The sequence below is a fragment of the Micromonospora sp. NPDC085948 genome, assembly GCF_040686315.1.
GTDB lineage: Bacteria > Actinomycetota > Actinomycetes > Mycobacteriales > Micromonosporaceae > Micromonospora.
Genome location: NZ_JBFBJW010000007.1, coordinates 1 through 56,458 on the forward strand (window position 1 = coordinate 1; position 56,458 = coordinate 56,458).

Below are 56,458 nucleotides of genomic sequence, written 5' to 3' on the forward strand. Positions count from 1 at the left end.
CCCGGGTGGGGTGGGGTGCCCCACCCGGCCGGGGGGGGGGGGGGCGGGGGCCCCCCCCCGCCACCACTGTTGCTGCCGATGGCAGGAGGTTCGGTCAGGCGGTCGTCCGGGCCGCCTCCAGGATGACCTCGGTAACCTCACCGGGATGCGAGATCAGGCCCAGGTGACCGGCGTCGATCCGGGTGATGTCGGCCCCCGCCCGCTTCATCATCGCCTCCTGGCTGGCCGGCGGGATGACCCGGTCCTCGGTGCCGATCACTGCCCATACCGGGATCGTCTTCCACGCCGGCTCGGTGGCCGGCACCGCCAGGGCGTTCGTGGCCAACGCGGCCTGGGTCACGGCGAGCACCTCCGCCTGGCGGCGGGGCAGACCGTTGGCGAAGCCGGGGATGAACACCTTCGGCAGGACGTACGCGTCGGCCGCACCTTCCGGGGCACCCGGGAACGGCACGAGCTTGAAGACGCTCGTGGGGTCGGTCAGGGCCGGCTCCAGCACCGAGCCGGAGCCGGCCGTGAGCTCCTCGACGGTCTCGCCCTTCTCCGGAGCGAAAGCGTCGACGAACACGAGCGCCTTGACGTTCTTGTTGCCGGTCGCAGCATCGCTTGTGACGAAACCGCCGTAGGAGTGGGCCGCGATGACGACGGGACCCTCGATGGTGGACAGGAAGTCCTTCAGGTAGCCGCTGTCGATCGTCGGCCCCCGGTTGGGTTGCGGCGCGACCTGCACCTCGAAGCCGCGTGCCTGGAGTCTGCGGACCTCCCCGCTCCAGCTCGAGCCGTCGGCCCAGGCGCCGTGCACCAGGACGATCGTCGGTCTGCCGTCACTCCCCCGGTCGGGGGTTGGTTGCACACCGCCGTCCGCGAACACGTGTGGGGCGGATGAGCCGAGCACCGTCACCAGCGTTGCGGCGACGAGCGTTGCGGCGATGGTCTTCGGCCGACGTAGCGAGATACCGAGCATGTCTCGTCTCCCTCGTTGGTAAGTGACTTACGAACGTGGGCAGGCTGCGATACCGCCAAGACGTGCTTCACCGCCCGATCCTCACCGTACTAACCTTCAGCGGATATCTCGGACAGAAGACGAAAGATGCTCAAATTTCAGTATGGTGAGGGACACACGGAGCCGCCACCGCCATACCCCTGGGCAGTGGCTCAGGCGATGATCTCGGCCATCCGTCCGGGCTGCTCCAGCATGATGAAGTGGCCGGGTCGGGAACGCCCGTGCTGCCGGCGAACCGCCCTTCATGATCGTCGCGGTGCCGAACCGATTCTCGGCGGCACCCAGGAGCGGGCCGATCACCGGGAGGGCGGCGCCGCCGAGGATGACGTTGGCCGTGCGTCGTCCACGGCGTACACCGTCGGCGAAGCCTCGGCTGTCGAGTCGCCGACCGCGGCGGTCTGCCCGCTCGGACACTGACACGGGGCGCCCGGCAACGCTCTCGCCCTAGACCGGTTCGGCGAGGCGGGCGATGACGCGACGTAGCTGCTCGGCGTAGGCGTGGAGGAATTCCGGTGAGTCGGCGGCGAGGCCGGTCATCCGACGGGCGACCTGGGGCAGCACCGTCGGCGCCAGTGTCGCCGCGAAGAGCAGCACCTGGACGTACGCGGGGTCCAGATCGTCGGCGAGCTCACCGGCCTGCTGCCGGCGACGCATGTCGTCGACCATCGCGGCGAAGTAGTCGTCGGTCACCGGGTCGGCATCCGACTCGGCCCGGGTGAGCCCCTCCCAGGCGAGCAGCCGCGCCCACGACCGCTGCGGGTCACCGGGGGTGAGGAACCCGCTCACGATCTCAGCCAACGGCAGGTCCGGTCGGGCGGCGCCGTTGGTCGTCTCCCAGGTGCGCTGAAGGGCCCGGTAGAGGCCGTCCTTGCCGTCGAAGTAGTACGAGATCAACTGCTGGTTGACCCCGGCGCGGGCGGCGATCGCGCCAGTCCGGGCACCGGCGAAACCATGTTCGCTGAACTCGATGAACGCCGCGTCGAGGATGCGCTCACGGGTGCGCTCGGGATCGCGTTTGCGCTGTTCACCACTCGGGGACCGGCGAGGCTTGCCCATGAAGATCACCGTAACACGGTCATCCGGGCAACTATCTCAATCAACTGTTTGATTGACAGTGGCATGCAGTTGAGTGATAGTCGGTGCATGGTCACACCCAGCGTCATGATCATCGGTGCCGGTATCGGCGGCCTGTGCCTGGCCCAGGGCCTACGCCGCGCCGGAGTGTCGGTGACCGTCCACGAACGCACCAAGGCCCGCACCGACTGGCTTCAGGGCTACCGCATCCACATCAACCCGAACGGCAGCAGAGCGCTGCACGCGTGCCTACCGCCCGCCACCTGGCAGACTTTCCTCGACACCGTCTCGATCGACACCGGCGGCTTCGGTTTCACCACCGAGCGGCTCGACGACCTGGTCCGCTTCACCCCCGAGGAGATCACGCCGGCCGGCGCTCCCGAAGGACGGCACTACGGTGTCAGCAGGATCAGCCTGCGCGAGGTGCTGCTGTCCGGCATGGATGACGTGGTGCGGCTGGACCACGAATTCACGCACTATGAGGCGACGACCGACGGGCGGGTGACCGCCTACTTCACCGACGGCGGCACGGCCACCGCCGACGTGCTCATCGGTGCCGACGGCGCCAACTCACGAGTACGCCGCCAACTACTCCCCCACGCGCGGCGCGTCGACACCGGCGTCGTGGCGGTCGCCGGCAAACATCGCCTCGCCGACGCGACCCTACCCAGGGTGCTGACCCAGGACGTCAACCTCGTGATCCCGAAAAGCCGTGGATCCTTCTTCACCGCGGTGTGGCACCCCGGCCCGCAGGTGATCGCCCCGCCGGACCAGTTCCTGCTCGACAACACCACTGCCTACCTCCTCTGGGGCTACACGGACGCGGCGACGGCTTTCCCGGCCGAGGGCGTCGAGTCCCTCCCCGGAACGGACCTCCAACGCCTGGTGCTGAACCGCACCGACGGATGGGCACCGGCACTACGGGAAGTGATCGCCGGCTCCGACCCACAGACGATCAACGCCATCCGGGTGCGCACTGCCACTCCCGTCAAGGCGTGGGAGACCGGACGGGTCACCCTCCTGGGCGACGCGATCCACAACATGACCCCGATGGCGGGGATCGGCGCCAATACCGCGCTGCGCGACGCCGCCCTGCTGTGCGTCAAGCTCACCGAGGTCCACGCCGGCACGACCGCGATGGTGCCCGCTCTGCACGACTACGAACGTCAGATGCTCGACTACGGCTTCGCTGCGGTGCGACAGTCGCTGCGCAACGCCCGCCAGGCGAGGAGCACCAACCGCCTGGCCAGGACCGCATTCCGCGCGGCACTGCGTACCGCCAGTGCCGTACCGCCGCTGCGTCGCCGGATGGCCACCCAACTCGGCCAGTGACCGGTGTGCGGTGCTCATGCCGGGAACGTCCGCAGGCGGGCGGTCGCCGTGGGCCGGGATCTGACCAGCCGGGACAGCACTGTCGACAGGGCCAGGATCGCGGTGGCGGTCAGGGTGATGCTCGCGCCGGCGGCGACGTCCCAGTGGCTCGACGCGTACAGGCCGCCGAGCCCGCTGAGGGCGCCGAGCGTGACGGCCAGGGCGGTGATGGTGCTCAGCCGGTGCGACCACTGACGCGCCGCGGCCGCCGGCGCGACGATGAGGGCGAGGGCGAGGATCGTGCCGATGGCCGGGACGATCGTCACGACCGCCGCCTGGATGGCGAGCAGCAGCACGACGTCCCAGACACCGGTGGCGAAGCCGGCCGCCTGCGCGCCGGTCCGGTCGAAGCCGCTGTAGCGCAGCGGACGGGCGCAGGCCAGCAGGACGGCCACGACGACGACGAGCACGACGGCGGTGGTCCCGAGGTCCTGCGGGCTGACGGTGAGGATCGACCCGACCAGAAACGAGGTCAGGTCTCGGCTGAAGCCGTTCTGGGTGGCGACGAGCCCGGCGCCGAGGGCGAAGCCGCCGGAGAGCAGGACGCCTGTCGCCGCGGCCGTGTTCTGGCTCCTGTGGCGGCTGAGCACGCCGACACCCAGCGCGACGATCGCGCCGGCGACCACACCGCCGACGACGATGTTGACGCCGATGATGGACGCCGCCACCACCCCGGGGAACGTGGCGTGGGTCAGTGCCATGGTGAAGAAGGACAGCCGACGGAGTACGACGTGGACGCCGACGAGTCCGGCGAGCGCGCCGGCGAGCAGCACCTCGGCCGTGGCCCGGTGCAGCGCGTCATCCCACCAGTTCATGGGGGGACCTCCGTGCCTCGGTGGAGATGCTCTGCCCGTGGTTGCGTCTCGACCGCAGCGCGCCCAGTGGGAGCAGCAGCAGGTAGGCGAGCACGAGCAGCAGGACGACCGCGGAGGCCGAGGTCAGGGAGATGCCGTAGTCGACCGATGCGGTCCAGCTCGTCAGCAGGCCACCGTATGCGGCGACGAGGATGAGCCCGGTGCCGATCACCGCCATCAGCGGCAGGCGTGTGGTGAGCATGCGGGCGGTCGCGGCCGGCACGATGAGCAACGCCACCACGAGGATGGTGCCGACGGCGCGTACCGCGGCGACGACGACGAGCGCGACGATGATGTTGAGCAGCAGATCGAGCCCGGCGATCCGGAAGCCGGCGGCGGCCGCTCCGGCCGGGTCGAAGGTCCGGAAGACCAGAGCGCGGGCGCTGACCAGCAGCAGCCCGAGGATGACGACCGCCAGCACGGCGGTCTCCGCGATCTGGCGCGGCGTCACCGTCAGGATGCGCCCGAAGAGGAACGACGTCAGATCCGAGGTGTACGAGGAGCGCCGCGACACGAGCACCACGCCGATCGAGAACATGGCGGTGAGCACCACGGCGGTGGCGGCATCGTCGGACAGCGCCCCGCCACGGCTGAACAGGGTCAGCGCCACCGCCGTCACGACGCCGGCGACCAGCGCCCCGACCACGATGCCCTCGATGCCACCGGCCAGGAACCCGATGACGACGCCGGGAAACACGGTGTGCGTCAGCGCGTCGGAGACGAACGACAGGCGGCGGGCGAAGACGAAGACACTCACCGGTCCGCAGACGAGGGCGAGCAGCGTGAGCTCGGCCAGGGCACGCCCCAGGAACGGTACGGTGAACGGCTCGATCACGGCTCCACCAGCACTGTCCGGCCGTCTCTCCACTCGATGGCGTGTCCGCCGTACGCGCGGCGCAGCGTCTCGGCGGTCAACGTCTCGTCGGGTGGGCCGACCGCCCACTGCCGGCCGTTGAGCACGCAGACCGTGTCGGCGAGTTCGTGCGCGACCGTCAGGTCGTGGGTGCTCAGCACCAGGGTGGTCCCGGCCGCGCTGAGGTCGCGCAGGACGGACAGGATGGCGTCCTGGCTCACCGCGTCGACGCCGTTGAACGGCTCGTCCAGGAGCAGCAGTCGTGGCTCGGCGGCGATGGCGCGGGCCAGCAGCACCCGCTGGCGTTGACCGCCGGAGAGCACGCCGAAGTGGGTCTTCGCGTGCTCGACGAGGCCGAGCCGGTCGAGCGCCTCGTGGACCGCTCGACGGTCGGCGGCGCGGGTGGGGCGCCACCAGCCGATGCGTCGGTAGCGGCCCATCATGACGACCTGGCCCGCGGTCACCGGGAAATCGGCGTCGAGGGAGTCGGTCTGCGGGACGTATCCGGTGCGGGTCCGAGCCTGGGCCGGCGCGCCCCCGAGGACGGTGGACGTGCCGGCGAGGACCGGCACCAGGCCGAGGATCGACGTGATCAGCGTGGACTTGCCGGCGCCGTTCGGCCCGACCAGCGCCAGGCGCTGCCCGGGGACCAGGTCGAGGTTGACGTCGGTGAGCACCGGCGTGCCGTGGTAGCCGACGCTCACCTCGGTGTAGCGAACGGCGGCGCCGGCCACCGCGACATCGCCCATCTCAGCCGCCCAGAGCCGTGACGATGACCTGGGTGTTGTGCCGCTCCGCGCCGAGGTACGTGCCCTGGGGCGTGCCCTCGGCGCCGATGCTGTCGCCGTAGAGGGCGTCCGCACCGCCGATGACCTTGACGCCGGCCTGGGTGGCGATCGCCTCCGCGCTCTTGGGCGGCAGCGACGTCTCCGCGAAGATGGCCTTCGTACCCGTGGCCTTGATCTTGGCAACGAGGTCGTTGAGCTGCTTCGCACTCAGCTCGGCGGAGGTGTCGAGGCTGGGGATGACCGAGCCGACGAACTGCAATTTGTACCGGTCGACGTAGTAGCCGAAGGCATCGTGGTTGGTCACGAGCTTGCGTTGCTCGGCAGGGATCCGGGCGAAGGCCGCCTCGTTGTCCGCGTCGAGCTTGTCGAGTTCGGCCCTGTAGCTCTTCAGATTGCCGGCGAAGGCGGCCGCGTGCGCGGGGTCGGCCGCGGCGAGGCTTTTCTCGATGTTGGCGACCATCGTCTTGGCGTTCAACGGGTTGTGCCAGATGTGTGGGTCGTGCGCCTCGGCCTCGTGCGCGCCCTCGCCCTCCTCGTGGCCGCCCTCGCGCAGGGTGACGCCCTGACTGGAGTCGACGAGGGCGCCCTTGAAGCCGGCCGACTCGATGGTCTGGTCGAGCCACCCCTCGAGGCCGACACCGTTCTTGACGACGATGGCGGCCTTGCCGATCGCCTGGATGTCGGCCGGCGTGGGCTCGTAGTCGTGCGGGTCGACGTTGGGCTTGATGATCTGGGTCACGGTGACGTCGCTGCCGCCGATGGTGCGGACGAAGTCGGCCACCTCGGGGGTGGTGGCGACCACCGCGAGCCTCGTGCCGGACGAGGTGTTGCCGCTGCCCTCGGCCGCGTCCTCCCCCGAGCCACAACCGCCGAGGAGAACGAGCGCGGCGGCTGCCGCCGCTGCGATGATCGTGCGTTGTCCATGCTTCACGAAACGCTCCATTCCTGAGGCACGGAACGGTAATCGTTTTCATTAAGTATCGTCTAATGGCGAGATGACCACACGTGCATGTGTCCCCGCCCCCGGCGCTCAGGGAGGCGGCGACGGTTGGCACCCAACCCGGGTGTCGTTTCGCGGCGAACCTCCCCGGACCAGCCTCGCTTGTGGGGAGGATGAGAGGTATTCGCCCAGGGACGCGGTGAGCGGAGGTCGGTCGTGCACGACGGATTGGTGACCAGGCGCAGCGCCCGGGGTGTCGGAGAGACGATCTCCGCGCTGAGGGCTGAGGCGGAACGCGTAGGCGCCGCGGTGGTGGCGGTCGTCGACCACGCGGCGGCCGCCGGCAAGGCCGGGCTGAGCATGCCCGACACCCAGGTGATCATTTTCGGGAACCCGCAGGCGGGCACTCCGCTCATGCAGGCCCGGCCCGAGATCGCGATCGACCTGCCGATGCGAGTCATGGTGCGAGACGACGGCCAGCCTGGCTCGCTGATCACCTGGCAGGATCCGGCGTACCTCGCCCAGCGCTACGGACTGGGCGAGGACCAGCTGGCACCCCTACGCGCCCCGGCCACGATCGCCTCCGCGATCGACGGCGGCTGAGCGCGGCCCTCGGCGTCCCGGCGACGCGGCTCGGTCCGGATCCTCCAGGTCGCGAGGAGCGGCACGCCGATCTGGACGTTGCTGGCACCCACGGCGGCGCGCCCGTCAACGCTGGTTCGGCGGAACCGTCGTCGGTGCGGTACCGCGGATCGCCCAGGCCCGAGCCGTCAGCCGGATCGACCCGTCGAGTTCGGTCGGCAGTCGGGCGGCGAGCAGATCCCGCAGGGCGGTCCGCTGCGCTTCGCCCAGCGAGGCCAGGTAGGCCGGGGCGGAGCCCTGCCCACCGAGGAACGGTGTCCAGTAGTCGTTGAAGTCGGTGAAGACCGTTGGCACGTCGAGCGCCTGCACCGAAACATCCGTCAGTCCGGCGTCGCGCCACAGCGTCCGCAACGGCTCCGGGTGGCACAGCGCGAAGCGGTGCCGGTCGTCGCGGGCAGCCGCTGCGGGATCGAGCGCGCTGGCGGCGTCCCAGAAATGGCGCATCATCGCCATCCCCTCGGCGTAATCCCAGACATACGCGGCCACCACCCCGCCCGGGGCGACCACCCGAGCGAACTCCGCCACCGCCCGTGCCGGCTCGGGGACGAAGTTCAGTACCAACCCGCTGACGACCACGTCGACGGCACCATCCTCCAGGGGCAGCACCTGGGCGTCACCGACCGCGAAGCCCGCGCGCGCGTCGGTGACCCCGGAGCGGGCCTGCCGCACGAAGCCGTCAGAGGGATCCACACCGGTGATCCGACGCGGCTGAGCTGTGCGCAGCACCGTCGAGGTCAACACGCCGGTGCCGCTGCCCACGTCGAGCCACCGCAGTTCGGCCGGCAGATCAAGCCAGCGCAGGAACGTCACCGCGACGAGTCGGCTCCACCGACCCACGTACGCCTCGTAGGCCGCACCGTCCTGCCAGACCGGAGATGACATTCCCGCACCATACGGCGAACCCGCCGTCCGGGAGCCCATCTCCCCGCGTAGCTGCCGCCGACGGTCCCGCGTTTTCCACACTTGCCGCCGGGAGGACGCCTCAACCAGGTCGCCGCCGCCTACGCCGAACAACTGTCGGCACGCTCGGCATCATCGGTCCACAGCCGGCTGACACGTCCACCGCGATTCTGCCATCAGCGAGCAGTCCTATCCCCCGGCGGGAATCACCTGGCACAGTTCCGGCATGAAACTGCTCGTACTCGGCGGCACGGGCTTCGTCGGACGCGCCATCGTCGACGAAGCCCGAGCTCGTCGGGCCCACGTCACTGTCTTCAACCGCGGCCACCGCCGCACCCCGGACGGGATCACCGCCCTCATCGGTGACCGCACCACACCGGACGGCCTCGCAGCCCTGCGCACCGGCACCTGGGACCTCGTCGTCGACACCTGGTCCGGTGCACCCGCCGCCGTGCGTGACGTCGGCACCGTGCTCGCCGGACGCATCGGGCACTACACCTACATCTCCAGCCGCTCGGTCTACACCTACCCGCCCGCCGCGCACCTCGCCGAAGACGGACCTGTGGTCGCTGGCTCACCCGACAGTGACGGGGTCGACGTCGACTACGCAGCCCTCAAGCGTGGTGCGGAAATCGCCGCCCAACAGGCATTCGACGGAGAAGCCCTGCTCGCCCGCGCCGGCCTCATCCTCGGACCGTACGAGGACATCGGCCGTCTGCCGTACTGGCTGCTCCGCATCGCCCGCGGCGGCACCGTGGCCGCGCCCGGCCCACGCGACCTCGACCTGCAATACGTCGACGCGCGCGATCTCGCCGCTTTCGTCCTCGACGGCGGCGCCGCTGGGCTCGCCGGCCCCTACAACGTGGTCAGCCCTCCCGGCCACACCACCACGGGTGATCTGCTCGACACCTGCGTGCGGGCCACCGGCTCGGACGCCACGCTGCGCTGGATCGACCCCGCCACCATCGCCGCTGCCGGCGTCACTCCCTGGACGCAGTTGCCATGCTGGCTACCGCCCGGACCCGAGCACGCCGGCATGCATCGCGGCGACGTCAGCAAGGCCCTCGCGGCCGGCCTGCGATGCCGACCCGTCCGCGACACCGTCATCGACACCTGGGCCTGGCTACAGACCCTCAATGGCCCTCCCTACCAACGCCCCGACCGGCCGCAAGCCGGACTCACCGCGGAGGCGGAGGCCGCGCTGCTCGCCGCCGCCTGACGCGCCGCACCCACAGATCTGCTGAACGCGGGCCGCGGAGCTGCCGCAGCGGTCACTGACCTCGGTCCGGGTGGAGGAAGCAGGACAGCAGTTGCCTGAACTCGTGCGGGTGCTCGATCGCCGGCACGTGCCCGCATCGGCCGAACACGTGCAGGCGGACGTCGGCCAGGTGATCGAGCAGGGGCTGGGCTGCCGTTTCGAGCGGGGTGACCCGGTCCTCCGCGCCGTGCACGAGCAGCACGGGCACGCGCACGGCTGCCAGCGTCTGCGCCGAGAGAGTGAGGCCCTCGACCCATCGCGCCCTGGGTGGAGGGAACAACGACGCGAATGCCGCCGCCCCCGCTCGCATCGCAGCCGCACGGGCATCGACGGCCGAGTCGGTCACGAGCGCCTGGTCGAGGACGAGACGGCTCAGCATGTCTCGTGCCCCGTCCGGGCCGGCGGGGGCGGCCCAGATCGCGTCGAGCTCGGCGGACAGCGGCGCCCCGGGAGCGCCCATCGTCGAGACCGCCACGACATGGGTGACCTGCTGGGGGCGCGCGGCCGCCAACGCCAGCGCCACGGCACCACCCATGGAGTGACCCACCACGGCGTAGTGCTCGATACCGAGAGCATCCATCAGGCCCGCGGCCTGCTCCGTCCACAGTCGGAGCCCACCCCGGGAGCCCGCCGGGACAGGCGTACCGCCGAACCCCGCCTGGTCAGGAGCCACCACGTGCCGGGACGTGCCCAGCGCCTGTGCCGTCGCTGCCCAGGCGCCGGACCCGGTCGTGCCGGGTCCGGAGCCGTGCAGCATCAGCACCGCGGGCCCGGTGCCGCTCTCCAGGAGGTGGACCGGGGAGCCGTCGACTGCGACAGTCCGAAGTGCCGTCACCGGGGCAGGCCAGGTGCGCTCATGCCGACGCGGAGTTGACCGACTTCGAGAAGAGCTCCATCATCGCCCTGCCGAACTGCGGCATGTCGGGCCACCCCCGGCAGGAGACGAGGTTGCCGTCTACGACGTCGGGAGCGTCGATGACCGTCGCGCCCGCGTTCTCCATGTCACCGGTGATCGGGGGGAAGCACGCCGTCTTCCGACCCTTCAGCAGCCCGTACACCGCTGGCACCTGCGCGCCGTGGCACACCAGCGCGATGGGGAGGTTGCGCGCGAAGAAGTGCTCGGTGATGCGCCGGACGTCGGCGTCGACCCGGATCCACTCGGGGGCACGTCCCCCGGGGATGATGAGGGCGTCATAGCGCTCGACGTCGACGTCGGCCCAGGGCACGTCGACCGCCAGCTTGCGGCCGTTCTTCTCCACGTACGCGTCGGAGTTGGGGTCGAACTCGTGGATGACCAGTTGCACGTCACGCGTCGTCCGGGACGAGACGTCGACGTCCCAGCCACCCTCCTGGACGCGATAGTAGGGATACATCGTGTCGAGTTCCTCGGCGGCGTCGCCGGTCAGGAGCAGCGCTCGGGGCACCTGCTTCTCCTCACAACTGGGGGGACGGGTGAGGTGGATCCAATCCGATCCGATTCGATCGATTGTTAGCATTCCCCGGCCCAGCCCGCCCGTCAAGCCTCTACCGCGACTCCGTCCGCGTCCTTGACCTCGTCGAACAATCGGCGGAAACGCTCGCCGGATCGGAGGATGTGCCGGCGCATCGCATAGGCGGCGGCGTCGGGGTCACGCGCGGCGATCGCGGCCACCACGTCCTCGTGCTCGGCCATGGCCAGGTGGGTGACCTGGGTGTCGAAGTGGAGTCGGAAGAGGTGCACGTGGCTGTGCAGGCGAGCGAGCGCCTCACGGATGACCTGGTTCTCCGCGCTCAGGGCGACGAGATCGTGAAAAGCGGCATCGCGTAGCCCGAAGGCGCCGTAGGCCATGGGTCCGCTGCCCCCCTCCAGCTCCGCCATCTCCTCCAGCATTCGTCGCAGACCGGCCACCTGCTGCAAGGATGCGCGTTCGGCGGATCTACGGGCCGCCGCCGGCTCGAGGAGCAGGCGGACCTCGAGCATGTCCTCGAAACGGTGACGGGTGATCTGGGGCGGAATGCGGTAGCCGGCATGGGGCACACGCACGACCAGACCCTCGGCCTCCATGCGGTTCAGAGCGTCTCGGATCGGCGTCTGCGAGACCCCCAGCTCCCGCGCCAGGACGTCGATCGTGACGCGGGAGCCGGGCTCGATCCGTAGCGACATCAGCTGTCCGAGCAGGGTGTCGTACACCTCGTCGGCAAGCCGGCCGCCAGATCTTCCCGGCGGCGTTCCGCCTGCCACGGCCCTGCGGCCCGGCGCGATCATCGCTTCCTCGTCCATCGTGACGTGAGGTCCTTTCTTGCGTCTTCGGGAACCTGTTGACATCAGTCACAACGCTGCGGGATGCTGACGCCCCACCAAATCGTATAGGAAACGCGCCGGATGCTTGCCATCCTGCACCATCGCGGAACCGCCCGTCCATCGCTCCACTTCGATCCCTGGAGCGCCCGCGGGCATGCTCGACGTCCCGCTCGGTGCGTCACTGGGCCGCAGGTGGCCGACGGACGTCTCGACGGCATGAAGATCCAGTACATCGCGGCGTACCCGTGCCGCCGGTCCGCGGGTCGGCTCCCGCGACAGCCCGGCGACACGCCTGAACAACCAGCAACTGCACGGCGAAGCGCATAGCGAGGCCTTAGAAGTCCCCACCCAGAAGGCAGGCGAGAAGGATGCGGAATCCGAAGCGAACACGAATGTCCGGTCCCCGGCGAAAGGTACAGCTGGCGACGGCGGCCATGCTGCTGGTGGCCACGACCATGACGGCTTGCGGCGATGACAAGGGTGACGACACGAAGGCGAGCGCCCCCAAGGCGCCGGCGACCATCCCGGAACTCACCAAGGACCCGCTGACCCTCAGCTTCATCTGGTTCGACTGGCCGCCCGCCAAGGCACTGGAGGACTTCGCGAACGCGGAGTACAAGAAGGAGCGGCCGAACGCGACCATCAAGGTCAACACCGTGCCGAACGCGAACTGGCACGATGCGATGTTCACCCAGTTCGCGGCACGCAAGACCGACTTCGACGTCGCGATCCTGGACTCGCAACACATCGGCGAGGCCGTGACGAACGGCAACATCCTCGACCTCACCGACTTCGTCAAGAAGAACATCGACGTCACGGCCTACAACCCGTACCTCCTGGCCGCCTACGGCCAGTACCCCCAGGCGGAGACCGGCAAGCGCGACGAGAACGCCAGCCTGTACGGACTGCCGCTGCTCGGCGACACCTGGACGATGATCTACCGCAAGGACCTGATCGGCGACAAGCCGCCGCAGACCTGGGACCAGATGATCTCAGCCGCCGAGAAGTGCCAGTCGGAGAACCCCGGCGTCAGCGGGCTGGCCTTCCACCAGGCCAACGGCTCCGACGCCGCGGCCGTCACCTACAACACGGTGAACGGCGTCTACGGCGGCAACCTCTGGGACCCCAAGGCGCGCAAGATCGACGGCGTCCTCAACGACACCGCGGGCCAGGAGGCGATGGACGTCCTGGTCAACAAGATGAAGCCGCTGACGGCCAAGGGCTCCGGCAACTGGTTCATCGACGAGGTGAACGCCGCCGTCGCCCAGGGCAAGGCCTGCATCGCGTTCAACTGGATCGCCGCGAGCGGTGGCCTGCTCGATCCGAAGGAGTCGACGCTCGGCACCACGCGGGAGCAGATTCTCGACAAGCTGGGCTTCGCCACCCTGCCGACCCAGAAGACGAACCTGGTCCCGCTCGGCGGCATGGGGATGCACGTGTCGGCCTACTCCGCCGCGGCAAACCAGGCCGAGGCGCTGAACTTCATGGAGTGGTTCGAGCGGGCCGACGTCCAGAAGAAGTGGGCCGCGGCCGGTGGCGTGCCCTCGCGTACGGACGCCCTGCAGTCGCCCGAGTTCCTCAATGCCGGGCCGTTCAACCAGGTGTACACCGACTCGGTTCCGCGCATGCGGGACATGTGGAACGTGCCCGAGTACGCGCGCCTCGTCAACATCGAGAACACCAACGTGAACGCGGCTCTGAACGGTGCGAAGAAGCCGAAGGACGCGCTCGACGACATCGCCAAGGAGCAGCAGGGCGTGCTCGACTCCGGCAACCGCAAGGGTGGCGGCGGACTGTGAGTGACTCCGTCCCTCTGACGACCGACCGTCCCGGGCAGGTGGCGTCGGCGACGCCGCCTGCACCGGGGCGGTCCCGCCGGCTGAGCGACCGCGGGCTCGCCGTGGCCTTCATCTCCCCCGCGCTGCTGCTGTTGCTCGCCATGTCGGTGTTCCCGTTACTGTGGGCGTTGTACCTGTCCTTCACCGACTACTCGGCCACCCGCGGGGGACCCGCCAACTTCATCGGGTTCGGGAACTACACCGCCATCCTGACGTCGGCGCAGGTCCACACGAGGGCCCTGACGACGTTGATCTACGTGGTCGGCGCGGTCGGCCTGCAGACCGTCCTCGGGTTCGGCATCGCCTACCTGATCTCCCGGCGCACGCACGGGCGAGGAGTGCTGACCACCCTGTTCCTGGTCCCGATGATGCTGTCGCCGGTCGTGGTCGGGCTGTTCTGGCGGTTCATGCTCGACGCGCAGTTCGGCGTGGTCAACAGCATGCTCGGCTCGCTCGGCCTGGGGCAGGTGGAGTGGCTCACCCGACAGCGAACGGCGTTGATCTCCCTGGTCGTGGTCGACACCTGGCAGTGGACGCCGTTCATCATGCTCATCGCACTCGCGGGCCTTACCGCGGTGCCCAAGTACCTGTACGAGGCCGCCTCGATCGACCGGGCGTCCGAGTGGTTCAAGTTCCGCACCATCACCCTTCCGCTGGTGTGGCCGCTGCTCCTCATTGCCGTGATGTTCCGGGCCATCGAGGCGTTCCGGCTGTTCGACCTCGTCTACATCCTCACCAACGGTGGCCCGGGTGTCTCCACCGAGACGTTGTCGTTCCACATCTACAAGGTCGCGTTCCTGGGCTTCAACACCGGGACCGCCTCGGCGTACGGAATCCTCATGGTCCTCGTCGTCATCGTCCTCACGCAGCTCTACCTGCGCTATCTGAACAAGCTCAAGGAGGGCTGATGGCCGTCTCCGTCGACGAGGCCGTGTCCACAGGTCCTGCCCGGGATCACACGCCCCCCGCGCGTCGCCTCGGCAGCCGAGGCCGCTCCGTGCTGGAGGTGACGCTGCTGACCGTGCTGGCCGTCGTCATGCTCTTTCCGGTGCTGTGGATGATCGAGACGTCCATCAAGGAGAACCGGGACGTCTACGCGATCCCGGCCAAGTTCTTCGACTTCAAAGTCACTCTGGCCCACTACAAGGACGTGTTCGTCGACCCCGACGGCGGTCGCTCGGCCCTGTCCGTCTCGTTCCTCAACTCCGTCGTGGTCGCCGGAGTCTCCACGGTGCTGGCCACCGTGCTGGGGGTCCCGGCGGCCTGGGCCTACTCACGCTTCGCCGTGAAGGCCAAGAAGGACCAACTGTTCTTCATCCTGTCCACCCGCTTCATGCCGCCCGTGGTGGTCGTGATCCCGATCTTCCTCATGTACCGCCAGGTCGGACTCATCGACAACAAGCTCGGCCTGATCCTCATCTACGCCGCGTTCAACGTCCCGTTCACGATCTGGATGATGAAGGGGTTCGTCGACGAGGTACCCGCCGAGTACGAGGACGCCGCCATGCTCGACGGCTACACCCGACTGCAGGCGTTCCGGCGATTCACCCTTCCCCTGCTCGTGCCCGGCATCGCCGCGACGGCGGTCTTCGCCCTCATCTTCTCCTGGAACGAGTTCGTGTTCGCCACCTTCCTCACCTCCAGCGACAGCGTCCGGACGGCCCCACCCGCCATCGCCGGACTCATCGGCGGCACCACCACGGACTGGGGTCTCGTGGCCGCCGCCTCCGTGGTGTTCGCCCTACCGGTGCTCGTCTTCGCCTACCTGGTGCGCAAGCACCTCATCGCCGGTGTGACCCTCGGGGCGGTGCGACGCTGATGGCGGGCATCGAGGTGACCGCGCTGCACAAGCGCTACCCGGACGGAACGGTCGCGGTCGAGCACGTGGACCTGTCCATCGGCGACGGCGAGCTGTTCGTGATGCTCGGCCCGTCGGGTTGCGGCAAGACGACCACGCTGCGGGCCATCGCCGGCCTGGAGAGGCAGACGACGGGCGACATCCGCATCGGCGACACGCTGGTCAACGACCTGCCGCCCGCCGAGCGCGACATCGCCATGGTGTTCCAGTTCTACGCTCTCTACCCGCATCTGAAGACCCGCGACAACCTGGCGTTCCCACTGCGGGCCGAGGGACTGCCCAAGCCGGAGGTGCACGAGCGGGTCGAGGAGGCCGCCCGGCTGATGCGGCTTGGTCCACTCCTGGACCGGCGACCGCGCCAGCTGTCCGGCGGGGAGCAGCAGCGCGTCGCTCTCGCCCGCGCCCTGGTGCGACGACCGCGCGCCTTCCTCATGGACGAACCCCTCACCAATCTGGACGCGGAGCTGAGGGCGGACATGCGCACCGAGATCAAGCACCTGCAGGGGGAACTGGGGGCGACGATGGTCTACGTCACCCACGACCAGGTCGAGGCGATGTCACTCGGTCACCGGATCGCCATCCTCAACAAGGGCCGCGTCGAGCAGATCGGTACGCCGCTGGAGGTCTACGACCGTCCGGCGAGTCTCTTCTGCGCCGCGTTCATCGGCTCGCCGCCGATGAACCTCATCGAGGTGGAGGTGGCCGACGGGAAGCTGCGCGGTCAGGGCGGACTGGTCCTCACGCCACCGCAGGGCCTGCCGCGCGACCGTCGCCTGGTCGCGGGCGTACGGCCGGAGGCGCTGGAAGTCACCGCACCGGGGGCGGAACGGTCGGTGCCGGCCCGCGTGGTCTCGGCGGAGTGGCTGGGCGACGAGATCATCTACGTGGTCGACCACAGCGGCGAGCGCGACGTACGGGTTCGGATGCCACCGACTGTCCGGTTCGCCGCTGACGCAACGGTCGGGCTGCGGCACACCGGCGGGACCCCGGCGGTCTACGACGTGAGCACGGAAGAGCTGGTGGCCTGATGGGAACCGTGGCAGTACAGGGGCTGTGCAAGTCCTTCGGTAAGGTCCAGGCCCTGGACGGCGTGACGCTGGACGTGCCGGACGGCTCGTTCTTCGTCGTACTCGGGCCGTCCGGGGCGGGCAAGACGACGACCCTGCGGGCGATCGCCGGCCTGGACAAGCTCGACGCCGGGTCGGTGCATCTGGACGGCAGGGACGCGACCGGCGACGCCCCGGCCGCACGCGACCTGGCCATGGTCTTCCAGAGCTACGCCCTCTACCCGCGACACACGGTGTACGAGAACATCGCCTCGCCGCTGCGGGCACGCCGCCGCTCGTCGAGTGAGATCGCCGCCGCCGTCGAGCAGATGTCGAACCTGCTGCACATCGAACGTCTGCTGCAGCGCCGTCCCGCGCAGTTGTCGGGCGGTGAGATGCAGCGGGTCGCCCTGGCCCGAGCGCTGGTCCGTAGCCCGCGCGCATTCCTCATGGACGAGCCGCTGACGAACCTCGACCTCAAGCTCCGCGTCGAGATGCGCACCGAGCTCACCCGCATCCACCGGAGCCTCGGCGCGACCTTCGTCTACGTGACCAACGACCAGGTCGAGGCCCTGTCCATGGCCGACCAGGTCGCGGTCCTCAAGGAGGGCAAGGTGCAGCAGGTCGGCACGCCGACCGAGGTGTACGAGCGCCCCGCCAACACGTGGGTGGCCGGATTCGTCGGGAGCCCGCCGATCAGTCTGCTCGCCTGCCACGCAGAGGGAGATCGTCTGGTCGGCGCGGAAGGGTGGACGCTGCCGCGGCCCCGCTGGACCACGGCCGAGGACGGTCGTGCCCTGCTGCTGGGTCTGCGCGCGGAGGACCTGTCCGTCGAGCAGCGTGGCGACGCGTCGTTGTCGGGTGAGCTCTACGGGCTCGAGCCGCTCGGGGACCGAACGGTGGTCGACGTCCTGGTGGGGGCGGAGATCCTCAAGGTCAAGGCACGACCCACCGTCACCGGTACGCCGGGCGAGCGGCTGCACGTCACGGTCGACCTGGACCGAGCGCACCTGTTCGATGCGGGCACCGGGCTGTCGCTGTCCGAGGCCGGGCGCTGACCGACGAGCGGCGCCGGCACCGTGCGCCACCTTCCACCCGCTCGACAACCTCGCCCCCGACGAGGGTGTGTGACCCGTCCGACCACGCGTACAGCCCGATCGCTGCGGCACGCCGGACAGCACCAAGAAGATCACAGGAGGCGACGCAATGAGTGACCCGATGAACGTCCTGGCCCCCGAGCACCGGCGGCTCCGGATCGGCGACGCCTGGCGCGACGCCGCGAGCGGAGCCACCTTTGCCGTCGAGGACCCCGCCACCGGCAAGACCATCGCCGAGGTGGCCGACGCCGACGTCGTGGACGGGCTCGCCGCTCTGGACGCGGCGAGCACGGCAATGGCGGAGTGGGCGGCGACCCCGCCGCGGAAACGGTCAGAGTTGTTGACCGCGACGTACCGGGCACTGACCGAGCGGTCCGAGGAGGTCGCCCAGCTGATAACGCTCGAGATGGGCAAGCCGCTCGCCGAGGCTCGGGGCGAGGTGGCCTACGGCGCCGAGTTCTTCCGTTGGTTCGCCGAGGAGGCGGTGCGTGTCGAGGGGCGCTACAGCATCGCTCCCGCGGGTGGATACCGCATCCTCACCGTGCCGAAGCCGGTCGGACCGTGCGTCTTCGTGACGCCCTGGAACTTCCCGTTGGCCATGGGCGCCCGCAAGATCGCTCCCGCGTTGGCCGCGGGCTGTACGACGATCACCAAGCCGGCAGGCCAGACGCCACTCACCATGCTGTTGCTGGCCCGCATCATGGAGGAGGTCGGCGTACCCCCGGGTGTCGTCAACGTGGTGACCACCAAGCGTTCCGGCGCGGTGGTCTCCGCTCTGCTGGCCGACAGTCGGACCCGCAAGCTCTCGTTCACCGGGTCGACCGAGGTCGGGCGCGTGCTGCTGCGACAGGCCGCGGACAACGTGCTGCGTACCTCCATGGAACTGGGCGGCAACGCGGCCCTGATCGTGTGTGCCGACGCCGACCTGGACGTCGCGGTCAACGGCGCCATGGTGGCCAAGATGCGCAACATCGGGGAGTCCTGCATCGCGGCCAACCGGATCTACGTCGAGGAGCCGGTGCGCGAGGAGTTCACGGCACGCTTCGCCGAGCGGATGGGCGCGCTGTCGGTGGGACATGGCCTCGACGACGGCGTGGACGTCGGGGCGTTGATCGACGAGGCCTCGGTCAGCACGATCGACGAGCTCGTCGCCGACGCGGTCGATCGTGGCGCCCGGGTCCTGGTGGGCGGCGAGCGTCCGGACGGGCCAGGCTACTTCTACCCGCCCACGGTCCTCGTCGACGTACCGGAGGATGCGCGGATGCTCCGGGCGGAGATCTTCGGCCCGGTGGCGCCGATCATCTCGTTCACGACCGACGACGAGGTGCTGGCGAAGGCCAACGACACCGAGCACGGCCTGGTCGGGTACGTCTTCACCCGTGACCTCCAGCGAGCGCTCCGGTTCGCCGAGGGGCTGGAGACGGGGATGGTCGGCATCAACCGTGGGCTGATCTCGGACCCGTCAGCTCCGTTCGGGGGCGTGAAGCAGTCCGGGATCGGCAAGGAGGGGTCGCACGAGGGCATCCTCGAGTACCTCGACCTCACCTACGCGGCGATCGACCTACCGTGACCGGCCCGCTGCGCCGGGCGCTCGCCTGCGCGACCCGGGCCGCCAACCTCGCCGTCGTCGTCCCGGTCTCACAGGTGACCCGGACGTCCACCCAGCACATCGCCGCCGACGTTCCGGAGAGGCACCGACATGCTTGAGACCGTCCGCGGACCACGCCAACTGATCGTGGGCGAAGGGGTCGCGCAGAACATCCCACGAGTGGTGGCCGAGAGTGGCTCGCGCGTCCTCATCGTGACCGACCGGGTTCTGCTGCGGCAGCCGGGCGTGGCCGAGATCGTGGCCGCGGTGCGGGAGAAGGTCCAGGCCGTCGAGGTGTTCTCCGACGCGACTTCAGACGTGCCCCTCACCGATGTCGCCCTGGCCGTCGCGGCCGCCGCCGAGGTGGACGCCGACGTGATCCTCGCCATCGGGGGTGGCACGGTTATCGACCTCGCCAAAATCGTCGGCGTCATCCGGCGCCACGGTGGGTCACCGCGCGACTTCTACGGCGAGTCGAAGGTGCCGGGGCCGACGGTTCCTCTCGTCGCGGTACCGACGACGTCAGGTACCGGCTCCGAGCTCACCCCCGTCTCGGTGTTGACCGACCCGGACCGCGAGCTGAAAGTGGGTGTCTCCAGCGTCCACATCGTGCCCGACTTCGCCATCGTCGACCCCGAACTCACCTACACCTGCCCCGCGACCGTCACCGCCCACTCCGGCATCGACGCGTTCTGTCACGCGGTGGAGAGCTACACCGCCCGACCCCGCGCCCACGGACCGCGTGACCCGGTGGAACAGGTGTTCCTCGGCCGTAACCAGATCACCGACCACTACGCGCTCCAGGCCGCGGAACGGATCGCCCGTAGCCTGCGTCGTGCTGTCCGGGACGGCGGCGACACGGACGCGCGCGCGGACATGTCCTATGGGTCCATGCTCGCCGGGCTCGCGTTCTCCCACGCGGGCAACGCGGCCCCGCACGCTCTCCAGTACCCCATCGGCGCGGCCACGCACACGCCACACGGCCTGGGCGTCGGGCTGCTCCTGCCCTACGCGCTGGACGCGGCCGGGGATGCCATCGCCGACCGGTTGGCCATCCTCGCCGGGGTGTGCGGGCTCGACGTGACCGGCGCCTCGGATGCCGAGGCCGCAGACACGTTCCTCACCTGGCTCGACGGGCTCCTTGCCGACATCGGGATCCCTCCCACCCTGGCGGACATCGGCGTGGCACGCGCCGACCTTCCCCGCTTCGCGGAGATGGCCAGTGGCGTCACCCGGTTGATCCAAAACCATCCAGGCCCGACCGACACCGCCAGCCTGACCGCGATCCTCGAAGCGGCCTGGACCGGGGACCGGACTCGAAAGTCCTGACTTCGAGCAGGACTGCCCGGCCCGGCCGCAGTGGGTGCCCGCTCACCGCGGCCCGGCCCAGGGCTCGATCGACTATTTGAAGGCCGTGGTGTCGGCTGCTACCGGGTTGCCACCGAGGAAGTCCCTTAGGATCTCGGTGAACCGCGCCGGCTGCTCCTCCGCCGCGTAGTGGCCGCAGCCGTCGATGACCATCCCGGTGACGTCGTCGGCCGCCAGCCGCATCGTCTCGGCGACCGCCGCGCCGGTGTACCGCGCACCGCCGACAGCGAGCACCGGCAGCGTCAGCCGGCTCTTCTTGCGCTGCTCGTTCTGCGCGATCGTCTCGTCCAGCGCCCGGTAGTACGCGAAGCTCGCCCGCAGCCCGCGAGGATCCGCGACGATCGCATCGACGTAGACGTCGACGGCGTACGTGGGGATCGCGTCCGGGCTGGCGGCCTTATTGGCGAACTGGTAGCCGAAGAAGAGCCGCTCTCTCCCGCGGACCAGATCCTCGTTGAGGTCGGTGAGGCGGTTGAAGCCGAAGTGCCAGAGCCGCTGGTTGACCGCGGCCGGGCTGAAGACCGACGGGATAGGTGTGAGACCGGGGATGATGGCGTCGACGACGGCGAGCCGGCCCACCCGCTCGGGGTGATCGGCAGCGAGGGCGTATCCGGTCCACATGCCGATGTCGTGGCCGACCACGTCGAACCGGTCGTGCCCGAGCGCAGCCATCAGCGCGACCAGATCGGCGGCGAGGGTGCCGGCGTCGTAACCGTTGTCGGGCTTGTCGGAGAGCCCGGCCCCGCGCGAGTCGACGGCGACGACGGTGTGCTCGCGGGCGAGGGCGGGCATCACTTCCCGCCAGGCGTACCAGGTCTGCGGCCACCCTCCGACCAGCAGCAGCGGCGGGCCGTCCCCGCCGGTGACGGCGTGCAGCCGCAGCCCGTTTGCCTCCACGAGGCGGCTGGTGAAGACGTCGGTGAAGCCGTCGGGCAGCCGTAGCGAACTCAGGTTTGTCATGCCGGTGACCATACGCATCTTGGAACGATCAGTACAAGACCTTTGGAACGATCGGTACAAGATGTGTAGACTCACGAACCATGGCGGGCCGCAAGCAGTTCGACGTGGACGAGGCGCTACGACGCGCGATGCACGTCTTCTGGCGCTGGGGATACTCGGAAGCGTCGATCGATCGCCTGACCGAGGGCACGGGTCTGGGCCGGGGCTCGCTCTACGGCACCTTCGGCGACAAGAGCACCCTCTTCCGCAAGAGCCTGCAACGGTACGCGCAGACCTACCACCCGCTGTACGAACAGGCGCTGTCCGGCCCCCACCCGAGCCCGAGCGCCGTTGTGGCCGCCTACCTGCAGGTCACCCTGAACCGCATCGCCGACCCAACGGTCCCGGACGGCTGCCTGCTCACGGTGTCGGCAACGCAGTTCCCGGCCCTCGACGCGGAGAGCCAGGTGGCGGTCCGCGCCATGATCGACGGTGTGCGGGCGATGCTGCAGCAGGCGTTGCTGGCGGCCGGGGCCGGTGAGCAGGAGGCGACCGAGTTGGCGTTGTGCACCCTGGCAACGAACAAATCCCTGGCGGTGCTGAGCCGCACCGGCTTCTCGGGCGAAGAGCTGGCAACCGTCGCCGCAGCCGCCGCCCGTAACCCCTAGGGTCCGTCGCGGACATGCCGCGCCGAGGCCTCATCCGGAAGGAGTGCCTCCAGGGCCGACGGCAGGTGTACGGCGATGTCCAGACCGCCGGTCGGCCGTGCGGCGCTGGAGATCTCTCCGTCGTGCATGCGCAAGGACTGGCACTACTGGATCGGTACGTTCACCGGGGTGGTCCACACCACGGTGGCCGCACTGCCCTTGGCCGCGCTGGTGGTGTCGGTTGTGGCCCGCCGTCGCATCGCCACCGGCGCCACGCCGGCGTGGGCGTGGCGGATGTCGCTGGCCGAGGTCGGCATCGTCTACGGGACGGTCCCGTGGGTGTGGATGATCATGTTGCCGGGCGCGCGGGCCGGGACGAGTCTGGTACCACTGCGCGATCTGCTCACGATCCTCGCCGACCGGGGGCCGGTGACGCTGGCGGGCCAGGTCGCCGGCAACCTGATGGTCTTCGCAGCACTCGGATTCTTCGCCCCGCTGCGGTTCGCGGCGCTGGCGTCGGTGCCGCGGGTCGTGGCGCTCGCGGCGGGCGTTCGTCGACCCGCGTCCGACACCGGGACCTTGGGACCTCAGTTCGGCTTTCAAGCGGGTGTACGGCATCAGCCCGCAGGAGCATCGCGGCGGCGCGCTGGCCCGATGAACACGGACGGCGCCTCTTTGCCACCCGATCGAGGCCCTACCGGGCACCCGACGAGTCGCCCGGATGGCGAGAGCGGGCGGCTGACTGGTGCAGGCCCGGGTGGACGCCGGCCGGGCTCCCCGTGTGCTCGGCGAGCCGTTGCAGGACGGTGATGAGCCGGGCGCGTTCGCTGGCGTCGAGCGGGGTGAGGATCTCGCCCTCGTGCTGGTCGGCGACCCGGCGAGCGTGAGGCAGCAGCTCGCGCGCGGCTTCGGTCAGGTGGATGGCGTGGGCGCGACGGTCGCTGGGATGCCGCCGACGTTCGACCAGGTCGCGCTGTTCGAGGTCGTCGAGCAGGCCGACCATGACCTTGCGGTGGATGCCCAGCGCGTCGGCGAGCTGTTGCTGGGTGTTGCCTTCGCTTCGCTCCAGGCGCATGAGCAGTCCGAAGTGGTTCGGCGCGATGCCCAGCGGCGCCAGCCGCGCGGTGAACGTCTGCGCGACGTGGAACCCGAGCTGTGACAACAGAAAGTTGGCCCGACTGGCCAGCGGCCGGTCCGTGCCTGGTGTGGAGTCGTCGAACACGTCAACATTGTACGCCCACGTTATTGTCCGCTACGGTAACAGTCACCCTCAATCCACAGTTAGGAGATGCTGATGAAGGTGACCGTCTTCGGTGCGACCGGCGGCATCGGCAACCAGGTCGTACGCCAGGCACTCGACCGCGGGTTGACCGTGACCGCGGTCGTGCGCGACCCGGTCCGCCTCGACGTACGTCATCCGGCGCTGGAGGTCACGACGGTGGCGACGCTCGACGAAGCCGATGCGTTGGGGCCCGTGGTGCGCGGCAGTGACGCGGTCCTGTCCGGCGTGGGTCCGCGCGGACGCCGCGACGGGCCGGTCGCCTCCACCGCCACGCGAGCGATCCTGAGAGCGATGCACACCGAAGGTGTCCACCGACTCGTCACGGTCAGCGCCGCCCCTGTCGGCCCGACACCCGACGGGGACAGTTTCCTCAACCGCCGCATCGTTCTGCCGGTCATCAGTGCCCTGCTCAGAGATCTGTACGCGGACCTGCGCGCCATGGAGCACGCGATGGCGGACAGCTCGGCGCAGTGGACGGTGGTGCGGCCGCCGAAGCTCGTGAACAAGACGATGACCGGCCGGTACCGAACCGCCATCGACGGCAACGTCGCCCGCGGCTACACGATCTCGCGGGCCGACGTGGCCCACGCCATGCTCGCCGCCGCAGGCGACCCCGCGACGATCCGCCGGGCGATCGGCATCGCGTACTGACCGACCGCCGCCCACCGTCTGTCCCGATGGACGCGCGTAACGCTCGATCAACGGAGACCGTCGTGCGCTTCCACTCGCCCTGCTCGGCCTCGCCGGTTGGCTCCTCTGGCTGGTCTGGATCGCGGCGTACGGCGTCCTCCTGATCCGACGCGCACCCGAGCTGGCGGACGGACACCCGGGTGGCCCGGCCAGTGGTGGATAGGCTCGTCCTGTCCTGCCGCGCACGGGGGATGCGCGACCCTTCCCGGATCGACCACGGAGGGACTTAGATGACGGACCGAGAACTCCCCGCACTGACCCGCGCCGAGCAGGAACTCGTGGACCGCTACCTGCGCATCATCGACCTGGTGGCCCGGCTCAACCCGGCTCGGGACAGCGGCCACTTCGACGCACGGGGTTGCGTCCTTGCCGCGCAGGCGCTGGCGGCGGAGGCCAGGGCGATCGGCGTGGCGGCGGAGACCATGCTCGAACGCGGCGAGGACGAGCTGCACGCCGCGACGCTGGCCCGGGCGATGCGCGCCCTGGACGGCGAGCGCCGTATCGCACGGCTGGGCCTGCCCAAGAACTGACGTCGCGTACCCGGGGAGGAGCAGAGCGCGCCGGTCACGCGGAAACGCGGTCGACCGGCGCTGCGACGATGCCGGCGCGGGCCAGTCGACGCCGTTGCCGCCCGGCCGGGACCACCATCGGGGTGTCCGTCTCCGGATCGGTCATCACCCGGCAGGGCATCGCGAAGACCGTCTCCACCAGCTCCGCCGTCATCACCTCGGCCGGTGGACCCTGAGCGAGGACCTGACCCTCCCGCATCACGATCAGCTCGGTGGCGTACCGGCAGGCGTGGTTGAGGTCGTGCAGGACGGCAACGACCGTGCGGCCCTGCTCGTGCAGGTCGGCGCAGAGGTCCAACACCTCGAACTGATGCGACAGGTCGAGGAACGTGGTCGGTTCGTCGAGCAGCAGGATCGGCGTCTGTTGGGCCAGTGCCATCGCCAGCCAGACCCGCTGCCGCTGACCGCCGGAGAGTTCGTCGACGAACCGGTCGGCCAGGTCGGTCACCTCGGTCTGGCGCATCGCGTCGGCGACCGCCGCCTCATCCTCCGGCGACCACTGCCGCAGCAGGCGCTGGTGGGCGAAGCGACCCCGGGCGACCAACTCCTCCACCACGATCCCGCCGGGCGCCACCGACGACTGCGGCAGCATGCCGAGCTGCCGCGCCACCTGCTTCGACGGCTGTGACGCGATGGTCTGACCATCCAGGTAGACGGCACCGGCCTGGGGCTTCAGCACCCGGGCCAGTGACCGCAGCAACGTCGACTTGCCGCAGGCGTTGGGGCCGACGATGGCGGTGAACGACCCGTCGGTGATCTGGACGTCGAGGTCCCGGACGACCACCCTCTTGTCGTACGCCAGGGTCAGCGCGTCGGCCCGCAGCCGCGACTCGGTCATCGCTGTGCTCCTTGTCCGCGGTTACGTCGCTCGTGGAAGAGCAACCAGGTCAGGTAGATGCCGCCAAGGGCGGCGGTGACGAGCCCGACCGGGACGTCGTCGTCGGGCAGCAGGCGCTGGGCGACCCAGTCACTTGCCGCCAACAGGGCGGCGCCCATCAACGCGGCCGGCAGGATCCCGGCATTCGGCGACCGGGTCAGCCGAGCGGCCAACGGTGGCGCGGCGAGAGCGACGAACGCGATCGGCCCGGCCGCGGCGGTGGCACCGGCCGCGAGCCCGACGCCGGCCAGCGCGAGCACCATCCGGCTGCGTTCGACAGGAACCCCGTGCAGCATCGCGGTCTCGTCGCCCAGGGCCAGCATGTCGAGGTGCCGGCCGTGGTAGAGCGCGACCGGCAGCAGCACCGCGACGGCCACGGCGACGAGCGTCACCTCGGTCCACCCGGGACCGTTGACGCTGCCGATCAACCAGACCTGGGCGGCGATCGCCTCGTCCAGTCGACTGCGGTAGATCAGGAACGAGTTGAACGAGTCGAGCAGCGCGGCCACTCCGACACCCATCAGCACCAGCCGGAACGGCTGCACCCCACGGCGGAACGCGAGCAGGTAGATGGCGACCGAGGTGGCCAGGCAGCCGACTATCGCACCGGCCGCGACCTGGAAGCCCGTGCCGTTGAACAGCAGCAGGACGATCAGCGCGCCGGTCGCCGCGCCCACCGTCAGGCCGACGAAGTCGGGGCTTCCCAGGGGGTTGCGGGTCAACCCCTGGAAGATCGTGCCGCTCGCGCCCAGGGCCGTACCGACCAGCAGGGTGATCAGCACGCGAGGTAGCCGCAGCTCGTGCACGATGAAGTCGGTGCCCGGGTCGCCCTGGCCGACGAGGCTGCGCAGCACGTCGGGCACGGGGATCGGGAAGTCGCCGCTGGAGAGGTTGACGAGCGCGACACCCAGGGCCGTGAGCAGCAGCGCGGTGCCGGCGACCAGCGCTCGCAGGTGCACCCGCAGCGAGAGCCGGCCGCCCCGGCTACGGACCACCAGCCGGGTCGTCCGTCCGGACGGGCGTAGCTGCAGCAGCGGCCCGCTCACAGGGTGCTCAGCCGGCGTCGGCGGCACAGCGCGATGAACAGGGGCGCGCCGAGGAACGCGGTGACCACCCCGACCGGCAGTTCGGCCGGGGCCACCAGGACCCGGCCGAGCACGTCCGAGACGAGCAGCAGGGTGGGTCCGAGGACCAGCGAGTAGGCCAGGATCCAGCGGTGGTCCGAGCCGGTGAACATCCGGGCCGCGTACGGGACGGCCAGGCCGACGAACCAGATCGGCCCGCAGGCGGCTGTCGCGGCGCCGCACAACAGCGTGATCGTGATCATGCCGAGCGCCCGGACCCGCCCCGGGTGGGCGCCGACCGAGGTCGCCGCGTCGTCGCCCATGCTCAGCGCGTTGAGTTGGCGGCCCAGCAGCAGCGCGAGCAGGATGCCGACGGTCAGGAACGGCGCCAACTGGGTGATCGTGCTGGTCTCCCGGTCGGCGAGCGATCCGACGTCCCAGTGCCGGTACCTGTCGAACGCCTCCCGATGGGTCACCAGGATCGCCCAGATTCCGGCCCCGAGCACCGAGGTGAGGGAGATCCCGGCAAGCACCTGCCGTTCCGGTGTGGGTGCCCGGCCGGCGCCGCCGAGCGCGAAGACGGCCGCCGAGGTGAGCCCGGCACCGGCGATGGCGAACCAGACGTACCCGTTCGCGCTTGTCACTCCGAGCAGCGCGATGGCCAGCACCACGCCGGTGGACGCGCCCAGGCTCACCCCGAGCAACCCCGGTTCGGCAAGCGGGTTGCGGGTGAGCGCCTGCATCACCGTGCCGGCCAGGCCCAGCGCCGCGCCCACGGCGAAGCCGAGGATCGTCCGGGGCACCCGTAGCCGATGCACGATCTCCGCGGCGGCGGAGCCGTCGTCGTGCCAGAGCACCTGCCAGACCGTGCCGAGGCCGAGCGAACGGCTGCCGACGGCGATGCTCAGCGCCAGGGCGGCGGCGAGGGCGACGACGCCGACGGCGAGCCCCGTCCAGCGGCGAGCGGTGCGCGACAACGGCTCGCGCGGCGCCTTGGTGGGTGAGACGGTCCGGGGCTCCGGGCGGATGCCGGTGCCTGAGGTCAACACGTGCTCCACCGTCCACCCGTTCGCGTTACTAAGTTAGGTGAGGCTAACCTACACTCCCGTTCGAGGTCATCACCCTGGGGCCTCGCTGCAGAAAGGAACAGCCGTGCGGCTTACCTCAATCCGCCGGAGCGCCACGGTCGTCGCGGCGACCGCGCTCCTGCTTCTCCCCGCGGCCTGCGGCGGTGGGTCGGAGCCGTCGGCCCCCTCGTCCGGTGCCGCCACCTCCACCGCCTTCCCGGTCTCGATCGAGCACAAGTTCGGCACCACCACCATCTCGGCCGAGCCCAAGCGGATCGCCGTGGTCGGCCTGGTCGAGCAGGACGCCCTGCTGTCGCTGGGCGTCGTGCCGGTGGCGACCACCGAGTGGTTCGGCGAAAAGCCGGGTGCCATCTGGCCCTGGGCCGAGGCGGCGCTGGGCACGGGCGCCAAGCCGCAGGTGCTCACCAACACCGATGGCGTCCAGTTCGAGAAGGTGGCGGCGCTACGGCCCGACCTCATCCTCGGCGTCTATTCGGGATTGACGAGCGAGGACTACGCGAAGCTTGCCAAGATCGCGCCGACCGTGGCGCAGCCGAAAGGCTCCGTCGACTATGGCGTGTCCTGGCAGGACGTCACCCGTACGGTCGGCACCGCCGTCGGGCGCAAGGCTCAGGCGGACACGGTCGTCACCGGCGTCGAGGCCAAGTTCGCGGCGGTACGCACGGCGAACCCGGCCTTCGCCGGCGCGACCGGCCTGATGGCCACCACCTACGAGGGCTACTACGTGTACGGCCCGCAGGACTCGCGCGGCCGCTTTCTCACCGACCTGGGCTTCACGCTACCGTCCGGGCTGGCCGAGGTGACCGGCAAGGAGTTCGGCGCGAACCTGAGCCGGGAGCGCAGCGACATGCTCGATACCGGCGTACTGATCTGGCTGGTCGACAGCTACGACACCGACAGGGCGAAGGTGCAGGCCGACCCGATCTACAGCAAGCTCAAGGTCAAGACCGAGGGTCGCGACATCTACCTGGAGAACGAGGAACTCGTCGGCGCCGCGACCTCGTTCATCACCCCGTTGAGCCTGCCGTTCCTGCTGGAGAAGATCGTTCCGCAGTTGACCGCGGCGGTGGACGGCAACCCGGCCACGGCGGTGCAGCGGACCGCTGCCTGACGATCCGGCGGGGGAACTGCACAGGGCAGTTCCCCCGCCGGGCGGGCCGCAGCGGCACAGTTCGGGCACCGTAGCCGCCGGCGCCGGTCTGCTCCCCCACGACCCAGCCGTCGGGGCACACCGGCGCGCCGCTACAGCCAGTCGTGTTCGCGGGCGTAGCGGGCCGCTTCGTGGCGCGTCCGGGTCTGGGTCTTGCGCATGGCGTTGGAGAGGTAGTTGCGGACGGTGCCGGGGGCGAGGTGGAGCCGCGCGGCGATGTCGGCGACCGAGTAGCCCTCGCTGGTGACCCGCAGGACGTCGGCTTCGCGGTCGGTCAGGGGGTTGTCCTCGGTGACGGCGAGAGCGGACACGTCCGGGTCGATCCAGCGTTTCCCCGCATGCAGGGTGGCGATGACCGAGGTGATGTGCGCTGGCTCGGCGGACTTGCTGACGAAGCCCTGGACGCCGAGCTTCAACGCCTTGCGCAGCACGCCGGGGCGGGCGTGTCGGGTCAGCATGAGGATCACCTGCTCCGGCCGCTCGCGGCGGATCTCGGCGACCGCGCCCAGGCCGTCCACGCCCGGCATTTCCAGGTCGATGACCAGCACGTCGGGCCGGTGCCGCAGGGTGGCGGCGATCGCCGTCTGCCCGTCCTGCGCCTCGGCGAGCACCGTGATGTCGCCCTCCATCGGCAGCAGCGCGGCCAGGGCCGTGCGCAGCAGCGCCTCGTCGTCGGCGAGCACGATGGTGGTCATCGGTCCTTCCCCCTGACTGTCGGGGCCGCGTCGGCCCGCACGGGTGGGAAGACCGCTGCGGTCAGGAACCGCTGGTCCTTCTGTTCCACGGTCAGCTCACCTCCGTCGCCGGCCACCCGTTGCCGCAGTGCCGCCAGTCCCCTGAGTTCGGGGGCCGTGTTGGCGGTCACGCCGTCGTTGACGATGGTGATGCCCGACGCGGCGAGGGTGATCTGCACGTGGGTGGCCTGGGTGTGTCGCAGGATGTTGGTGGTCGTCTCGCGCAGCACCTGCCCGAGCAGTTCGCTGGCGCGGGTATCGACCTCGGCCTCCCTGGTGACCCGGACCCGGATGCCGGCCGCCTCGAACAGGTTCTTCGCGTTCTCGATCTCCGCGGTGAGGTTGAGCCGCCGTTGCGCGTAGGCGAGTTCCTTGGTCTGCGCGATGGTGTCGCTGACCAGCGCGTACGTCTCCCGCAGCTCCTTCTCCGCCCGCTTGGTGTCGTTGAGCAGCAGTCGTTGGGCCAGGGCGATCTTCAGCTTGACCACGTGCAGGGTGTGGCCCTGGATGTCGTGCAGGTCGCTGGCGAACCGCACGCGCTCCCGGACCACGGCCAACTCCGCCTCCCGTTCCCGGGTCTGTTCGAGCTCCCGGATGAGGTCGAAGAACCGCTCCCCCACCACGGTGAAGATCGTCACGATGACGGTGAGGACGGTCGGGATGAGGACGTAGGTGAGCAGGACGTGACCGATGTCGTCCCGCTGCACCAGCAACCGCGCCGTACCGACGGCGGCGACGTAGGTGAACAGCCCGGCCATCAGCAGCTTCCGACGCCGTCGCACCTCGCGCATTCCGAGGGAGCCTACGGCGCAGAACCCCCAGTAGGCGTTGGGGCTGCCGGTCACCAGTACCCCGAGCGGCCAGACCGCCGCCGCCACGACCAGGCAGGGCAGCGCGACCCGGGCGAGGTCGTTGGCCGTCCAGCGTTCGAAGGCCACCACGGCCGCCACGGCCCCCGGTGCCAGGACGACGATGTGCCACCAGGTACGCGCGTCGGTGTAGAGCAGGACCACCGCGGCGAACGCCACCGGCGGCAGTGACGTCACGAGGTTGAGCCGGCGCAGCCTTCCCTGCGTCGACTCGGTGAAGCGCGGCGATCTCGCGGTCACCAGGCCAGTATCCGGCAGCCAGGGACCACGACCAGTGACACCACGTCACATGCGGCGATGACGTGGTGCCACTGACGGGTCAGCCGCGCCCGCGCTGTCATGGGTGCATGTCCACCACACCCGTCATCGAAGTCGAACAGCTGAACCTCACCTACGGCGACTTCCACGCCGTGCAGGACCTCACCTTCGAGGTACGACCCGGAGAGCTCTACGCGCTGCTGGGCACCAACGGGGCCGGGAAGACCTCGACCCTGGAGGTTGTCGAGGGACACCGGCGGCCAACCTCGGGCACCGTACGCGTCTTCGGGCACCGCCCCGAAGACCGTCGGGCGGTACGTCCCCGAATGGGTGTCATGCTCCAGGAGAGTGGATTCTCCCCGGACCTCACCGTCCGTGAGTCCGTCGGCCTGGTCGGCCGGCTCACCCGACGTACCGACAACGTCGACCGGGTGCTCGACCTGGTCGACCTCACCGGCCGAGCCCGCCGCAAGGTCTCGCAGCTGTCCGGCGGGGAGAAACGGCGGCTGGACTTCGCCACCGCGGTCTACGGCAGCCCGGAGCTGATCTTCCTGGACGAGCCGACCACCGGCCTCGACATCCAGTCCCGCGACGCCGTCTGGGCGACGGTGGACCGGCTGCGGGAGGACGGTACGACCATCGTGCTCACCACGCACTACCTGGAGGAAGCACAACAACGCGCGGACCGGATCGGGCTGATGCACGAGGGCGCCCTCCACCGGGAGGGCACCGTCTCCGAGCTGACCCGCACCCTGCCCGCGGTCATCCGCTTCTCCCTTGCCGCACCGACGCCGACGCTGCCGGTGCGGGCCGCCGTCGACCTGGGCGGGAAGGTCACGGTCGAGACCTTCGAGCTCCAGAAGGACCTGCACCTCCTGCTCGGCTGGGCGCAGGACCACGCCGTGGAGCTGCGGGACCTGACGGCGGGGCCGACCCGGCTCGACGACGTCTTCCGCGCCATCAACAGTTGATTCGATCTTCCGACAGGAGTGTCACCGTGTTGTCCATCGCGTCCAGCGAACTGATCCAACTCTTCCGCAACCGTCTGGTACTGATCACCAGCCTCATCATCCCGGTAGTGGTCAGCGCGTTCTTCGTCCGCCAACACGAGACCTACGCCGCCCTCGGCAGCCTCGGCTACATCGCCGCGATCGTCATGTTCACGATCGCCGCGTTCGGGCTCTACGCCACCGCCGTCACCACCTTGGCGTCCCGACGGCAGAACCTCTTCCTCAAGCGGCTGCGCTCCACCGCCGAGGGCGACGCCGGCATCCTCGCCGGCCTGCTACTGCCCGTGGTTATCCTCGCCCTGATCCAGGTGACCGCGATCCTGACCGCCCTGGCCGTGGTCGCCGGCGGACCGGCGAACATCGCCCTGCTGGTCGTGGCGACCATCGCGGCCCTGGCTATGATGATCGGCCTGGCCCTGGCCACGGCCGGGCTGACGAACTCCCCCGAACACGCCCAGGTCACCACCCTGCCCGTTACCCTCGGGGTGATCGCCGTCGCCAGCTGGGTGGGCATTTCCGGCACCGAGAACCTCGCCTGGCTCAAGCGGCTGCTGCCCGGCGGCGCCGCCACCGAACTGACCATGAACGCCTGGAACGGCGGCGTCGCCGTGACCGACTCACTGCTTCTGCTCGCGCCCACGCTCGGCTGGGTCGTCGTCGCCGTCGCTCTGGCCACCCGACTCTTCCGCTGGGAGCCCCGCCGATGACCACCGAGCCGCGGTCGAACGCCCCGACAATTGTGGAAGATCTCCTGCTGCTTCTGTTCCAACCCAGCTCCGGGACGATCGCGGGAGAGAACACCCTCTTCTACGTCCTCGGCGGAGCCGTCCTCGCGGACCTCGCCCTCGGCGAGAACCTGAGCACGGCGGACCGGGGGCGGCTCCGGGGCGTGCCCGACCACCCACCATCGGATGGTCTCCTGCGCCCGGCGTGGGACTACCTCGCCGAGAAACCGAGGGGGGTGCAGACGGCCCTGGCCGCGATCGGTCCCGCCCTGCGCCAGCCGGTGTTGGAGCGGCTCATCGCACGAGGCGACATCGACGAGGAGTCCCGTAAGGTGCTCGGTTTGTTTCGGACGACGGCACTGCGGGAGGGCAGGACCGAACGACGGTCCCGCCTGCTCGCCGACGTCCGGCAGGTCCTCGTGGACGGTGCGGAGCCGCAAGCCCGTGTCGCCGCGCTCGCGGCGCTGCTCTCGGCGAGCGGGACGCTCCCGCAGTTCCACCGCGAGATCCCGTGGACGTCATCGGTGATCAGCCGGGCCAAGGAACTCGAGCGGGGCGACTGGGGTGCCGACGCCGCAGCGGAAGCCGTGACCCGCACCGTGACGGCAACCGTCGTCAACAGCGCCGTCGCGGCCATCACCGTGCTCCCTCGAGGCTAGGACGCGCTCCGACCGTGACGGCCTCGCACCCGCCGCGAGTCGTCACGGCCGGTTCCACCTCGCGGGAGGTCTCTCCGTGGACCCCTTGCGGGGGCCGCATCGTGTCTGCGTTCACTGTTGCGCATTGGGCGGGTGCGGCCGTTCGGGCGGTCTTCCCCGGGCGTGGGCGGCGTCGGTGGCGGCGATGCCGGCGAGGACGGCGACGGCGGTGACGGCCACGGCCAACGGCGGCAAGAAGATCATGATTGGCGAGGCGGCGGCGAGCACGAGTGCGCCGATGATCCGAGAATGGGACACCCGGTCGAACACCGCGTGTTCCACCAGGGCTCGACCGATCAGGAACAGCATCGGTCCGCCGAGGACAACGAGAATCCACGCCGCGTCGGTGTGCCCGAACGGATGTTCGATCACGATTTCGTATCCGACGGCGACGGCGACGATCCCGGCCACCATGAGGACGTGCGCGACGAATGCCTGCCGCATGAGGTGCGCGGGCTCAGCGGCAGCTCTGATGGCTTCGGGTAACAGTTGACCCGCCCGGAAGAGGTAGACGCGAAACAGCAGCACCGTGGTGACGAATGCGACCGCGAAGGCGGTCGCGGGGCCGACGTGTCGGAAGGAGGTGTCGCTGTAGGCCGAGCCGGTCGTCAAGATCAGTTCACCGAGGGCGATGATGAAGAATTGTCGGTAACGCTCGGACAGATATTCGGCCAGGACGGGCCACTGTCGTTGGGTGGGGCGGGACCACGGCGCGGGATAGAGCAGCAGCAGCGCCGTGCAGTCGATGGCGATCGCGAGCGTCCACAACAGCCCGCGGGCCAGATCCGCCACGATCGCTCCAGCGATCCACGGCACGGCCGACAACGTGAACCAGAAGAACACCGCAGCCGCCCGGCGCTGAGCTTCGTGGCCACGCAGCATCGGCACGATGATCAGCCCACGGATGATGTGGACGGCGACGTACGCGCCAGCGAAGGCCAGACTTCTGTCCCCGAACGCGTGCGGCACCGCGACCGCCATCACCAGCGCGCCGAGCATGGCGGTGTAGACCAACACCTGAAGCTGCGGCCGCTGCGGATCGTAGAGGTCGGTGACCCACGCCGTGACGAACCACAGCACCATGAAGGCCAGTAGCAGCAGCAGCGTCTCGCCGGCCTCGACGAGGACGATCCGCGGTTCGGTGAGTTCCTCGACCAGACGGTTCGAGAGCCGGTTGAGAGCGAAGACGAACACCAGGTCGAAGAAGAGTTCGAGAAGGCTGGGTCGCTGCGGTTGCCCCGGCTTTCGAAGCAGCGCTGCTGCCCTTGTCGACATGGGCCGCCCATTTCTGCCGACTTCGCCTGTTCGAGTATTGGTATCACGCCGGGCAGGTCGTCGAGTCGATACCCGAAGAATGCCCACGGACCGGGCGGACGCCACCACCCACAGCGCGCGGTTGTTTCTCCGGTCACGGGGTACGCCCGCTGCGCCATGCGGGCGCCGTCGGATCAGCCGAGCGGGTCGGCGTGAGCCGCGTACACGCCGGGGGGCCGGTGCCGGATGGATCAGCGAGACGCGGGCGGACGCGCCAGAGCTGACGGCGTCGTGGAACTGCGGGTGCACGGGGTGTCCGCCATCGGCGCGGAGGACCTGCTGAATCGACCGCACGTGCAACAGGTGGCAGGTGACCAGCGGGGCGGCTTCTACCGGCCCGACCACGAGAGCGGCGCGGCAGACGGAGTGACGGGCGCGGCAGACGGAGTGACGCTGGAGGCCTACCGCTGGAACAACCTGCCCGCTGGCAACGCGGTGCGAACGCTGTCGATGGTGATCCTGTTGCCCTTCATGCTGATCAACCTCGCCATCTGGATGCGTCCGGCCGGAGCGCGCTCCGACCCGGTGATCAAGGCGCTGTGCCGGCTGTTGGCACTCAGCCTGACCGGGATGTACGTGCAGAGCATGGTGGGGATCGCACTCGACGTGATCGCGTGGAAGTGCATGTCCTCCCCCGAGTGCCTGGCCGGACGCAGCTGGCTCTCCTGGCTCGGAGGCCGTCCCGCCGGACTGCGCCTGGCGGTGCTCGCGCTGGTACCGGCTGCGGCCATCGGCCTGCTGTGGGGGCTCAGCGCCCGCCCGGCACTCCCGTCGCACGTCTTCCGCGCGACTGTCCAACCCCTTCCGGCGCACCGGCTCACCGCCGTCGGTCGGTGGGACAACGAGCCGCTGGTCGGCCGGCTGCGCTCGATTCACGTCGCGGCGGGCTTCGCCACGCTGAACCTCAGCCTGCTCGGCGCCCGGGCCGCACAGGGCTTGTCGATCGGCACCGTCGCGCTCACGGCGGGTGCCGGGCTTCTGCTGATCACGTGCGCGGTCCTGCTCTGCACCCCGCCCCTGACCGCACCCACGGAAGGGCGGCTCGACCGCCTGGTCAGCGCGCTGCCCACGATCACCCTCGGCCTGACCGTGCTGGTCTGGATCCACGTTCTGACCAGTTCCGCCTCCTGGCCGGAGCGCAACGGGCTACCCGGCTACAACCTGACGGTCGTCGGGCTGTCCATCGGTCAGGCGGTACTGCTGGCTGCCCTGGGGGCGGTGCTGCTCTGGCACCGGTATCGACAGCCGGATGCGGCGCCCTCGCTCGGGTTCGGCGCCCTGGCGGCCGCCGTCGCCGCGATCAGTCTGGCGCTGACGTACTCCGCCGAACTGGTCTACCGGGTGTCCGACGTCCTGAACCGGGGAGCACCGACCGCGGAGGGGCTGATCACCAGCCCCCCGCGTGCCTGCATCTGGGCGATCCTCGGCTTCTCACTGGCGGTGCTGGTGACGCTGGCCGTCGCCGGCGTGGCATCGCTGGCGTCCCGACCGGGACGGACACGCGCCGCGGCGTCGATAGTTGCTCGTGACTTCCCGGACGCGCCGAACGATGCCGGGCCACGGTTGCGGCAGGTGCGCAAGGCCATCGCCCGCGCCCAGTTCACCGAGCGGCTGGTGCCGCTCGCGGTGCTCTACGCCTGCCTGGCCGGAATCGGCATGACGATGGTCGCGCTCGGCCTGCTGCCGACGCCACCGGGCGAACTGATCCAGCGGTACGTGGGGCTGCCGGCCAGCCTCGTCGACTTCGGCATCGGAGTCGGCAGCTACCTGATCGCCGCGATCATCCTCGGCCTGGTCATCGGTGGGATCTTCGCCTACCGCACCCCTGGATTTCGCCGGTACGTGGGCGTGCTGTGGGACCTGGGCACCTTCTGGCCCCGAGCCGCACACCCGTTCGCGCCACCCTGCTACGCCGAACGGGCCGTACCCGAACTGACCTGCCGGATCACCCACCTCGTCGACTCCGGCAACACGGTGCTGCTCAGCGGACACAGCCACGGCTCCGTCCTGCTCGCCGCGACCGTGCTCCAACTGCCGCCACGGGTCACCGATCGGATCGCCCTGCTGACCCACGGCTCGCCCCTTCGCCGGCTGTACGCCCGGCTCTTTCCCGCGTACGTCAGCGACGAGGTGATCCACGAGATCGCCGACCGGGTCGACTGGCGGTGGATCAATCTGTGGCGGGACACCGACCCCATCGGAGGGCGGGTCTTTCCGCCGCCCCGACCCGACGCGGCACCCGCCGCAGCCGACCGGGGTACGCCGGTGGACCGACGGCTCCGCGATCCGGCAGGGGTGACCGCCCCGGCCGGCGACATCTTTCCACCGCCGATCAAGGGACACAGCCCCTGCGAGTCCGACGTGGCGTTCGACGAGGCGGCGCAGAGCCTCACCGACCGCATCCGTTGATGGGTACGCTCGTCGCGGCGTGGTGCTCGATGTGCAGGTTGTCGCCGTTGGTGTACCGCGTACCGATCAGCTTGCCGGATCATCCGGCGGTCGGCGTCTCCGCGTGGAGCGCGGCCTGCCGCCCTCGCGGAGCCGGGCGGCTTCGCGTAGCGCCATTTCGCGGCCGCTGCGGGCAAGGTCGGTCAGCAGGCGCTCGGCCGGCCGATCGACGACCACCCGGCCGCCCACGACCGGTGACGCGGTGTGTCGCCCACTCGTACTCGAGGAGGGACATGAGGGCGGCGCTGCGGATGTTCGCCACGTCACGGATGGGCCACGAGCACGGTAGTGATCAGCGCGGCGGCCACCGTCAGGCTCAGGGCCAGTAGCGCTCCGGTAAGGCGGTGGTGGAAGGCCGGGCGACGGGCGAGCGGTTGCTGCAGCGCCGACCATGTCGTCGCGCCGAACAGCGTCAACGTGAGGACCACACTAATGATCATGGGCTGACCAAACGTCAGGGGAACGAGCCTCCTGCGAACGTCCCACCGACGGAGCGGTAGGACCGGCTCCCGAAGGTGAACTTTGCGCGAACGAATGAATGTCGAGTCGATGCTCGGGGCACCACCTGTGGAGACACTGACGACGACGTGCGAGGTGTGTGATGACCGAACCCGCAGCCAGTGGCGGTCTCGTCGACCCGGAGATCGCCTTGCAACGCCAGGTCGAGACGCTGAAACAACGATTTCCGGAGGCTGACGACGCGGACCTTTCCGCCCGCGTTCACGAGACGCACGCACGCCTCAAGGACGAGGCGACTGTCGACTCGCACCTTGTCGCCCTGACCGAGAAGCAGGTGACAGAGGATCTGCGCAGCGGCGGCGAAACCGTGCACATCCGCAGCGACGACCCGGCCTGAGTAGAGACAGGAGTGTGATCGGTCGTCGACGGCAGGTCGCGGCCGCTCGGTGTTCGCGGAGGGGGGATCGCTGTGGTGGTGGACACGAAGCCGTTACGTGGCCCTCTCTTCCGGCCCCGTGCGACGTAGCGTTGAGGGCTGCCCAGGGCGGGTCCGCATGCCGCACGCCTGGTTGACGCCGATCCCTGAGACGAAGATGGTGAACGCCAGGTGCCCGTGACGAGTGATCCCCAGGTGGTCGCGCTACCACCGACAGTCGCCGCACCGGCGGTCCCCGCGGTGTTCCGATCGGCCCCGGCGGCAGCCCGCCGCACGCTTGTCGACATTCTCGACGACTCCGTGCGCGCGCACGCCGAGGCTCTCGCACTCGACGACGGCGCCACGGCACTGACGTACCGCGACCTGGCCGACGAGGTCGAGGCCGTCCGGAGGTCGCTGGCCGGACACGGCATCGGTGTCGGCGACCGCGTGGGCGTCCGGCTCACCTCCGGTACGGCCGAGCTGTACCTGGCGATCCTCGGCGTTCTCGCGGCGGGCGCGGCCTACGTGCCGGTGGACGCGGACGATCCCGAGGAACGCGCCGAGCTCGTCTTCGCCGAGGCGGGAGTCGCGGCGGTGCTCGGTGACGGGCTGGCGGTGTCGGTGCGTCGTACCCCCGTGGGTCGGATCGGCCGACCCGGCCCGGACGACGACGCCTGGATCATCTTCACCTCCGGCTCGACGGGCACCCCGAAGGGTGTGGCGGTCCACCACGGCGCGGCTGCGGCTTTCGTCGACGCCGAGGCGCTGTTGTTCCTCGCCGACGAGGCCAGCGAGGCGATCGGCCCGCAGGACCGGGTCCTGGCCGGACTGTCGGTGGCGTTCGACGCGTCCTGCGAGGAGATGTGGCTGGCGTGGCGGCACGGCGCCTGCCTGGTGCCGGCCGCGCGGTCGCTGGTCCGCAGCGGCGTCGACCTCGGTCCGTGGCTGGCCGAGCAGCGCATCTCGGTGGTGTCGACGGTCCCGACGCTCGCCGCGCTGTGGCCGGTCGAGGCGCTGGAGGAGGTCCGGCTGCTGATCTTCGGTGGCGAGGCCTGCCCACCGGAGCTGGCGCAGCGCCTGGCCGTCGAGGGCCGCGAGGTCTGGAACACCTACGGACCGACCGAGGCGACAGTGGTCGCCTGCGCCGCCCGGATGACCGGCGAGGGACCGGTCCGCATCGGGTTGCCGCTGGCCGGCTGGCAGCTCGCCGTGGTGGACGCCTCCGGCGCTCCGGTCGCGATGGGTGAGACCGGCGAGCTGGTCATCGGCGGGGTGGGGCTCGCCCGCTACCTGGACCCGGGCAAGGACGCCGAGAAGTTCGCGGCGCTGCCCGCGCTCGGCTGGCAGCGGGCGTACCGCAGCGGTGACATCGTCCGGGCGGAGCCCGAGGGGCTCCTGTTCGTCGGCCGCGGTGACGAACAGGTGAAGCTCGGCGGACGCCGGATCGAGCTGGGTGAGATCGACGCCGCACTGCAGGCGCTGCCCGACGTCGCCGGGGCCGCCGCGGCGGTGCGGCGCACCGCCGCGGGCAACCAACTACTGGTGGGGTACGTCGTTCCGCACGACGGCGTCACCTTCGATGCCGCGTCGGCGGCGCTGCGGATCCGGGAGCAGTTGCCGGCCGCTCTCGTGCCGCTGCTGGCCGTGGTGGACGCGTTGCCGACCCGGACGTCCGGCAAGGTGGATCGGGCCGCGCTGCCCTGGCCGCTGGCCACCGGGCAGGACACCGCGGGCGAGCTGACCGCGACGGAGGAGTGGCTCGCCGGCGGTTGGGCGGAGATCCTGGGTGTACGCCCCACCGAGGCGGACGCCGACTTCTTCACCCACGGCGGCGGCAGCCTGAACGCGGCGCAACTGGTGGCCTGGATCCGACGCCGGCACCCGCGGGTCTCGGTGGCCGACATCTACCTCCACCCGAAACTGTCGCGGCTCGCGGGTGTGCTCGACGCGCTCGACACCACGGCGGCGACGCGCCGGGAGGTCCGGCCGACGCCGAGGCGCGCCGGGCTGATCCAGGCGGCGATGTTGGTGCCGATGCTCGCGCTGGTCGGGCTGCGCTGGCTGACCGTCCTGGCCGCCCTCGGCAACGTCCTCGCCCTGTTCGCGCCGGCACCCTGGGCACCTGTCGTGTCCTGGTGGTGGGTGGCGTTGGGTTGGCTCCTGCTGTTCAGCCCGGTGGGCCGGATCGCCGTGGCCGCCGCGGGAGCGCGACTGCTACTGCGTGGGGTTCGCCCCGGCAGCTACCCGCGCGGTGGCGGCGTGCACCTGCGGTTGTGGGCCGCCGAACGTCTCGCCGAGCTGACCGGCGCCACAAGCGTCGCCGGGGCATCCTGGATGATCACTTATGCCCGGGCGCTCGGCGCGTCCATCGCTCCCGACGTCGACCTGCACTCCGCACCGCCGGTCACCGGCCTGCTGAAACTGGGCCGCGGCGCGGCGATCGAGCCTGAGGTCGATCTCTCCGGCCACTGGGTCGACGGCGATGTCGTCCATGTCGGTAGGGTCCGCGTCGGCGCGGGCGCCCGGGTCGGTTCCCGCAGCACCCTGATGCCCGGCGCCCGCATCGGCAAGGGCGCGCGCATCGCCGCCGGGTCGACCGTGACCGGCGCCGTACCGGCGAATCAGCGCTGGGCCGGCTCACCCGCCACACCCGCTGCCAAGGATCCCGCCGAATGGCCCGGTCAGCGGCCCCCGCGAACGCGACTTCGGTCCCGCGGCTGGCCGATCGCGTACGCGCTGACCGCCCAACTGCTGGGGCTGGTGCCGGTCGTGGCCGCCCTGCCGGCGATCGCCCTGCTCGGCTGGACGCTCGCCGTCCGGCCAACTGTCGGCGCGGTGTTGACCGCCGTCGCGGTGGCGACCGTCGCCTACCTGGTGGGCTACGCGCTGCTGGTGCTCGGGGCCGTCCGGGCGCTCAGCATCGGCCTGCGTGCCGGATACCACCGGGTGCAGGGGCGGGTGGCGTGGCAGGTCTGGACGACCGAGCGGCTGATGGGGATGGCGCGGGTCGGGCTGTTCCCGCTCTACGCCAGCCTCTTCACGCCGGTGTGGCTTCGGCTGCTGGGCGCCAAGGTGGGACGCGGGGTGGAGGCTTCCACAGTGCTCGCACTGCCGGCGATGACCACTGTCGCCGACGGGGCCTTCCTGGCCGACGACACCATGGTCGCGACCTACGAGCTGAGCCACGGGTGGCTGCGCGTCGCCCCGGCCCGCATCGGTAAGCAGGCGTTCCTCGGCAACTCGGGAATGGCGGCCCCCGGGCGTTCGGTGCCCAAGCGCGGGCTCGTCGGCGTGTTGTCGTCGGCGCCGTTCAAGGCGAAGAAGGGCTCGTCGTGGCTCGGCGCGCCGCCGATGCCGCTGCGCCGGACCGTGGAAGCCGCCGACACCAGCCGCACCTTCGACCCGCCACTCCGGCTGAAGCTGGCCCGGGCCGCGATCGAGCTGTGCCGGATCGTCCCGGTGATGTGCGCCGGCGCCCTGGCGGTCGGCGTCCTGGCCGTACTCGCGATCGTCTGGCGGGCCGGCGGGGGGTGGGCGGCCGCGCTCGCCGCCGGGCCGGTGCTGCTCGGCGCGGCGATCACCGCCGCCGCCATCGCGACGGCCGCGAAGTGGCTGCTGGTCGGACGCTTCCGGGTCGCCGAGCGCGCGCTGTGGACGTCCTTCGTCTGGCGCAACGAACTCGCCGACACGTTCGTCGAGGCCCTCGCCGCGCCGTGGCTGGTCCGCTTCGCGACCGGCACGCCACTGCTCACGGCCTGGCTGCGCACGCTCGGTGCGAAGATCGGCCGGGGCGTCTGGCTGGAGACCTACTGGCTGCCCGAGTACGACCTGGTGCGCCTCGGCGACGGCGCCACGGTGAACCGCGGTTGTGTGGTGCAGACCCACCTGTTCCATGATCGTGTGATGAGCATGGACGAGGTGACACTGGGCGCGGGAGCCGCGCTGGGTCCGCACGGCATCGTCCTGCCCGGCGCGAGCATCGGCGCGCGGACCACCGTCGGACCCGGTTCACTGGTGACCCGCGGCGACGCCGTGCCGAGCGACAGCCGGTGGCTGGGCAACCCGATCACCACCTGGCCGGCGCCAGCGGCACGGTCGGCATGAATCCGAAGACGGCGTCGAGCGGCGCAACGCCCGGCGCCGGTCGTTCCGGCGACTCCTACCTGCCCGAGCACGGCAACGGCGGCTACCGGGTGCGGCACTACGACCTCGACCTCGACTACCGGGTCATGTCGAACCGGCTCGGCGGCCGGGCCGACATCACCGCGGTGGCCACACAGTCGCTCTCCCGGTTCACCCTCGACCTCGGTCGGCTCCGCGTCCAGGACGTCCGAGTGGACGGGCGCCCGGCGAAGTACCTGCACCGCCCGGACAAACTACAGATCAAACCCGAGCGGCCGATCAACGCCGGGGACACCTTCCGGGTGGACATCCGGTACGCGGGGAAGCCGGTGCCCATCTCCGGCCGCTGGGGCACCCTCGGGTGGGAGGAGCTCACCGACGGGGTGCTCGTGGCCAGCCAGCCGAACGGGTCGCCGTCGTGGTTCCCGTGCGATGACCAGCCCGGCGCCAAGGCGACCTTCCGGGTGGCGGTCACGGCTCCCTCCCCGTACACGGTGTTGGTGACCGGTGATCCCGTGCACCATCGCCGGGGCGCGGGCGGCGCGACGTGGGTGTACGAGCGGCGCGAGCCCACCTCGCCGTACCTGATGAGCGTCCAGATCGGGCGCTACGAGATGGTGGACCTCGCGGTCGGTGCGGTGGTGCAGCGCGCCGCGATCCCGCCCGCGCTGCGCCGCAACGTCGCCCACGACTTCGGCCGGCACGGCCAGATCATGTCGGCGCTGCAGCGACTCTTCGGGCCGTACCCCTTCCGGGAGTATGTCGTCGTGGTCGCCGACGACGACCTCGACGATCCGGTCGAAGCGCAGGGCATGGCGGTCTTCGGGCGAAACCACGTCGACGGGCGGCGCACGCACGAGCGGCTCGTGGTGCACGAGCTGGCCCACCAGTGGTTCGGCAACAGCCTCACGGTGGCGGACTGGAGGCACATCTGGCTCAACGAGGGCTTCGCCACGTACGCCGAGTGGCTGTGGTCCGGCGTCTGCGGCGACCTGCCCACCGACGCCCTGGCCGCGCGGTGGTACGCGTGGGTCGCGGATCGCCCGCGCACCGTCGTCGTCGCGGATCCCGGCGTCGACCGGATGTTCGACCCGCTTGTCTACAAGCGTGGCGCGCTCACGGTGCACGCCCTGCGCAAGAGGGTCGGCGACGAGTCGTTCTTCGCGCTCCTGCGAGGCTGGGTCGCCGAGCACCGACACGCGACGGTGACGACCGAGCAGTTCCGTCTGCACGCCCAGCGCTTCGCCCGCGAGCCCCTGGACGATCTGTTCGCCGCCTGGCTCGACAGCCCGGCGCTGCCTCCACCGCCTCGCTGACCAGGCCGGACGCGAACGGTTGGAGACGGGTGCCCTTGCCCGACTGCTTGACCAAGGACACCCGCCGAATCGCCTTGGCAACAGCCGGACGAGGCGATCTACCTGCTGCATATCCGCAGCACGGGTGGTACCACCAGACAGCGGGCGGCGATCTACGCCTGGCGCGAAGGTGATGCGTATCGTGGCTGGGGACCGTCGCCGAGAGTATGGACGGGAGAGGCCTGGACATGACAGATGGCACGGTCTACACCGGCTCACACTGGCAGCGCTACGCCACCAACGACACCGATGAGGCGCACGCCTACATCCGGCGGGCATTCCTCGACATCAAGGTGCGGTCGTCCGGTGGGGGCCGCGACGGAGCCGGCCTGCCCACCGTCACCACCGCGCTCGCCGACCTCGGCGTGACCCGGCTGCACTACTCGGCGCACACCCAGGCCCGGACGGCCCCGGACGGCGATCTGAACATCACCCACCTGGTGGGCGGGCGCTTCACCATCGCCAGGGACAAGGACGAATACCGGTTACGGCCCGGGGACGTGATGCTGATCCTGCCGGACCAATCCGCGGACCTCGCCTACGACGACGTCGACACGTTGGTCGCCCGCCTCCCCCGCGCCCTGCTCGAAGAGGTCGCCCACGCGCAGACCGGCATCAGCAGCGCCGACCTGCGCTTCGACAGCTCCCGGCCGATCTCGGCGGCGCTCGGTCGGCACTGGACCCAGACCGTCTCCCACCTGACCCGCAGCGTGCTGTCCGACCCTGCCCTGATGGCCAACCCGCTGGTCGCCGGGACCACCCGCCACCTGCTCGCGGCGACGGCCCTTACCGTGTTCCCCAACACCGCCCACGCCGCGACCCTGCGCCCCGCCGGCGGGGTCACCCCGCAGGCGTTACGCCGAGCCGTGAGCTACATCGACGACCATGCGGACCGGCCGATCACGGTCGACCAGGTCGCCGCCGCGGCCGGTGTGCGTCCCCGGGCTCTGCAACTCGCGTTCCGCCGCCACCACGACACGACACCGATGCGGTACGTCCGCGAGGTCCGCCTCGAACGCGCGCACCGCGCCCTGCGGGCCGCCGACCCGACCACCGGTGCCACCGTCGCCATGATCGCCAGACGCTGGGGCTTCACCCACCTCGGACGCTTCAGCACCGACTACCGCGCCGCCTACGGGTGCAGCCCCAGCCACACCCTGCGCACCTGACGCCCGCCTCAAGGTGATCGATGGTTCAGGTCGTGAGGGCGACCTTCAGCCAGCCCGGGTCGCGGTCCTGGAACTGGCGGTACGCCTGCAGCACGTCGGTCATCGGTTCGTGTCTGGTCAGCAGCTGTGCCGGGTCGACGGTGCCGTTGGTTAGTGGGTGGCGGGCCACCGCGAACCCATCGGTTCCCGGCCGAGCATGCAACTCGGCCTGGTGCCCGACGCCGCCGTGCCCCTGGACACCGCCGCACCGGAACTCGCCCGCCGCTGACTCCTCCTCCCCCAACCCGCCGTCCCGGCGCGCCTGCCCGACCTGCTGCTGCCCTTTCGCAAAATCCGCGACCGGCAGCTGACTCGCCCCGAAATCGGAGCCGCCCGCCGTCAGCGTCCGACTGATGGGCACTCCCCGGTTCCGCGGCGACGCCCGTGATGCACCGGCACCACCCGTGCGGCGCCGGTACGGCGAGGGCGCCATTGGTCCCTGCGGCGGCCGGATCCACCGACCGCCGCAGGAAACCTGCTCCCTCAGGGGGTGGCAGTGAGCTGCACCCTCAGCTTGGCCAGCGCGCGGGTCAGCAGGCGGGAGACGTGCATCTGTGACACCCCGACCTCCTCGGCGATGCCCTGCTGGGTCAGGTTGCCGTGAAAGCGCAGTGCGACGACCTTCCGCTCCCGGTCGTCAAGGCGCGCGAGGGCCGAGGTGAGAGCCACCTTCAGCTCGGCGAGGGCGAGTTCGTTGTCGTCGCCGCCGAGGGTGTCGCCCAACTCCCTGGACGAGGTGCCATCGCCGATCGGGGTGGACAGTGAGACCGCGTTGTAGGCGCGGGCGCCTTCCAGTCCTTCGAGGACTTCCTCCTCCGTGAGGTCGAGATGTCGGGCGATGTCGGCGACGGTCGGCGAGCGGCCCAGCAGCTGGGTGAGGCTGTTGTTGGCCTCGGCGATGGCCATGCGCCGCTCCTGCAGCCGTCGGGGAACCCGGACGTCCCAGGTGCGGTCACGGAAGTGGCGCTTGATCTCTCCCACGACGGTGGGGATCGCGTAGCTGGCGAACTCGATCCCCCGCGTCGGGTCGAACCTCACGCGTACTCAGGCCGGGCCGAATTCGCCGCCCAACTCTTGGTCAGCAGGTCCAGGGCGGCTTTGCTCGCCATAGAACGGCAGGCCCGGGAGCGCGACAGCGCACCTACCACGACCCGTTCGCCGGCTGCGTCCCCCTCACGGGTCGAGAAGTTCCGCCAGCAGTACGCCCGCCGCAGGCCCAGGGCACGTGACCATCGGACTTACGTTCAGCGGACGCACTCGGCGCAGGTGCCGAAGATCTCCAGGGTGTGACCGACGTCCACGAACCCGTGCTGGGCGGCAACCTGGTCGGCCCACCGCTCCACGGCCGGACCGGCCACCTCGACGGTGCGCCCACAGTCTCGGCAGACCAGGTGGTGGTGGTGTTTGCTCTGGCTGCACCGGCGGAAGAGTTGTTCGCCGCCCGGCAGCCGAGTCGAGTCGATCTCGCCGGCGTCCACCAGCAGTTGCAGGGTTCGATAGACGGTGGTCAGGCCGACCCCCGCCTTACGCGCCAGCAGCATCTGGTGCAGTTGCTGCGCCGAGTGGAAGCCCTCCACCTCGCGCAACAGCGCCAGTACCTCTGCCCGCTGTCGGGTGTTCCGGGTCACACTCGGCATCGCCTGGTTCACCGTGGCCGCCATCCTCCCGTGATGTCGGGCCGCCGGCCTGCCGCTTGCGACACGTCGCCTCGCTACCCGTCGGACCATTATGCGTGCGCGTGAGCGTCGCCGCGCCATCTCGCGACCCCGCCTTCTGTGCCACCGCGGGGCAGCGCAGATCGACCCGCCGCAGATCGAACGCCGGGCGCACGGTAACGGAAACCGAAACGAGTGCCGATAGGGCGGCGGGTGTGACAGCGCGACAGCACCGCAGCGTAGCGATGGCCGATTTTGGTCAGGCGACATCCTTCGAGGTCATGGCGGTCGATCTCATCCCCGCCGCGAAGGGGCACGCTGGCGACGTCACGGAGAGATCACAACGTCGAACCATCTATCGACATCGACTACCAACACCACGAAGGATCGCTCACGCGTGCCCTGTCATCTCAGGGCCCTGTTCTCTGGAGGAAGAGAACGTGAGTAGACCCCGCAACCTGAGCAGGCGTACCTCCGCCGCGCTCTTCGCATCGGTCCTGGCGGCCGGCGCCATGACCGTGCCGGGTGGTGCCGCCACCGCGAGCGCCGCTCCCTCCACCCCCGACACTCCGGCGGCGACCCCCGCGGAGGCGTTAGGCTCGCACGACGCCAAGCTGCTCGCGCAGGCCGAGGCGAAGCACGCGCCGACGGTCACCCTGATCGTCGCGGCCGAGAAGGGCCAGAGCAAGGCCGTCGTCGACGGCGTCGAGGCCCTCGGCGGCGCGGTCAACCGGCGTTTCGACCAGATCGGCTACGTCCTGGCCACCGTGCCCACCAGCAAGGTGCTCAAGGCCGCCAGGCTGCCGGGCGTCGCCGCCATCGACCTGGACGAGGTCATCCAGCTACCGGACCCGACCGCCGGTGCCGCGGCCTCCGGTGCGAAGGCCGCCGCGCAGGGTGCGACGCTCAGCGGTCCGGGCGCGGGCACCGGCGCGGTGAACCCGTACATGCCGACGAACGAGACCGGCGCGGAGTCCTTCAAAGCGGCTCATCCGCAGTGGGACGGCCGGGGGGTGACCATCGGCATCATGGACTCCGGCATCGACCTGGATCAGCCGGCGCTGCAGAAGACCACGACCGGTGAGCGGAAGATCGTCGACTGGGTCACCGCCACCGACCCCGTGACCGAGAACGACGGCACCTGGCGGCGCATGGTCACCGAGGTCACCGGACCCTCGTTCAGCGCGGGCGGCGCGACGTGGACCGTGCCAGCGGGCACCTACACGTTCAACCTGTTCCGCGAGTCGATCACCGCCGCCAGCGACCCGGCGGGTGACGTCAACCGCGACGGGGACACCACCGACGCGTGGGGCGTGCTGTACAACCCGCAGACCCACGACATCTGGGTCGACGTCGACCAGGACAACAGCTTCACCGACGAGACGCTGATGCGCCCGTACCGGGAGCGCTTCGACGTCGGGCACTTCGGCACCGACAACCCCGCCACCGCCGTACGGGACCAGATGCCCTTCGTGGTCGAGTACCGCGAGGACGTCGACATCGCCCCGGGCGACGGAAAGCCCGGCCCGTACGCCGACTACGTCAACATCGGCATCATCGAGGCCACCCACGGCACCCACGTCGCCGGCATCACCGCCGCCAACGACATGCTCGGCAACACCGCCTTCGACGGCGCCGCCCCCGGCGCCAAGCTCGTCTCCGCCCGGGCCTGCTCCTGGGGTGGCGGCTGCACCACCGCGGCGCTGACCACCGGCATGGCCGACCTGGTCATCAACCGGCACGTCGACGTGGTCAACATGTCCATCGGCGGCCTGCCGACGCTCAACGACGGTGCGAACGCCCGCGCGCAGCTCTACAACGACCTGATCACCACCTACGGCGTGCAGATGTTCATCTCCGCCGGCAACTCCGGACCGGGCCTGAACACCGTCGGCGACCCCTCGGTCGCCGAGAACGTCGTCAGCGTCGCCGCGAACATCAGCAAGGACACCTGGCTGGCCAACTACGGCTCGGTGGTCACGAAGAAGAACGCGCTGTTCAACTTCTCCTCCCGCGGCCCGCGCGAGGATGGTGGCTTCAAGCCGAACATCACCGCTCCCGGGTCGGCGATCTCCACCGCGCCGACCTGGCAGCCGGGCATCCCCGTTGCCGAGGCCGGCTACGCGCTGCCGCCGGGCTACCAGATGCTCAACGGCACGTCGATGGCCTCCCCCCAGGCCGCCGGCGCCGCCGCTCTGCTGCTCTCCGCCGCCAAGGCCACCGACAAGGGTGTCACCCCGGCCGCGCTGCGCCGGGCCATCTACACCTCCGCCAAGCCCATCGCGGGCGTGGCGACGTACGCGCAGGGCTACGGCATGTTCAACGTCGCCGGCGCGTGGAAGCTGCTCGCCAAGACCGTCGAGACCCGCTCGTACGTCTCCGACGCCCCGGTCTGCACCGAACTGTCGGAGAACCTCACCCGCTACGACCGCGACCTGAGCCGGTTCGTCCCCAACCCGAACCGCGGCGCCGGCGTCTACAACCGCTGCACCGCGGCCGAGGGCGGGCACAAGGTCGGCCAGAGCCGCACCTACCCGGTCAAGGTCACCCGGACCAGCGGACCGGCCGGAACCATCAGCCACAAGCTGGCCCTGCGCGGCAACGACGGCACCTTCACCGCACCCAGGACGGTCGCGCTACCGCTGAACAAGACCGTCACGATCCCGGTCACCGCCAAGCCGTCGACCACCGGCGCGCACGGCGCGATCCTGACCGTGGACGACCCGAAGACCTCGGTGCTCGACTTCGAGGTCTCCGCCGTCGTGGTGGCCGCCACCACCGTCACCAAGCCCAGCTACTCGTTCTCCGCCGAGGGCTCGGTGGCGCGCAACAGCTTCACCTCGTACTTCATCACCGTGCCGGCCGGCGCGGGGGCGCTGCAGGTGAACCTGTCCGGCATCGCCACCGGGTCGCAGACCCGGTTCATCGCCATCAACCCCTACGGCGTACCGGTGGAGAGCACGGCCAGCACCGCCTGCTACACCAACTACTCCGACGCCGCCGCCTGCAAGCCGCAGGAGCGCGACTACCAGAACCCGATCGCCGGGGTCTGGGAGATCGAGGTGGAGGCACGGCGGACCTCCCCGGCGTTGAACAACCCGTTCCAGTTGCAGGCGCGGGTGCAGGGCGTGCAGGTCGAGCCGGCCGTGATCGAACTGCCGACGCTCACCGCCGGCCAGCCGACCCCGGCGACCTGGACGCTGACCAACACCTTCGGCCCGGTCGCGGTGACCGGTCAGGGTGGTCCACTGTCCAGCGTGCACGCCGAGCGGCCGACCATCGCCGAGGGCGCCCAGCAGGAGTACCTGGTGGACGTTCCGGGCGGTGCCAGCAGGTTCACGGCTCGGATCGGAAACACCGCCAACCTGGGCGCCGACCTGGACCTGACGGTGTTCCGCGGCGACGCGCAGGTCGGCCAGGCCGCCGACGGTGACTCCGAGGAAGCGGTCACCATCGCCAACCCGCCGGCGGGAACCTACCGGGTCGTCGTCGACGGGTACGCCGTCGACGGACCGAACACCAGCACCGCCTACGACTACCGGGACTCGTTCTCGGCATCATCGCTGGGCACGCTGGACACCCCGCCGACCCCGCTCGCCCTGCCCAACGGCGCCACCGCCACCCTCACCGGGACGGTGACCGCGCAGTCCGCCCCGAGCGCCGGGCGTGAGCTGTACGGCGAACTGGCCGTCGTCACCAACGACGGCGCGGTCGTCGGACGCGGCGCCGTCTCCATCGGCACCGTCAACTGATCCATCCGCACCGCGTGGGAGCCCATCCCCGATCTCCTGGGCTGGGCTCCCACGCACCGCGACCCGGGGCCGACGCGACAGCGACATGTCCCGAGGTGGATCGCCGCGGTTAGGGTGTCCAACGTGGACCTCGCGGACCTGTTGATCGATCCGGTGAACAAGGGCTTCGCCAGCCTGGACGCGTCTCTGCTGCCGGAGCTACGGGCGATCCGCCGCGATGGTCCAGCTCGGGCCCGGCGTCCCGCGCTGCTTGCCTTGCTGCACCTCGGCGGCGAAGGGGCGCTCGACCCCGCTGACCTGGCCGTGCTGCGGCGGCTCATCACGATCAAGCTTCCCCACGACCGGCCGTACTCGATTGATGGCTGCTTCAACTCGTGGCTGACCGTGCGTGGCGGTGATCAGCAGGAGATCATGCAGGTGCTTGGTTTGACCAGGTCCGCGCCCGCCACCTACGGCCTCGGCGAGACGCTCGTCGCTCACCTCGGTCACGGCGGACCCGACGGTTCCCGTACGTGGCGACACGTATTCATCTCGCCGTTGCTCAACGGGTGGACAGTGGTCTCCGGCCCGAGTTGCGATCCCGACGGCGAACCTCAGGTTGAAGAGTGGGTCCAGGAGCTGAGCTCCCGGTACGGCGACACGCAGGCCTACTTCTACGGCAACCAGGGCGACGGCGACGCGTGGCTGGTCGGCTCGCGCGGGCAGATCATCCGCCGTTTCAGCAGTGCGAAGCCGGAAACGGCGACCGGTGAGCCGCTGCCGATCGAGCAGCGCACCGTGGCGCGTCTCGGTCTCACCGGGCCGCCGGAACGGCTTGAGGCCGAAGAGCTGTGGGACTTCGTCGGTGAGTGCGGGGCGCCGCAGGTCGCGGCCGAGGTGAGCATCGACCCGGTGTCCACCGGCTGGCCCGATGACCTCGACGTGCACGGTCGGCCGCTGATCGCCTGGCCCGAGTCGGACGACGACGTCAGCATCCTCCGCGACTGCTACGTCTTCCGCATCTGAGGTGATCAGCAAAGCTCCGAACACGTCAGTCACGGGCTACGGCGTAGCCAAGCACCACGGCGGCGGACACCACGACGTGGCCTGGGGCGAGGTCTTGGGCGCTCGTCGCGGCGGCTTCGGCGTGGCTGCGGTAGCGGGAAGCGCCCGGCTGCTCCGGGTCCACGTCCTCAATGTGCAGGACCGCACCGATGCGTACGCCGGCGGCCTTGGCGTACAACTCGGCCTTCGCGCGGGCCGCGGCCACCGCCTCGCGCCGAGCCTCGGCCCGTAGTTCGCGCTTGCCGGTGACGTCGAACTCGACGCTCTCGATCTCGTTGGCGCCCGCCGCGACGATGTCGATCAGCAGTTGCTCGACGTCGTCCAGGACGCCGGACTGGATCGCGAAGGCCGCCTGGCACTGGTAGCCGATGAACTTGCGTGACCCGTCCGTGTATTCGGTGGCGGTCTTCAGGTCCAGGCGCGAACCCTCGACCGCCGCGTCGGCTATCCCGTGCTCCCGCAGCGCGCCGCGCACGGCCCGCACGGCTATGCGAGCCGCCTCGAACGCGGCGGCCGGGACCTGCTCTACCCGGACGATTTTGAACCTGACGCGCACAAGATCCGGTAGGGCCTTCACGCTCGCCGCACCGAACGCGGTGATGCCCCAGGGATGTTCCACCATCTGCATGAACGCCGATCCAACCAGACTGTCCCCCGGCCCGTACTCCCGGTACGCGTTCTTGGGCGCGACGAGAGGTGGGGTTTCGTCGTTACGACTCTCGCGCCCGGTTGCGGCGGTGGTGGACGGTCAGCGCGACCGCGCAGAGCACCACCACCAGGCCGAACGCCGAGCTGAGCCACTGGTTGTCCACCGCGGTCGACAGCACCACGTTGGCCGCCGCGCTGACGAAGAGCACCAGCCACAGCAGTGGGCGGAGCAGGCCGCCCGGCTTCTTCGGCGCGGCGACCGGGGCCTCGGTGATGCGGTACGGATCGGTCATGACTGCCTCCTCGGGCGTTCGTTCCTCGACGCCGTCAACGCTAGGCGGGCGGCGCGGCGGGAACGATCCCGCCAGCTCGACGACAGTGGTACAGCAGGCTGCACCTTCCACGCCGAGCGTTGCCGGGCCGGGCCCCCGGTGGCCTATGTTGGCGGAGGAGGTGGGTCGATGGCGTACGTGCGGGGCCGGGTTCGCGCCTCGGTCGACGCCCTGGAGCACCTCGTCGGAGGGCTGGGCACCGCCACCCTGGCGTTGGGCGCGCTGCTCTGGGCGGCGATCGTGGCGGTGACCTGCCTGGTCGGGGTGGGGCTGCTGGCGGCGCCCGGTGCGTTGCGGGCGGTGCGCTCGGTGGCCGACCGGGAGCGTGCCCGGCTGTCCCGCTGGGGCGAGCCCATCCCCACGCCGGGACCGGTGCCGGTCGGGTTGCGGACGGCGACGCGTGATCCCTTCGTGCGCCGGGAGCTGGGCTGGGTCGGGCTGCACTCGCTCATCGGCCTGGTGACCGGGCTGGTCGGCCTCGTGCTGCCCCTCTCCGCCGTCCAGTACGTCACGTTCCCGCTGTATTACCGGCTGCTCCCGGCTGATGCCGGCGAGCCGGGAATCGTCTGGTGGCGCGTCGACGGATTGTCCGAGGCACTCGTGGTCGGGTTGCTCGGGGTGGGCTGGCTGGCCGCCGCGGTCTGGTGCAGCCCGGCCCTGGCCCGCCTCCAGGCGTGGCCGGGCCGGTTGCTGCTGCCGCCGCCGCCGGGTGTCGACCTGTCGCTGCGGGTGGCCGAGCTGACCGCCACCCGCGCCGCGGCGCTGGACGCCCACGCTGTCGAACTGCGCCGGATCGAGCGGTCGTTGCACGACGGCACCCAGAACCGGTTGGTCGCGGTCAACGTGTTGCTGGGTGCCGCGCGGCGGGCCGCGCGCCGCAATCCGGACCGCGTCGACGAGATCCTCGGGCAGGCGCAGGACGCTGCGGAGCAGGCGCTCGGCGAGCTGCGTACGGTGGTGCGCGGAATCCTGCCACCGGTGCTGGACGACCGGGGTCTCGCCGGCGCGTTGGCGGGCCTGGCCGGCAGTTGCGTGGTGCCCTGCCGACTTGAGGTGGACGTGACGGTGCGGTGCGCGGCCTCGGTCGAGGCCACCGCGTACTTCGTGGTGGCCGAGGCGCTGACCAACGTCGTCCGGCACAGCGGTGCGAGCCGGGTGGACGTGGCGGTGCGCCGCGAGCGCGGCCGGCTGCTGGTGTGCGTTGAGGACGACGGGCACGGCGACGCGGACGAGGCGCGCGGCTCGGGGCTCACCGGTATCCGCCGGCGGGTCGAGGCGTACGACGGCCGAATGACACTGACGAGCCCGCCGGGCGGGCCGACGAGAATGGACGTGGAGCTGCCATGCGGATCGTGATCGCCGAGGACGACCCGCTGCTGCGTGAGGGGTTGGCTCTGCTGCTGCGGGCGGAGGATCTGGACGTGGTCGCCACGGCCGGTAATCCGGGCGAGTTCCTGGTCGCCGTCGACGAACACGCACCGGACGTCGCGATCGTGGACGTACGGATGCCGCCGACCCACACCGACGAGGGCATCGTGGCCGCGGTGGAGGCCCGGCGGCGGCGCCCCGGCCTCGCGGTGCTGGTCCTGTCGGCGTACGTGGAGCAGGCGTTCGCCACCGACCTGTTCTCGGTCGGCGCCGTCGGGCTCGGTTATCTGTTGAAGGAGCGGGTGGGCCGGGTCGAGGAGTTCCTCGCCGCGCTGCACCGCGTCGCGGACGGCGGCAGCGTGATCGACCCGGAGGTGGTGGCGCAGCTGCTCGCCCGCAACCGCCGGACGGACACGGCGCTGAGCGAGCTGTCGCCGCGTGAGCGTGAGGTGCTGGGGCTGATGGCCGAAGGGCTCGGCAACGGCGCGATCGCCGAGCGGCTGTTCGTCACCGACGGCGCGGTACACAAGCACATCCGCAGCATCTTCGCGAAGCTTCAGCTTCCACCGGACGACCAGGCCGACCGCCGGGTCACCGCGGTGCTGCGTTTCCTGGACGGCGGTCGGCGGTAGCGCCTGCTGTACCCGGACCTGGCAGCCCGCGGGATGGTTGCCGTTCTCCCACGTCAATAGCGTTTCTGGTGCGCGCAGTTCTTGCCGATGACACGGAGAGAGGCCACCAGAATGCCGGATTATCCGGGACAGACAATCGAACCGGCGGTACGCGTCGAGCACCTCACACGCGTGTACGGCGCCGGCCGCAACCAGGTGACCGCGCTTGCGGGCATCGATGTCGGCTTCGACCGGGGCACCTTCACCGCGGTGATGGGACCCTCGGGCTCTGGCAAGAGCACGCTGCTGCAGACCGCCGCCGGGCTCGACCGGCCCAGCTCCGGTCGGGTGGTCATCGGCGGCACCGACCTGTCCGGGCTGTCCGAGACCCGCTTGACCGAGCTGCGTCGTACCCGGATCGGGTTTGTCTTCCAGGCGTTCAACCTGATCGGTGCGCTCACCGTCGAGGAGAACATCGTGCTGCCCCTGCGCCTGGCCGGCGTCCGACCGGACCGGGCCTGGCTGACCCGGGTGGTCGAGCGGGTCGGCCTCACCGACCGACTGCACGACCGGCCGGCCGCGCTCTCCGGTGGCCAGCAGCAGCGGGTGGCGATCGCCCGGGCGCTGGCCACCCGCCCCGAGGTGATCTTCTCGGACGAGCCCACCGGCGCCCTCGACTCGCGGACCGCGGCGGAGGTGTTGACGCTGCTTCGCGCGGTCGTGGACGAACACGGGCTGACCGTGGTGATGGTGACCCACGATCCGATCGCCGCGTCGTACGCGGACCGGGTGCTCGTGTTGGCCGACGGTGCGATCGTCGCCGACCTCCCGCAGCTCGGAGCCGCCGGTATCGCCGAGCACCTGGCCTCGCTGGATCGGCGGGTCCTGCGATGACCGGGCTCGCCGCCCGCCTGCTGCGGCACCGTGCCGGCCCCGCCGCCGCGACCCTGCTGGCCCTGATCGCCGGCGTGCTGATCCTGGTGGCGATGGGCACGCTCGTCGAGTCCGGGCTGCGGTTCCGCGCGGAGCCACGCCTGTGGGCCACGGCCGACGTGGTCGTCGCCAACCGCACGGTCAGCCACACGTTCAAAGAGTTCGGCGGCGACACCACCACGAGCACCGTCACGTTGCCCGAGGGCGGCACGGTGGACGCGGCCCTGGTGGACCGGATCCGCCAGGTGCCGGGCGTCGCGGCCGTCACCGGCGACGAACGGGTGCTGATCGGCTCACCCGCGGCCGTGGGACACGGCTGGGACACGTACGCCTTCACCGGTCGTCCCATCGCTGCGGGTGCCGCGCCACGGGCCGACGACGAGGTGCTCGTCGACACCCGTCTCGGCGCGGCTCCCGGCGACCGCATCGACCTGGTCGTCGCCGGGGCCAGTCGGTCGTACCGGGTGAGCGGAACCGCCGAGACCGGTTCGGCGGCGGTGTTCTTCACCGACGCGCAGGCCGCCCGGATGTCCGCCCACCCGGGCCGGGTGGATGCGATCGGCGTGCGGATGGCGCCCGCCGCCGACCTCGGCGCGGTACGCGAGATCGCGTCGGCGGCGGGCGCCACGACCTACGCCGGAAAAGACCGTGCGAACGTCGAGCAGTCGGAGAACCAGACCGCCCAGACGTTACTGATCGAGGCCGGTTCGGCTTTCGGGGGGTACGTCGTCCTGCTGATCGTCTTCGTGGTGGCCGGCACCATCGGTCTGTCCGTCCGGCACCGTCGGCGTGACCTGGCGTTACTACGCGCGGTCGCGGCCACGCCGGGGCAGGTGCGCCGCATGCTGATCGCCGAGGCCGCGCTGCTCGCCCTGATCGGCTCGGCGGTCGGCGGCCCGGCCGGCCTACTGGCGGCCCGCTGGGTGCACGGCGAGTTGGTCGGGCGAGGGTTCGTGCCGGAAAGCTTCCCGATGGTCGGCGGCCTGTTCGCGGTGCCGGCCGCGGTCGGTACGGCGGTCCTCGTGGCGGTGCTCGCCGCGTTGGTCGCCGCCCGCCGGGTCACCGGGATCAAGCCGATCGAGGCGCTCGGCGAGATCGCTGTCGAGCCCCGGCGCAGCGGCCGGGTGCGGCTGATCGCCGGCGTGCTGACGCTGGCGGCGGCCGGCACCTCCGGGGCGTTCACGCTCGGTGCCGTCGGATCGACCGGGGCACTGGCCGGCGCGGTCGGCATGCTGTACCTGTTCCTCATCGCGGTGGCGCTGCTCGCACCGAGGATCAACGCGTACGCGGCACGCCTGCTCACCCCACTGTTGCCGCGGATGTGGCGGGTCAGCGGCTATCTGGCCGCAGCCAATCTGCGGGCCAACGCGCAGGGCATGGCGACCGTCCTGACCGCCCTCGTGCTGTCCGTGGGGTTCGGCGGCTCGGTCTGGTT

The 56,458-nt window shown here is 70.5% G+C and carries 53 protein-coding genes and 1 pseudogene (1 of these 54 cut by a window edge); 29 read left to right on the forward strand and 25 right to left on the reverse strand.

Annotated elements, in window-relative coordinates:
* Positions 1-94 precede the first annotated feature (94 nt).
* Positions 95-961: an alpha/beta hydrolase gene (locus AB0O48_RS19610; RefSeq protein WP_357252069.1), complete on the reverse strand. Its 867-nt coding sequence runs from the start codon at positions 959-961 to the stop codon at positions 95-97.
* Positions 962-1,444: 483 nt separating this feature from the next.
* Positions 1,445-2,056, reverse strand: coding sequence for a TetR family transcriptional regulator (locus AB0O48_RS19615; protein WP_357252072.1), 612 nt, complete (start codon positions 2,054-2,056; stop codon positions 1,445-1,447).
* Positions 2,057-2,143: 87 nt separating this feature from the next.
* Between AB0O48_RS19615 and AB0O48_RS19620 the strand changes: the two genes are divergently transcribed.
* Positions 2,144-3,406 carry an NAD(P)/FAD-dependent oxidoreductase gene (locus AB0O48_RS19620; protein WP_357252075.1) on the forward strand — a complete coding sequence of 421 codons (1,263 nt, stop codon included), beginning with the start codon at positions 2,144-2,146 and terminating at the stop codon, positions 3,404-3,406.
* Positions 3,407-3,420: 14 nt separating this feature from the next.
* On the opposite strand, the gene AB0O48_RS19625 is transcribed toward AB0O48_RS19620, so the two are convergent.
* Genes AB0O48_RS19625 through AB0O48_RS19640 form a run of 4 tightly spaced genes read right to left on the reverse strand, consistent with a single transcriptional unit; the run spans position 3,421 to position 6,871 of the window.
* A complete protein-coding gene (locus tag AB0O48_RS19625) occupies positions 3,421-4,260 on the reverse strand; it encodes a metal ABC transporter permease (RefSeq protein ID WP_357252078.1) in 840 nt (279 codons plus the stop codon).
* Positions 4,244-5,134, reverse strand: coding sequence for a metal ABC transporter permease (locus AB0O48_RS19630; protein ID WP_357252081.1), 891 nt, complete (start codon positions 5,132-5,134; stop codon positions 4,244-4,246). The genes AB0O48_RS19625 and AB0O48_RS19630 overlap by 17 nt, the downstream gene beginning before the upstream one ends.
* A complete protein-coding gene (locus AB0O48_RS19635; RefSeq protein WP_365067303.1) occupies positions 5,131-5,901 on the reverse strand; it encodes a metal ABC transporter ATP-binding protein in 771 nt (256 codons plus the stop codon). The genes AB0O48_RS19630 and AB0O48_RS19635 overlap by 4 nt, the downstream gene beginning before the upstream one ends.
* Before the next feature lies 1 nt (position 5,902).
* On the reverse strand, positions 5,903-6,871 hold the full coding sequence (locus AB0O48_RS19640; RefSeq protein ID WP_357252088.1) for a metal ABC transporter substrate-binding protein: 969 nt from the start codon (positions 6,869-6,871) through the stop codon (positions 5,903-5,905).
* Between the two features lie 225 nt (positions 6,872-7,096).
* Here AB0O48_RS19640 and AB0O48_RS19645 point away from each other — a divergent pair, with 225 nt between their 5' ends.
* Positions 7,097-7,483: a DUF302 domain-containing protein gene (locus tag AB0O48_RS19645; RefSeq protein WP_357252090.1), complete on the forward strand. Its 387-nt coding sequence runs from the start codon at positions 7,097-7,099 to the stop codon at positions 7,481-7,483.
* A gap of 105 nt (positions 7,484-7,588) precedes the next feature.
* Here AB0O48_RS19645 and AB0O48_RS19650 read toward each other — a convergent pair whose 3' ends face one another.
* Positions 7,589-8,404: a class I SAM-dependent methyltransferase gene (locus tag AB0O48_RS19650; RefSeq protein ID WP_365067307.1), complete on the reverse strand. Its 816-nt coding sequence runs from the start codon at positions 8,402-8,404 to the stop codon at positions 7,589-7,591.
* A gap of 244 nt (positions 8,405-8,648) precedes the next feature.
* Between AB0O48_RS19650 and AB0O48_RS19655 the strand changes: the two genes are divergently transcribed.
* Positions 8,649-9,641, forward strand: a complete 993-nt coding sequence (locus AB0O48_RS19655) for an NAD-dependent epimerase/dehydratase family protein (protein ID WP_365067310.1) — start codon at positions 8,649-8,651, stop codon at positions 9,639-9,641.
* 52 nt (positions 9,642-9,693) lie between these two features.
* On the opposite strand, the gene AB0O48_RS19660 is transcribed toward AB0O48_RS19655, so the two are convergent.
* The 3 genes from AB0O48_RS19660 to AB0O48_RS19670 all read right to left on the reverse strand — a co-directional run bounded on the left by AB0O48_RS19660 (position 9,694) and on the right by AB0O48_RS19670 (position 11,940).
* Positions 9,694-10,515, reverse strand: coding sequence for an alpha/beta hydrolase (locus tag AB0O48_RS19660; RefSeq protein ID WP_365067313.1), 822 nt, complete (start codon positions 10,513-10,515; stop codon positions 9,694-9,696).
* 19 nt (positions 10,516-10,534) lie between these two features.
* A complete protein-coding gene (locus AB0O48_RS19665; RefSeq protein ID WP_357252101.1) occupies positions 10,535-11,104 on the reverse strand; it encodes a DJ-1/PfpI family protein in 570 nt (189 codons plus the stop codon).
* A gap of 92 nt (positions 11,105-11,196) precedes the next feature.
* Positions 11,197-11,940: a GntR family transcriptional regulator gene (locus AB0O48_RS19670; protein ID WP_357571241.1), complete on the reverse strand. Its 744-nt coding sequence runs from the start codon at positions 11,938-11,940 to the stop codon at positions 11,197-11,199.
* A 413-nt stretch (positions 11,941-12,353) separates the two neighbouring features.
* Here AB0O48_RS19670 and AB0O48_RS19675 point away from each other — a divergent pair, with 413 nt between their 5' ends.
* The 8 genes from AB0O48_RS19675 to AB0O48_RS19710 all read left to right on the forward strand — a co-directional run bounded on the left by AB0O48_RS19675 (position 12,354) and on the right by AB0O48_RS19710 (position 20,717).
* The gene (locus AB0O48_RS19675) at positions 12,354-13,760 is read left to right on the forward strand and encodes an extracellular solute-binding protein (protein WP_357571242.1); all 1,407 of its coding nucleotides are present in this window, start codon (positions 12,354-12,356) and stop codon (positions 13,758-13,760) included.
* On the forward strand, positions 13,757-14,707 hold the full coding sequence (locus AB0O48_RS19680; RefSeq protein ID WP_357252106.1) for a sugar ABC transporter permease: 951 nt from the start codon (positions 13,757-13,759) through the stop codon (positions 14,705-14,707). The genes AB0O48_RS19675 and AB0O48_RS19680 overlap by 4 nt, the downstream gene beginning before the upstream one ends.
* Positions 14,707-15,618 (forward strand): carbohydrate ABC transporter permease, encoded by a 912-nt coding sequence (locus AB0O48_RS19685; protein WP_357252109.1) that lies wholly within the window; start codon positions 14,707-14,709, stop codon positions 15,616-15,618. Before AB0O48_RS19680 ends, AB0O48_RS19685 begins: the two co-directional genes overlap by 1 nt.
* The gene (locus AB0O48_RS19690; protein ID WP_357571243.1) at positions 15,618-16,685 is read left to right on the forward strand and encodes an ATP-binding cassette domain-containing protein; all 1,068 of its coding nucleotides are present in this window, start codon (positions 15,618-15,620) and stop codon (positions 16,683-16,685) included. Before AB0O48_RS19685 ends, AB0O48_RS19690 begins: the two co-directional genes overlap by 1 nt.
* Positions 16,685-17,761 (forward strand): ABC transporter ATP-binding protein, encoded by a 1,077-nt coding sequence (locus AB0O48_RS19695; RefSeq protein WP_357252114.1) that lies wholly within the window; start codon positions 16,685-16,687, stop codon positions 17,759-17,761. The genes AB0O48_RS19690 and AB0O48_RS19695 overlap by 1 nt, the downstream gene beginning before the upstream one ends.
* 148 nt (positions 17,762-17,909) lie before the next feature.
* A complete protein-coding gene (locus tag AB0O48_RS19700) occupies positions 17,910-19,370 on the forward strand; it encodes an NAD-dependent succinate-semialdehyde dehydrogenase (RefSeq protein ID WP_365067322.1) in 1,461 nt (486 codons plus the stop codon).
* Entirely contained in the window at positions 19,367-19,507 is a 141-nt protein-coding gene (locus AB0O48_RS19705) for a hypothetical protein (protein WP_357252119.1), read from the forward strand. Before AB0O48_RS19700 ends, AB0O48_RS19705 begins: the two co-directional genes overlap by 4 nt.
* Positions 19,500-20,717 (forward strand): iron-containing alcohol dehydrogenase, encoded by a 1,218-nt coding sequence (locus AB0O48_RS19710; protein ID WP_357252122.1) that lies wholly within the window; start codon positions 19,500-19,502, stop codon positions 20,715-20,717. The genes AB0O48_RS19705 and AB0O48_RS19710 overlap by 8 nt, the downstream gene beginning before the upstream one ends.
* Before the next feature lie 72 nt (positions 20,718-20,789).
* Here AB0O48_RS19710 and AB0O48_RS19715 read toward each other — a convergent pair whose 3' ends face one another.
* Positions 20,790-21,716 (reverse strand): alpha/beta hydrolase, encoded by a 927-nt coding sequence (locus AB0O48_RS19715; protein WP_357252125.1) that lies wholly within the window; start codon positions 21,714-21,716, stop codon positions 20,790-20,792.
* An 80-nt stretch (positions 21,717-21,796) separates the two neighbouring features.
* Between AB0O48_RS19715 and AB0O48_RS19720 the strand changes: the two genes are divergently transcribed.
* Positions 21,797-22,363, forward strand: a complete 567-nt coding sequence (locus tag AB0O48_RS19720; RefSeq protein WP_357252128.1) for a TetR/AcrR family transcriptional regulator — start codon at positions 21,797-21,799, stop codon at positions 22,361-22,363.
* Positions 22,364-22,506: 143 nt separating this feature from the next.
* On the opposite strand, the gene AB0O48_RS19725 is transcribed toward AB0O48_RS19720, so the two are convergent.
* Positions 22,507-22,659, reverse strand: a complete 153-nt coding sequence (locus AB0O48_RS19725; RefSeq protein ID WP_365067328.1) for a hypothetical protein — start codon at positions 22,657-22,659, stop codon at positions 22,507-22,509.
* A 377-nt stretch (positions 22,660-23,036) separates the two neighbouring features.
* Complete coding sequence (locus AB0O48_RS19730; protein WP_365067331.1) at positions 23,037-23,564, reverse strand: MarR family transcriptional regulator; 528 nt, start codon at positions 23,562-23,564, stop codon at positions 23,037-23,039.
* A gap of 66 nt (positions 23,565-23,630) precedes the next feature.
* Between AB0O48_RS19730 and AB0O48_RS19735 the strand changes: the two genes are divergently transcribed.
* Both AB0O48_RS19735 and AB0O48_RS19740 read left to right on the forward strand, forming a co-directional pair.
* Positions 23,631-24,275 (forward strand): NAD(P)H-binding protein, encoded by a 645-nt coding sequence (locus AB0O48_RS19735; RefSeq protein WP_365067334.1) that lies wholly within the window; start codon positions 23,631-23,633, stop codon positions 24,273-24,275.
* 269 nt (positions 24,276-24,544) lie between these two features.
* Positions 24,545-24,844, forward strand: a complete 300-nt coding sequence (locus AB0O48_RS19740; protein ID WP_357252139.1) for a hypothetical protein — start codon at positions 24,545-24,547, stop codon at positions 24,842-24,844.
* A gap of 34 nt (positions 24,845-24,878) precedes the next feature.
* Here AB0O48_RS19740 and AB0O48_RS19745 read toward each other — a convergent pair whose 3' ends face one another.
* From AB0O48_RS19745 to AB0O48_RS19755, 3 genes are read right to left on the reverse strand one after another with little or no spacing between them, the layout of a single operon-like run.
* Complete coding sequence (locus tag AB0O48_RS19745) at positions 24,879-25,721, reverse strand: ABC transporter ATP-binding protein (protein WP_357571247.1); 843 nt, start codon at positions 25,719-25,721, stop codon at positions 24,879-24,881.
* Positions 25,718-26,806 carry an iron chelate uptake ABC transporter family permease subunit gene (locus AB0O48_RS19750; protein ID WP_357571248.1) on the reverse strand — a complete coding sequence of 363 codons (1,089 nt, stop codon included), beginning with the start codon at positions 26,804-26,806 and terminating at the stop codon, positions 25,718-25,720. The genes AB0O48_RS19745 and AB0O48_RS19750 overlap by 4 nt, the downstream gene beginning before the upstream one ends.
* Entirely contained in the window at positions 26,803-27,870 is a 1,068-nt protein-coding gene (locus tag AB0O48_RS19755; RefSeq protein ID WP_365067340.1) for an iron ABC transporter permease, read from the reverse strand. Before AB0O48_RS19755 ends, AB0O48_RS19750 begins: the two co-directional genes overlap by 4 nt.
* 106 nt (positions 27,871-27,976) lie before the next feature.
* On the opposite strand from AB0O48_RS19755, the gene AB0O48_RS19760 reads away from it, so the two are divergent.
* The gene (locus AB0O48_RS19760; RefSeq protein WP_365067343.1) at positions 27,977-29,023 is read left to right on the forward strand and encodes an iron-siderophore ABC transporter substrate-binding protein; all 1,047 of its coding nucleotides are present in this window, start codon (positions 27,977-27,979) and stop codon (positions 29,021-29,023) included.
* Positions 29,024-29,154: 131 nt separating this feature from the next.
* Here AB0O48_RS19760 and AB0O48_RS19765 read toward each other — a convergent pair whose 3' ends face one another.
* Complete coding sequence (locus tag AB0O48_RS19765; protein ID WP_365067346.1) at positions 29,155-29,757, reverse strand: response regulator transcription factor; 603 nt, start codon at positions 29,755-29,757, stop codon at positions 29,155-29,157.
* Positions 29,754-30,905, reverse strand: a complete 1,152-nt coding sequence (locus tag AB0O48_RS19770) for a histidine kinase (RefSeq protein WP_365067348.1) — start codon at positions 30,903-30,905, stop codon at positions 29,754-29,756. The genes AB0O48_RS19765 and AB0O48_RS19770 overlap by 4 nt, the downstream gene beginning before the upstream one ends.
* Positions 30,906-31,012: 107 nt before the next feature.
* Between AB0O48_RS19770 and AB0O48_RS19775 the strand changes: the two genes are divergently transcribed.
* The 3 genes from AB0O48_RS19775 to AB0O48_RS19785 are packed head-to-tail and all read left to right on the forward strand — an operon-like array spanning position 31,013 to position 33,317.
* Positions 31,013-31,894 carry an ABC transporter ATP-binding protein gene (locus AB0O48_RS19775; protein WP_365067351.1) on the forward strand — a complete coding sequence of 294 codons (882 nt, stop codon included), beginning with the start codon at positions 31,013-31,015 and terminating at the stop codon, positions 31,892-31,894.
* 26 nt (positions 31,895-31,920) lie between these two features.
* The gene (locus tag AB0O48_RS19780; protein WP_357252159.1) at positions 31,921-32,640 is read left to right on the forward strand and encodes an ABC transporter permease; all 720 of its coding nucleotides are present in this window, start codon (positions 31,921-31,923) and stop codon (positions 32,638-32,640) included.
* On the forward strand, positions 32,637-33,317 hold the full coding sequence (locus tag AB0O48_RS19785) for a GPP34 family phosphoprotein (RefSeq protein WP_357252162.1): 681 nt from the start codon (positions 32,637-32,639) through the stop codon (positions 33,315-33,317). Before AB0O48_RS19780 ends, AB0O48_RS19785 begins: the two co-directional genes overlap by 4 nt.
* A 111-nt stretch (positions 33,318-33,428) precedes the next feature.
* On the opposite strand, the gene AB0O48_RS19790 is transcribed toward AB0O48_RS19785, so the two are convergent.
* On the reverse strand, positions 33,429-34,736 hold the full coding sequence (locus AB0O48_RS19790; protein ID WP_365067356.1) for a low temperature requirement protein A: 1,308 nt from the start codon (positions 34,734-34,736) through the stop codon (positions 33,429-33,431).
* Between the two features lie 120 nt (positions 34,737-34,856).
* Between AB0O48_RS19790 and AB0O48_RS19795 the strand changes: the two genes are divergently transcribed.
* The gene (locus AB0O48_RS19795; RefSeq protein WP_357571254.1) at positions 34,857-37,079 is read left to right on the forward strand and encodes a hypothetical protein; all 2,223 of its coding nucleotides are present in this window, start codon (positions 34,857-34,859) and stop codon (positions 37,077-37,079) included.
* A 302-nt stretch (positions 37,080-37,381) separates the two neighbouring features.
* Here the strand turns inward: AB0O48_RS19795 and AB0O48_RS19800 are convergent, their stop codons facing one another.
* Entirely contained in the window at positions 37,382-37,558 is a 177-nt protein-coding gene (locus AB0O48_RS19800; RefSeq protein WP_365067360.1) for a hypothetical protein, read from the reverse strand.
* Positions 37,559-37,719: 161 nt separating this feature from the next.
* Here AB0O48_RS19800 and AB0O48_RS19805 point away from each other — a divergent pair, with 161 nt between their 5' ends.
* The 4 genes from AB0O48_RS19805 to AB0O48_RS19820 all read left to right on the forward strand — a co-directional run bounded on the left by AB0O48_RS19805 (position 37,720) and on the right by AB0O48_RS19820 (position 44,641).
* The gene (locus AB0O48_RS19805) at positions 37,720-37,974 is read left to right on the forward strand and encodes a three-helix bundle dimerization domain-containing protein (RefSeq protein ID WP_357252531.1); all 255 of its coding nucleotides are present in this window, start codon (positions 37,720-37,722) and stop codon (positions 37,972-37,974) included.
* A gap of 216 nt (positions 37,975-38,190) precedes the next feature.
* The gene (locus AB0O48_RS19810; protein ID WP_365067363.1) at positions 38,191-42,099 is read left to right on the forward strand and encodes a Pls/PosA family non-ribosomal peptide synthetase; all 3,909 of its coding nucleotides are present in this window, start codon (positions 38,191-38,193) and stop codon (positions 42,097-42,099) included.
* Positions 42,096-43,433 (forward strand): M1 family metallopeptidase, encoded by a 1,338-nt coding sequence (locus AB0O48_RS19815; protein WP_365067675.1) that lies wholly within the window; start codon positions 42,096-42,098, stop codon positions 43,431-43,433. Before AB0O48_RS19810 ends, AB0O48_RS19815 begins: the two co-directional genes overlap by 4 nt.
* A 227-nt stretch (positions 43,434-43,660) precedes the next feature.
* Positions 43,661-44,641: an AraC family transcriptional regulator gene (locus tag AB0O48_RS19820; protein WP_365067366.1), complete on the forward strand. Its 981-nt coding sequence runs from the start codon at positions 43,661-43,663 to the stop codon at positions 44,639-44,641.
* A gap of 25 nt (positions 44,642-44,666) precedes the next feature.
* On the opposite strand, the gene AB0O48_RS19825 is transcribed toward AB0O48_RS19820, so the two are convergent.
* The 3 genes and pseudogenes from AB0O48_RS19825 to AB0O48_RS19835 form a co-directional block, all read right to left on the reverse strand.
* Positions 44,667-45,041 carry a hypothetical protein gene (locus tag AB0O48_RS19825; protein WP_365067369.1) on the reverse strand — a complete coding sequence of 125 codons (375 nt, stop codon included), beginning with the start codon at positions 45,039-45,041 and terminating at the stop codon, positions 44,667-44,669.
* A gap of 122 nt (positions 45,042-45,163) precedes the next feature.
* Positions 45,164-45,715 (reverse strand): annotated as a pseudogene (locus AB0O48_RS19830) (sigma-70 family RNA polymerase sigma factor); the annotation flags it as partial.
* Positions 45,716-45,924: 209 nt separating this feature from the next.
* Entirely contained in the window at positions 45,925-46,341 is a 417-nt protein-coding gene (locus tag AB0O48_RS19835; protein WP_357252209.1) for a transcriptional repressor, read from the reverse strand.
* A gap of 434 nt (positions 46,342-46,775) precedes the next feature.
* Here AB0O48_RS19835 and AB0O48_RS19840 point away from each other — a divergent pair, with 434 nt between their 5' ends.
* Both AB0O48_RS19840 and AB0O48_RS19845 read left to right on the forward strand, forming a co-directional pair.
* Positions 46,776-50,087, forward strand: coding sequence for a S8 family serine peptidase (locus AB0O48_RS19840; protein WP_357252212.1), 3,312 nt, complete (start codon positions 46,776-46,778; stop codon positions 50,085-50,087).
* A gap of 123 nt (positions 50,088-50,210) precedes the next feature.
* A complete protein-coding gene (locus AB0O48_RS19845; RefSeq protein WP_357252214.1) occupies positions 50,211-51,092 on the forward strand; it encodes a hypothetical protein in 882 nt (293 codons plus the stop codon).
* A gap of 25 nt (positions 51,093-51,117) precedes the next feature.
* Here AB0O48_RS19845 and AB0O48_RS19850 read toward each other — a convergent pair whose 3' ends face one another.
* Positions 51,118-51,759, reverse strand: coding sequence for an SIMPL domain-containing protein (locus AB0O48_RS19850; RefSeq protein WP_365067375.1), 642 nt, complete (start codon positions 51,757-51,759; stop codon positions 51,118-51,120).
* Between the two features lie 82 nt (positions 51,760-51,841).
* Complete coding sequence (locus AB0O48_RS19855) at positions 51,842-52,072, reverse strand: hypothetical protein (protein ID WP_357252220.1); 231 nt, start codon at positions 52,070-52,072, stop codon at positions 51,842-51,844.
* 168 nt (positions 52,073-52,240) lie between these two features.
* Here AB0O48_RS19855 and AB0O48_RS19860 point away from each other — a divergent pair, with 168 nt between their 5' ends.
* From AB0O48_RS19860 to AB0O48_RS19875, 4 genes are all read left to right on the forward strand, one after another.
* Positions 52,241-53,467 carry a sensor domain-containing protein gene (locus tag AB0O48_RS19860; protein ID WP_365067378.1) on the forward strand — a complete coding sequence of 409 codons (1,227 nt, stop codon included), beginning with the start codon at positions 52,241-52,243 and terminating at the stop codon, positions 53,465-53,467.
* On the forward strand, positions 53,455-54,111 hold the full coding sequence (locus tag AB0O48_RS19865) for a response regulator transcription factor (protein ID WP_365067381.1): 657 nt from the start codon (positions 53,455-53,457) through the stop codon (positions 54,109-54,111). The genes AB0O48_RS19860 and AB0O48_RS19865 overlap by 13 nt, the downstream gene beginning before the upstream one ends.
* A 111-nt stretch (positions 54,112-54,222) precedes the next feature.
* The gene (locus AB0O48_RS19870; protein WP_357252229.1) at positions 54,223-54,984 is read left to right on the forward strand and encodes an ABC transporter ATP-binding protein; all 762 of its coding nucleotides are present in this window, start codon (positions 54,223-54,225) and stop codon (positions 54,982-54,984) included.
* Positions 54,981-56,458 carry the 5' portion of an FtsX-like permease family protein gene (locus AB0O48_RS19875; protein ID WP_365067385.1) on the forward strand. The gene runs 994 nt beyond the window's last position, so 1,478 of the gene's 2,472 nt are visible here — the first part of the coding sequence; it begins with the start codon at positions 54,981-54,983; the stop codon falls past the right edge of the window. The genes AB0O48_RS19870 and AB0O48_RS19875 overlap by 4 nt, the downstream gene beginning before the upstream one ends.

Excerpts from the sequence above, each read along its gene's own strand:
- AB0O48_RS19690 (WP_357571243.1), top strand. The coding sequence starts at position 15,618 with ATGGCGGGCATCGAGGTGACCGCGCTGCACAAGCGCTACCCGGACGGA.
- AB0O48_RS19635 (WP_365067303.1), bottom strand. The coding sequence starts at position 5,901 with ATGGGCGATGTCGCGGTGGCCGGCGCCGCCGTTCGCTACACCGAGGTG.
- AB0O48_RS19715 (WP_357252125.1), bottom strand. The coding sequence starts at position 21,716 with ATGACAAACCTGAGTTCGCTACGGCTGCCCGACGGCTTCACCGACGTC.
- AB0O48_RS19620 (WP_357252075.1), top strand. The coding sequence starts at position 2,144 with ATGGTCACACCCAGCGTCATGATCATCGGTGCCGGTATCGGCGGCCTG.
- AB0O48_RS19735 (WP_365067334.1), top strand. The coding sequence starts at position 23,631 with ATGCTGATGAAGGTGACCGTCTTCGGTGCGACCGGCGGCATCGGCAAC.
- AB0O48_RS19805 (WP_357252531.1), top strand. The coding sequence starts at position 37,720 with ATGACCGAACCCGCAGCCAGTGGCGGTCTCGTCGACCCGGAGATCGCC.
- AB0O48_RS19725 (WP_365067328.1), bottom strand. The coding sequence starts at position 22,659 with ATGCCGACCTCGGCCAGCGACATCCGCCACGCCCACGCCGGCGTGGCG.
- AB0O48_RS19820 (WP_365067366.1), top strand. The coding sequence starts at position 43,661 with ATGACAGATGGCACGGTCTACACCGGCTCACACTGGCAGCGCTACGCC.
- AB0O48_RS19655 (WP_365067310.1), top strand. The coding sequence starts at position 8,649 with ATGAAACTGCTCGTACTCGGCGGCACGGGCTTCGTCGGACGCGCCATC.
- AB0O48_RS19740 (WP_357252139.1), top strand. The coding sequence starts at position 24,545 with ATGACGGACCGAGAACTCCCCGCACTGACCCGCGCCGAGCAGGAACTC.
- AB0O48_RS19710 (WP_357252122.1), top strand. The coding sequence starts at position 19,500 with ATGCTTGAGACCGTCCGCGGACCACGCCAACTGATCGTGGGCGAAGGG.
- AB0O48_RS19610 (WP_357252069.1), bottom strand. The coding sequence starts at position 961 with ATGCTCGGTATCTCGCTACGTCGGCCGAAGACCATCGCCGCAACGCTC.
- AB0O48_RS19695 (WP_357252114.1), top strand. The coding sequence starts at position 16,685 with ATGGGAACCGTGGCAGTACAGGGGCTGTGCAAGTCCTTCGGTAAGGTC.
- AB0O48_RS19685 (WP_357252109.1), top strand. The coding sequence starts at position 14,707 with ATGGCCGTCTCCGTCGACGAGGCCGTGTCCACAGGTCCTGCCCGGGAT.
- AB0O48_RS19865 (WP_365067381.1), top strand. The coding sequence starts at position 53,455 with ATGCGGATCGTGATCGCCGAGGACGACCCGCTGCTGCGTGAGGGGTTG.
- AB0O48_RS19615 (WP_357252072.1), bottom strand. The coding sequence starts at position 2,056 with ATGGGCAAGCCTCGCCGGTCCCCGAGTGGTGAACAGCGCAAACGCGAT.
- AB0O48_RS19625 (WP_357252078.1), bottom strand. The coding sequence starts at position 4,260 with ATGAACTGGTGGGATGACGCGCTGCACCGGGCCACGGCCGAGGTGCTG.
- AB0O48_RS19860 (WP_365067378.1), top strand. The coding sequence starts at position 52,241 with ATGGCGTACGTGCGGGGCCGGGTTCGCGCCTCGGTCGACGCCCTGGAG.
- AB0O48_RS19855 (WP_357252220.1), bottom strand. The coding sequence starts at position 52,072 with ATGACCGATCCGTACCGCATCACCGAGGCCCCGGTCGCCGCGCCGAAG.
- AB0O48_RS19675 (WP_357571242.1), top strand. The coding sequence starts at position 12,354 with ATGTCCGGTCCCCGGCGAAAGGTACAGCTGGCGACGGCGGCCATGCTG.
- AB0O48_RS19670 (WP_357571241.1), bottom strand. The coding sequence starts at position 11,940 with ATGGACGAGGAAGCGATGATCGCGCCGGGCCGCAGGGCCGTGGCAGGC.
- AB0O48_RS19850 (WP_365067375.1), bottom strand. The coding sequence starts at position 51,759 with ATGCAGATGGTGGAACATCCCTGGGGCATCACCGCGTTCGGTGCGGCG.
- AB0O48_RS19650 (WP_365067307.1), bottom strand. The coding sequence starts at position 8,404 with ATGTCATCTCCGGTCTGGCAGGACGGTGCGGCCTACGAGGCGTACGTG.
- AB0O48_RS19700 (WP_365067322.1), top strand. The coding sequence starts at position 17,910 with ATGAGTGACCCGATGAACGTCCTGGCCCCCGAGCACCGGCGGCTCCGG.
- AB0O48_RS19800 (WP_365067360.1), bottom strand. The coding sequence starts at position 37,558 with ATGATCATTAGTGTGGTCCTCACGTTGACGCTGTTCGGCGCGACGACA.
- AB0O48_RS19870 (WP_357252229.1), top strand. The coding sequence starts at position 54,223 with ATGCCGGATTATCCGGGACAGACAATCGAACCGGCGGTACGCGTCGAG.
- AB0O48_RS19745 (WP_357571247.1), bottom strand. The coding sequence starts at position 25,721 with ATGACCGAGTCGCGGCTGCGGGCCGACGCGCTGACCCTGGCGTACGAC.
- AB0O48_RS19815 (WP_365067675.1), top strand. The coding sequence starts at position 42,096 with ATGAATCCGAAGACGGCGTCGAGCGGCGCAACGCCCGGCGCCGGTCGT.
- AB0O48_RS19795 (WP_357571254.1), top strand. The coding sequence starts at position 34,857 with ATGGATCAGCGAGACGCGGGCGGACGCGCCAGAGCTGACGGCGTCGTG.
- AB0O48_RS19720 (WP_357252128.1), top strand. The coding sequence starts at position 21,797 with ATGGCGGGCCGCAAGCAGTTCGACGTGGACGAGGCGCTACGACGCGCG.
- AB0O48_RS19765 (WP_365067346.1), bottom strand. The coding sequence starts at position 29,757 with ATGACCACCATCGTGCTCGCCGACGACGAGGCGCTGCTGCGCACGGCC.
- AB0O48_RS19785 (WP_357252162.1), top strand. The coding sequence starts at position 32,637 with ATGACCACCGAGCCGCGGTCGAACGCCCCGACAATTGTGGAAGATCTC.
- AB0O48_RS19775 (WP_365067351.1), top strand. The coding sequence starts at position 31,013 with ATGTCCACCACACCCGTCATCGAAGTCGAACAGCTGAACCTCACCTAC.
- AB0O48_RS19835 (WP_357252209.1), bottom strand. The coding sequence starts at position 46,341 with ATGGCGGCCACGGTGAACCAGGCGATGCCGAGTGTGACCCGGAACACC.